Origin of the sequence: Streptococcus oralis (genome assembly GCF_024399415.1) — a bacterium.
GTDB classification, from domain to species: domain Bacteria; phylum Bacillota; class Bacilli; order Lactobacillales; family Streptococcaceae; genus Streptococcus; species Streptococcus oralis_CS.
In genome coordinates, this window is sequence record NZ_CP029257.1 from 1,127,916 (window position 1) to 1,185,586 (window position 57,671).

The following is a 57,671-nucleotide window of genomic DNA, read 5'->3' on the forward strand; positions in this document are numbered from 1 at the left end:
CTTGCTAGTTCATAGAGAATCTCACTTGAATCTGTTTCGAGGGCTTTGTGAAAATAATGTTCTGCTTTGGTTAAATCCTGTTCATCCAAAGCCTGGAGCATGCGTTGACTATTGTTCACTCTTGATTTCCTCCCCTTCTTCTTCATACAAACCGCTGACTTTTTTATACCAGTTAAAGATAGCTGAGATAACGACCTTGGCAGAGGCATAGACTGGGATTCCCAGCAAGACTCCCCAAATACCAAACATAGACCCTGAAGTTAGGAGAACAAAGAGGACATTGATTGGATGGATGTTTAGCTGACTACCTAAAATAAGCGGAGAAACGAAGCGACCTTCAATCGTTTGTTCAACAATAAAGACAATAATCACTTTCAAAAGCATGACAGGCCCCGCTATCAAGCCCAAAACCAGAGCAGGCAACATCGCTAGAAAACTACCCAGGTAAGGTACTAGATTGAGGATACCAGCCGTGATACCAAGAGTCACAGCATATCTGAGACCAATAATCTTAAAGAAGATAATAAACATAATTGCCACGATAATAGCAACTGTAACCTGTCCTCTAACGTAGTTTGATAACTGTTTATTAACATCTGACAAAACTTGTCCGACAGGTTCTTTTAACTTGTTTGGGATGAATTTAGTCAGGTAATCCCTCAAGCCTTTCCCATCTCTCAAAAGATAAAAGAGCATGAAGGGTACGATAATAACCGCTACAATGACCTGGGAAACGCTACTGATAAAGGCGCTAACCCAGTTAACAGCTTGAGAAGAGATTTTGCTGGCCCACATGGTCGCCTCACTAGAAACATTGGCAAGAACCTGCTCCAACTGTGGTCTAAAATCATCTGGCAAACGTTTGGTTACAAGGTCATTGATCACCTTATCAGCATCTTCCAGGTATGTCGGCACATTCTTCGCAAAATTTAAGACTTGACGTTGCAGATTTGGAATAGCAACCGCAAGCCCCCAAATGATAAAGAGTCCAATAACAACAAAAATAATACTAATGGCAAGGACACGATTGATCTTGTGCTTCTCCATCCAGTCCACAATCGGATTGAGGAGGTAATAAAGTAAACCAGATAAAATAACTGGCAACATGACAACCCCAAGAAAATCCAAAACTGGTAAAAAGATAAAACTAATCTTACTTAGAATAAAAATATTTAGCCCCAGTAACAAGGTTACTAAAAATACAGTGATGGCTTTATTATCTAAAAACCACTTAAAAAACCAAGATAGGCTAAAATGTTTCTCTTTATGTTCCATAAATACATCCTTTCTGTCATTCTCTCATTATACCATTTTTAGACTAAAATAACTCTTTTTTAAAGTGCTTACATGGATGAATCTGATGCTTCATGACTGCCATTTTGTGGTATAATGAACTTATCATTATTAAGAGGTATGGACATGAAAGAAACTGTTTATTTTGGAACTTACACTCGTCGCTTATCTAAAGGGATTTACAAGGCAGATTTTGATACAGAAACAGGCCAGCTTGAAAATCTTGAACTCTTTGCTGCTGAACCAAGTCCAACCTACCTTGCCTTTGACCAACAGCAACACTTATACACCGTAGGGAGCCAGGATGGCTTAGGTGGAATCGCTGCTTACAAGACAGATGGGGCTTTGCTAAATCATGTGGTTGAAGAAGGCGCTCCCCATTGTTATGTGGCAGTGGATGAAAAGCGTGGTCTCGTTTATGGGGCCAACTATCATAAAGGTCAAGTTCTCGTTTATAAACGTCAAACGGATGGTAGCCTCATCCAAACAGATCTAGATCAGCATAGTGGACAAGGTCCTCATGAAAACCAAACTTCCCCACATGTACACTTTACAGATCTAACACCTGACCAGTACCTCGTCACCTGTGATCTAGGAACAGATGAGGTAACAACCTATGATGTTAGTCCAGAAGGAAAACTAAATAAACTCTACACTTATCACAGCCAAGCTGGAGCAGGTGCACGCCACATCGTTTTCCACCACCACTATAAGATTGCCTATCTCATCTGCGAACTTAATAGCACGATAGAGGTCTTGATTTATGATGGAGTTGGTGAATTTGAACGCATGCAAGTTATTTCAACCTTACCAGATGGATACGAAGGCTTTAATGCTACTGCTGCCATTCGTCTTTCAAAAGATGGCAAATACCTCTATGCATCCAACCGAGGTCATGATTCCATTGCAGTCTATACAATCCTCGCTGATGGTAGCTTGGAATTATTAGAGATTGTACCAAGCCATGGTAAAAATCCACGTGATTTCGACCTAACTCCTGATCAAGAGTTTCTCATTGCTGTTCATCAAGATTCTGATAACGCAACCGTTTTTAAGCGCAATCCTAAAAGTGGTCGTCTTGCAGAGCTTTCTAACGACTTCCATGTCCCTGAAGGAGTCTGCATCAACTTCCCACATTAAAAAAAATGAACTTGAAATTCAAGTTCATTTTTTTATAGTCTATTTCCGACATTGATACGGTTGATAGCACGTTGCAATGCGATTTTTGCACGACGTTCTTGGTCAATCAAGTGCTTGTCATGGGCTTCTTCGATTTCTCGTTCAGCTCGAAGTTTCGCACGTTCTGCACGACTGATGTCAATATCACGAGCACGCTCTGCTGAGTCTGCTACAATAGTAATGATATCATTAGCAATCTCGATAATTCCTCCGTTCACTGCTATCCAGTTCACATGAGTATCATCATCGATACGTTTTACCTTCACTTCATCAACCGCTAAAACAGCAATCATATTTTCATGTCGTGGCAAGATCCCCATCTCACCATCCAGAGTTCGTACCGATACAAAGCTGGCATGGTGATCATAGACGAGGCCATCTGGTGTCACGATCTGGACAGTTAAATGAGCCATAGATCACCTCTTAAAATCCCATTTTTTCTGCCTTAGCAATGACGTCTTCGATTGAACCGACACCACGGAAGGCATCTTCTGGTAGCTGGTCATGTTTTCCTTCAAGGATTTCCTTAAAGCCACGAACTGTTTCCGCTACTGGCACATAAGAACCAGGTTGACCAGTAAATTGTTCTGCAACGTTAAAGTTTTGAGACAAGAAGAACTGGATACGACGGGCACGTGCAACCAAGGTCTTTTCTTCATCAGAAAGTTCATCCATACCAAGGATAGCAATGATATCTTGCAATTCATGGTAACGTTGAAGGACACGTTTAACCTCAGCAGCAACTGCATAGTGCTCCTCACCAACAATCTCAGGTGCCAAGGCACGAGAGCTTGAAGCTAGAGGGTCAACGGCTGGGTAAATACCCAACTGTACCAACTTACGTTCCAAGTTTGTAGTTGAATCCAAGTGAGCGAAAGCTGTTGCTGGCGCAGGGTCAGTATAGTCATCCGCTGGCACATAGATAGCCTGGATAGAGGTTACAGAACCCTTCTTAGTTGATGTGATACGCTCTTGCAATTGACCCATTTCAGTAGCAAGTGTTGGTTGGTAACCAACGGCTGAAGGCATACGACCCAAAAGGGCAGATACTTCTGAACCAGCTTGAGTGAAACGGAAGATATTATCGATAAAGAGAAGCACATCTTGGCCTTCTACATCACGGAAATATTCGGCGATTGTCAAACCAGTAAGGGCAACACGCATACGGGCTCCTGGTGGCTCATTCATCTGACCAAATACCATGGCTGTTTTCTCGATAACGCCTGATTCTTTCATTTCCCAGTAAAGGTCGTTCCCCTCACGAGTACGTTCCCCAACACCAGTAAATACTGAAATACCACCATGTTCTTGGGCAATGTTGTGAATCAATTCTTGGATCAAGACAGTTTTACCAACTCCGGCACCACCGAAGAGTCCAACTTTCCCACCTTTAAGGTAAGGGGCAAGAAGGTCGATAACCTTAATCCCTGTTTCCAAAATTTCAGATGAGGTAGACAATTCATCAAAAGTTGGAGCTTTCTTATGAATTGGCTGACGCTCAGCGTCCTCAGCGAAAGGAGCATCCAAGTCAATGGTATCTCCCAAAACGTTGAAGACACGTCCCAAAGTTTCTTTACCTACTGGAACGGAGATTGGACGGCCTGTGTCCAAAACTTCCATTCCACGAGTCAAACCATCTGTTGATTCCATGGCGATTGTACGGACCATACCATCACCCAACTCCAAGGCTACTTCAAGGACGATTTTTGTTTTTCTTTCGTCATTTTTGTAGACGACAAGTGCATTGTTAATCTCAGGAAGTGTTTCCCCTGCTGTAAACAAGACGTCTACAACGGGTCCGATAACCTGAGCAATTTTACCTGAACTCATCTCCTTCTCCTATTCTATATAAGATACTGTCGGTTCCTAGTTCAACTAGGTCCTAATACTCTTCGAAAATCAAATTCAAACCACGTCAGCATCACCTTACCGTACTCAAGTACAGCCTGCGGCTAGCTTCCTAGTTTGCTCTTTGATTTTCATTGAGTATAAGTTCATTTTGATACGAGGGAGGCAAAGCCTTATTCTAAGGCACTAGCCCCCGCTACGATTTCTGTAATTTCTTGTGTAATCGCCGCCTGTCTAGCACGGTTATACTGGATTGTCAAATCATTGATGACCTTCTTGGCATTATCAGTCGCCGTTTGCATGGCGGTCATACCTGCAGCATTCTCAGCTGTCTTGGCATCGATAATAGCCCCGTAAATCATACTTTCGGCATACTGTGGCAACAACTGCTCTAGAATCTCATCACGGCTCGTTTCCAACTCAAAGGTCAAGCTATACTCTTCATCCGCTTCATTTGGATCCAAGTCAACAATCGGAAGCATTTGTTCCACACGCATTTGACTTGTGAGAGTATTGACATGATGGTTGTAGCAGACGTACAATTCATCAAAAAGTTCGTTTTGGTACATCTCAATCGTTTTTGAAATAATTTTACGAACTTCATCAAAACTAGGTTGATCTGCCAAGCCACGTAGTTCATAGATTGGCTGAATACCACGAGCCTTAAAGAAATCAGCTCCCATACCACCGATACAGATTATCTCAAAATCTTTACCATCTGGATGGTATTCTTCTTTCAACTCCATAACGGCTTTAAGGATGGAAGCATTATAACCTCCAACCAAGCCACGGTCTGAAGTAATAACGATATAGCCTGTTTTCTTAACTGGGCGACTGATGAGCATCGGATTGGTTGAACCACCAGATCCGTTACCATGCAGAATATCCGTCAAAAGCTTACGAACCTTCTGAGCGTATACTTGGAAGTTGCGCGCTGCTTCTTCAGAGCGACCTAACTTGGCAGCCGATACCATTTGCATAGCATTAGTGATTTGACTCGTATTTTTGGTTGAGGCGATTTTTGTTTTAATATCATTTAGAGATACTGCCATCTGACACCTCTATTCTTATTGGAAGCTGGATTGATTGAGAAACTCTGTAATCGCAGCATCCAAGACTGCTTCTTCTGGCAAGTCTTTTGTTTCACGAATGGTTTCCAAAATCTCTGGATAATGAGCATCAAAGAAAGTATGGAACTCTTCCTCAAAACGAACAATGTCATCTACAGGAATCGTATCCAAGAAACCATGTGTCAAAGCATAGAGAATGGTTACTTGTTTCTCAACAGGTAGTGGTTTGTGAACAGGTTGTTTCAATACTTCCACAGTACGACGTCCACGGTTTAACTTAGCCTGTGTTGCTGCATCCAAGTCAGAACCAAACTTAGTGAAAGCTTCCAACTCACGGTATGAAGCAAGGTCGATACGGAGTGTACCAGCAACTTTCTTCATGGCTTTGATTTGTGCCGAACCCCCTACACGGGATACAGATGAACCCGCATCAATGGCTGGACGAATACCCGCATTGAAGAGACCATCACCAAGGAAGATTTGTCCGTCAGTGATAGAAATCACGTTGGTTGCGATATAGGCAGAGATATCTCCAGCTTGTGTCTCGATAAATGGTAGGGCTGTAATAGATCCACCACCAAGTTCATCAGAAACTTTAGCTGAGCGCTCAAGCAAACGGCTGTGAAGGTAGAAAACATCCCCTGGGAAGGCTTCACGACCTGGTGGACGACGAAGCAAGAGAGAAAGTTCACGATAAGCGACCGCTTGTTTTGAAAGATCATCATAAACGATCAAAACATGCTTGCCTTGGTACATAAATTCTTCCGCCATAGCAACTCCGGCATAAGGAGCTAGGAAGAGCAATGGAGATGGTTGTGAAGCAGAGGCTGTCACAACGATTGTGTAGTCCAAGGCACCGTACTGACGAAGTGTTTCTACTTGTGTACGGACTGTTGATTCTTTTTGTCCAATTGCTACGTAGATACAGATCATATCTTGACCTTTTTGGTTCAAGATCGTATCAATCGCAATAGTTGTTTTCCCTGTCTGACGGTCACCGATAATCAACTCACGTTGACCACGACCAATCGGAACAAGGGCGTCAATAGCTTTCAAACCTGTTTGCAATGGTTCTGATACAGACTTACGTTGCATAACGCCAGGAGCTGGCGCTTCCACTGGACGAGTCTTGTCAGTATGGATATCACCAAGACCATCAACTGGACGACCAAGTGGGTCGACAACACGTCCGATTAGGCTGTCCCCCACCGGTACTTCCATGATTTTACCTGTACGGCGAATGGTATCACCTTCACGAATATCTGTAAAGTCTCCAAGGATGATAATACCGACATCAGTTGACTCCAAGTTTTGCGCCATCCCATAAGAGCCGTTTTCAAAGATCAACAGCTCTCCACTCATGGCATTTTCAAGACCGTGAGCACGCGCAATTCCGTCCCCGATATAGGTTACAACACCTGTTTCAGACACATCAAAATTGGGTTTGAAATTTTCAATTTGTTGCTTAATTAAAGCGCTGATTTCTTGTGCGTTAATTGCCAAAAGAACACCACTTTCTATTTCAAATTTTCTTTAACAACTCGAAGTTGTTGTTTTATACTCACATCAATTGTCTTGTGATTAGCAAAAATGACAAAACCACCAATGAGTCCTTCATCAATTTGTTCTTTGATACTCCGTACTTTCAGAGACATTTTTTTCTCTATCAAGGGAAGCAAACGTTCCTTCTGTTCATCTGTTAAAGGATGAGCTGAAGAAATCGTGACTACAAAATGATTGGTTTCTCTTTCAAGACGATTCAAACAATCAACAATGATATCATAAAAAAGATTTGCTCTGTGATTGTAAATCAGAACCTGAATAAAATTTTGCATTAAAGGTGAGACAGAGTCTTGAAAAAAACCAACTGTTTTTTCCTTATCAGACTCATCAACTGCCACCTGAGCTAAAAAAGAAGGTAAGCCCGTTTCTTCTGCGACTTGCTTGATTTGATCCAAGTCTGAAAAAATCCGGTCCTCTTCTCCTTTTTCAATCACTAATTGGACAAAAGGCATGCTGTACTTTTCAATGACCTTTGCTGTTTTCTTGTCCATTAGGCTTCTCCTAGCTGATCGATATACTGATCAATGAGTTCCTTATGAGCATGACTGTCAAGGTTTTTTGAGATGATTTTACCAGCAAGACTAATCGTCAAATCTGCCACCTCGCCCTTAACACTTTGCAAAGCTTCTGCTTTATTCTGAGCAATTTCTTGATTCGCCTTCTCTTTTAAGCGACCTGCTTCTACTTTAGCATCTGCCAGAATATCTGCTTTACTCTTTTCTGCAGTCTCTTTAGCATTTTCAATGATTGTTTTGGCCTCGTTGCGACTTCCAGCCAATTCATCTTCACGTTTTTGAGCAAGAGTTTCTGCTTTTTGACGAGCTTGTTCAGCTCCATCAATATCAGCAGCAATTTTATTTGCCCTTTCTTCGAAGACACTTGTCAAGTTTGACCACGCATATTTCTTAACTAAGACAATCAAAAGGATAAAAGAGCCAGCGATTAAAATAAAGTTACCAATTAATTCACCTACTGTTACGTGCATCTGTTACTCCTTTCTACTCTTCTCCATCATTTATCTTATTTCCTAAGTACATAGAAGACAACATGGTAAACACATAGGCTTGGATGCAGGAAATAAAGACAGAAAAGGCTGTCCAAGCCAAGTTAGCACCAAAAGCAACTGGATACCAATATAGAGCTTGATGAGATAGAGTGATTAGCAAACTAGCCATCACTTCTCCAGCAAAGATATTTCCGAACACCCGCAAGGCAAGTGATAAAAAGTTGGTAAACTCTTCTAAGATATTCATGGGAGTCATAAAGCCAGGTGTGATATAGGCTTTTAGATATTTTTTAATCCCACGGCGACGAATCCCTTCAATATGGGTCATCAGGATAATTCCAAATGACAAGGCCAAGTCAAACTGGAGATTTGCAGTTGGCGATGTCCAAAGGTTTGTCCCATCTGTAGTTTGAAGTTTCGCCATCAAACCGAGGTTATTTGCCAGTACCATAAATAGAAATAGACAAAGGAAAAAGAGCGAGTAGTCTTTCATGTAGCTTTTACCAATGTTAGGTTCTGTAAATCCAATAACGAAGTCATAGAAATACTCAAGTACATTTTGCTTTCCTTTGGGTTTCAAAGTCATATTGCGACTTGCCCAATAGATAAAGCCAAAAACAACTCCCACAATCAACAAGGTCATGGCTAACATGGTTAAATCAAAGGTAACAGGACCAATATTGATGGTTGGATTGATACTTTCTTCCATCTAGAATCCTCCCTTTTCTTCTCGTTCCATTTGTCTATTTGATGACGAATGAAAAGACGAGGGTAACCAAGAACGTTCCTTCAATAAAGGCAATCCCCATGATCATTAAGCTACGTAATTGTGGGATGATGTCTGGTTGGCGAGCTGCTGATTTGAACAAACCGTTCATCAACATACCTTCTGCAAGAGATACACCCATACAGGCAAGACAAAGACCGAAAAATGTTAAATTCATGATGAATTCTCCTTTTATTTAAAATTTACTTACTTAGTTTAGTCCTAAAATTTTGATTTGTCAACTTTTTACTTACGTTGAAAGCGTTTCATATGATTTATTTCTATTTTTGCTGTTTTTACCCCATTCTATAGAAAGTTTTTCCATTTTAGATTGCGAGTTTTTCTTGATTTTACTCTATTTTCTGAAACAAACTGAAAAGTCCAAGTTTAGAACTTGGATCGATTCATTTTATTTAAAATAGTAGGAATAGTGTTGTTTACAACCTGGATTAAATGGTGCACTGCAGTAAGGACAAGCCATCTGCTTTTGGTAATCTTGGAAAGTCATTGTCCTCTTACAACCCCCACATAAGATCGGTCGATCCTCAGAAAGCATCAAGGGATAGGGCGAAAACAAATGCGTTTCCATAGCATTGTGGCACTGATAACAAGCATAGTATTTTTTACACTCATAACACTGGAGGGAAACGATATCCTTTTCACCATGGTAATGAATACATCTACCTTCATTATCAACTAACAAACCTTGTGCTTGATTCATTCACATTTCCTTCTCTAGGCACGAACTGTAACGCTGGTTCCATCTTCCTTATAGAGATTGATAAGACCTTCCTTGAGAGCGCGGACCATGTCCCCTGCTTGAACAGGTTGTGGGACCTTGATTGTCAAGAGTTCCATTGGATTTGGAGCACGGTCGATTTTATTGCCCTTGGCATCATGAAGATCTTCTATATAAGTCTCAAAATGACGGAAACCTGGTCCATAAAACTCAACTTGATCGCCTTCGTTGATGACATTTCGTTGACGAATGGTTGCCGTTTGAGTCGCATCATCATAAGCAACCACTTCAGCGACAAACTTGTATTCAGGAATTTTACGACGTGCGCCAAATAACTGTTCATTTTCAGACGGCGTACCATAGTAGAAACCTGTTGCCAATTCACGTTGAGCAACTTTCCACATCTCGTCCACCAAGTCTTGTTTGATGGCTTCAAATTTCTCAGGACTTTCGAGATAAGCATCTACAGCCGCCTTGTAACAGTTGGTCACAGTTGAAACATAGTGGATAGACTTCATACGACCTTCAATCTTGAGACTGTCTACACCGTTTTCGATCATATCTGGGATATGGTCAATCATGGACATGTCGACGGCTGACATTGAAAATTCTTCTGGGATTTCACCTTTAAGACTCTTACGTTCTTGACCAAAGGGCATGTCGTAAAGATCGTATTTCCAACGGCAAGACTGAGAACAGCCCCCACGGTTGGCATCACGCATACTCATGTGGTTTGATAGTGTACAGCGACCTGAGTAGGAAATACACATGGCTCCATGCACAAAGGCCTCAATCTCAACATCAGTACGTTTGCGAATCTCTGCCAATTCTTCCATTGAAACTTCACGGGCCAAAACCACGCGAGTTAGACCAAGTTCTTTCCAGAACTCTAAAGTTTCATAGTTCGTCGCACTGGCTTGGGTTGAAAGGTGGATTTCAAGACCTGGTGCTTCAGTTGCTGCAATCATAATCAAGGCTGGATCTGACACGATAACTGCGGCAATCCCGATGTCACGCAACTTACGGAACCATTCTCCAGCACCAGCTTCGTTTCCTTCGTGCATAACCATGTTAGCAGCCACATAGACCTTGGCACCGTACTTAGCAGCAAACTGGACTCCTTCTTCCATCTGTTCAAAGGTAAAGTTTCCAGCACGGCTACGAAGACCATAGGCCTGTCCACCAATGAAGACTGCATCCGCACCATATTGAACAGCTACTTTCAGCTTCTCTAAAGTTCCTGCAGGTGATAAAACCTCAGGGCGTTTTAATGTTTTTGTCATTTTTTCTCCTATTTGCAATATAAAAGTTTGACGTTTTTCCTTCTCATTTTATAGTAAATAATGGATAAAATCAAGCCTAGCCAGATTGTTTTGACAATTCTAATCTTTTCTAAAACAAAAACTAGCCTTTCTAGACTAGTTATTTTCAAGATAAAATTCAAAGCGTTCGCCCACGTATTGACTCTTAACATACTCGAAAGCCGTCCCATCTTCAAGATAAGAGACCTGAGTCAAGGCTAAAATGGCATGCCCCTTTTCGACTTCTAGATAGTGAGCAATCTTTTCCTTAGCCAATCTCGCATAAATGGTCTGTTGGGATTTGCCAATCCGGTAGCCATATTGCTGCAAGGTCTGAAAGAAATGACTGGTTACTTCTTCTTTTTTAAAATTCTTAATAAACTTTTCGGGAATAGAAGCAACTTCATAGACCAGAGGAACTTGATCGGCATACCGAACCCGCTCCATACGGATGATATTCTCAGTTGGTGAAATACCTAGCTTTGCCACTTCCTGCTCGTTGGGAATAGTTCTTCTATAGGAAATGAGCTGACTAGAGGGAACTTTCCCTTGGGATTTGACAATCTCCGTAAAACTAGTGGTGCCCCGCATTTTTTCTTGGACACGAGTGCTAGAGACAAAAGTGCCACTTCCTACACGACGCTCCAAAACTCCTTCCTCAACCAAGAGAGAGATGGCTTGTCGCAAAGTCATCCGACTGACTTGAAACTGGTCTGCAAGATCCCGTTCACTTGGCAGTCTTTCTCCTATCATCCAACGATGCTCGTCGATATCTTTTTTTATCTGATCGTGGATTTTCATATAAGCTGGTAACATGATTCTCACTTCTTTTCTTTATTTTCTCCATTGTACCGTATTTGCTAAGAAAAATCAAACTTTGCCTTGTTTAGTTGGTAATTCGCCCCTATTTGTGATAGAATATTGAAAAAGATATTTCTTTTGAGAAAGGAAAAAGATGAGCAAGATTTCAACTGATTTGCAAGATGTCGAAAAAATCATCGTACTAGACTATGGTAGCCAATACAACCAGCTAATTTCACGCCGTATCCGTGAAATTGGTGTTTTTTCAGAGCTAAAAAGCCACAAGATTTCAGCAGCAGAGGTTCGTGCGATTAACCCTGTAGGGATCATTCTCTCAGGTGGACCAAACTCTGTTTACGAAGAAGGTTCATTTGATATTGACCCAGAAATTTTTGAACTTGGTATTCCAATTTTGGGAATCTGCTATGGTATGCAACTTCTTACCCACAAACTTGGAGGTAAGGTTGTCCCAGCAGGTGATGCTGGAAACCGCGAGTATGGTCAATCCCCACTTACTCACACTCCTTCTGCCCTCTTTGAAGGGACTCCTGAAGAACAGATTGTTTTGATGAGCCATGGTGATGCGGTTACTGAAATTCCTGCTGATTTTGTTCGTACTGGAACTTCTGCTGACTGTCCTTATGCAGCTATTGAAAATCCAGACAAACATATCTACGGTATCCAATTCCATCCAGAGGTTCGCCATTCTGTCTATGGAAATGATATCCTTCGCAACTTTGCCCTTAATATCTGTAAGGCTAAAGGCGACTGGTCAATGGATAACTTTATCGAGATGCAGATTCAAAAAATCCGTGAAACTGTTGGAGACAAACGTGTCCTTCTCGGTCTATCTGGTGGTGTTGACTCTTCTGTCGTTGGCGTTCTACTCCAAAAAGCCATCGGTGATCAATTAATCTGTATCTTTGTAGACCACGGTCTTCTCCGCAAGGGAGAGGCTGACCAAGTTATGGACATGCTTGGTGGTAAGTTTGGGTTGAATATCGTCAAAGCAGACGCTGCAAAACGCTTCCTTGATAAACTTGCTGGCGTTTCTGACCCTGAACAAAAACGGAAGATTATCGGTAATGAGTTTGTTTATGTCTTTGATGACGAGGCAAGCAAGCTCAAAGATGTGAAATTCCTTGCTCAAGGAACTCTTTATACTGACGTGATTGAGTCTGGTACTGATACTGCTCAAACCATCAAATCACACCACAACGTGGGTGGTCTTCCAGAAGACATGCAGTTTGAATTGATTGAACCATTGAACACTCTTTATAAAGACGAAGTTCGTGCCCTCGGTACAGAGCTTGGTATGCCAGACCACATCGTATGGCGTCAACCATTCCCAGGACCAGGACTCGCTATCCGTGTCATGGGTGAAATCACTGAAGAAAAACTAGAAACTGTTCGTGAGTCTGATGCTATCCTTCGTGAAGAAATTGCTAAAGCTGGTCTTGACCGCGATATCTGGCAATACTTCACTGTCAACACAGGCGTTCGTTCAGTCGGTGTTATGGGTGATGGTCGTACTTATGACTATACCATTGCAATCCGTGCTATCACTTCTATCGATGGTATGACAGCTGACTTCGCTAAGATTCCTTGGGAAGTTCTCCAGAAAATCTCAGTTCGTATCGTAAATGAAGTTGACCACGTTAACCGAATCGTCTACGATATTACAAGTAAACCACCAGCAACCGTTGAGTGGGAATAAACCAATCAAACACAAAAGAACTCTGAATTGGATTCAGAGTTCTTTTTTAGGTAAGCACTTCTGCTTTCCTTTTTTTATTTGCGTTTTTTCTTCGCTTTTTTCATTTTGTTGGCCATGCGTTTCATAGACTGTTTCATAGCAAATTCACCGATTTTACCTTTGAGTCCGCCACCAAACATCTGGCTCATATCTGGCATTCCTGCTCCTCCGAGACCTGACATATCCGGCATTCCACCTTGTCCCATCATGCCTTCAAGGGCAGACATATCCATCCCTCCCATATTTGGCATATTTTTTGGAAGGTTATTTGGATTGATTCCCATTTGCTTCATCATCTTGTTCATATCCCCAGACATGACACCTTGCATGAGCTGTTTGGCTTGATTAAAGTCCTTGATAAATTTATTGACTTCGACAAAGGTATTTCCAGAACCAGCAGCTATACGACGGCGACGACTTGGATTTAACAAATCGGGATTTTCACGCTCCTCAGGTGTCATGGAAGATACAATGGCGCGTTTTCGCGCAATTTGACGCTCGTCCACCTTCATGTTTTGAAGTGCTGGATTGTTGGCCATACCTGGAATCATCTTGAGCAAGTCTTCCATTGGTCCCATATTTTGCACCTGATCCAATTGATCAATGAAATCATTGAAATCAAAGGTGTTTTCGCGCATCTTCTCAGCCATTTCAAGAGCTTTTTGCTCATCGTATTCTTGAGAGGCTTTCTCGATCAAGGTCAGCATATCCCCCATACCAAGGATACGGCTTGACATACGATCTGGGTGGAAGGTTTCGATATCTGTTATCTTTTCACCCGTACCAGTGAACTTGATAGGTTTTCCAGTGATGTGGCGAACAGACAAGGCCGCACCACCACGAGTATCCCCATCAATCTTGGTAAGGATAACCCCAGTCACTTCCAACTGAGCATTGAATTCACGGGCAACATTAGCTGCTTCCTGACCGATCATGGCATCAATGACGAGTAAGATTTCATTTGGCTGAGCCAGTGCTTTAACATCTCGAAGCTCATTCATCAAAAGCTCATCAATCTGCAAACGCCCTGCCGTATCAATCAAGACATAGTCATTGTGATTGGCCTGTGCTTGTTCCAAACCTTGGCGAACAATCTCAACAGCTGGTACTTCTGTTCCAAGTGCAAAGACAGGAACATCAATTTGTTGTCCAAGTGTTTTCAACTGATCAATAGCTGCTGGACGATAAATATCTGCCGCAATCATCAAAGGACGAGCATTTTCTTCCTTCTTAAGTTTGTTAGCCAGCTTACCAGCAAATGTTGTTTTACCAGCCCCTTGCAAACCGACCATCATGATAATCGTAGGAATTTTAGGTGACTTGATAATCTCTGCCGTATCAGAACCTAAAACAGCTGTCAGTTCCTCATCCACGATTTTGATAATCTGTTGGGCAGGATTGAGGGTATCAATGACCTCGTGTCCGACTGCACGTTCACGAACCTTCTTGATAAAGTCCTTTACAACAGGCAAAGCAACGTCGGCTTCAAGCAAGGCCAAACGAATCTCTTTGGTTGCTTCCTGGACATCAGCCTCAGATATTTTTCCTTTTTTACGTAGATTTTTAAAGACGTTCTGTAAACGTTCTGTTAAACTTTCAAATGCCATTTTTTTCTCCTATGTTTCATTAATTCGGTGGAAAACGTCCAAAATCTTGTAAACAAACAAGTTCTTCTGGAGTGACTTCTTTCATTATCTCATTTGGATATCCCCAACAGCTAAATCCCTCTTGAAGAGCTCGAGAGATAGAATCAGACGAGAGGATTTGTAGCCTTGTTGGAAAAGGAGTCTCAGCCGCTAATAGTTTACAGGGTATACCTTTGTAGATGACTATACTCCCCATACTTATTCTCTATTATCAATACTTGTTAAAATTTCTATCTGCTCCAGCAGAAAGTCATCCTTGGGATAACGCTCTAAGATCTGGTCAAAAATCTGACTGCGGACAATGTAGTCGGAATACATGTGCAGTTTCATCTCATAATCTTCTAGAATCTTTTCCGTACGCTTGATATTGTCATAGACAGCCTGACGACTGACACCGAACTCCTCAGCAATCTCAGCAAGACTATAATCATCAGCATAATAGAGTTCAATATAGTTCATCTGCTTGTCTGTCAAAAGCGCCGCATAAAATTCAAAAAGGGCGTTCATACGATTGGTTTTTTCGATTTCCATAACTTTTATTATACCAAAAAAACGATTATACTGCTAGAGTAGAAGCACTTCAAATAAAGTAAGAAGAAAAAAGAACCTTGCAAGGCAAGATTCTTTTAGTGTCTGACTTAAATAATTGTTCTTCTGGGAACTTAATCGAATTAAGCTTCGATTTCTGTAACCATACCTGAACCAACAGTACGTCCACCCTCACGGATAGAGAATGTAGTACCTTGTTCTACGGCGATTGGGTGGATCAACTCAACGTCGATAGTCACGTTATCACCAGGCATTACCATTTCAGTACCTGCTGGAAGTTCGATTGAACCTGTAACGTCAGTAGTACGGAAGTAGAATTGTGGACGGTAGTTGTTGAAGAATGGAGTGTGACGTCCACCTTCTTCTTTAGTAAGGATGTAGACTTCACCTTTAAATTTAGTGTGTGGGTTGATTGAACCTGGTTTAGCGATAACTTGTCCACGTTCGATTTCGTCACGTTGAACACCACGAAGAAGGACACCTACGTTATCTCCTGCAAGACCTTCGTCAAGTTGTTTACGGAACATTTCAACACCAGTAACAACTGCTTTTGAAGTTTCTTCTTTGATACCAACGATTTCGATTTCGTCGTTGACACGAACAGTACCACGGTCGATACGTCCTGAAGCAACTGTACCACGTCCAGTGATTGAGAATACGTCCTCGACTGGAAGAAGCAATGGTTTGTCAGTGTCACGTTCTGGTTCTGGGATGTACTCATCAACAGTGTTCATCAATTCCATGATGATGTCTTCGTATTTAGAGTCACCTTCAAGAGCTTTAAGAGCTGAACCTTGGATAACTGGAAGATCGTCACCTGGGAAGTCGTATTCTGAAAGAAGGTCACGGATTTCCATTTCAACCAATTCAAGCAATTCTTCGTCGTCAACCAAGTCGATCTTGTTCATGAAGACGATAAGGTGTTTAACACCAACCTGACGTGAAAGAAGGATGTGCTCACGAGTTTGTGGCATTGGTCCGTCAGTTGAAGCTACTACAAGGATAGCTCCGTCCATTTGAGCGGCACCAGTGATCATGTTTTTAACGTAGTCCGCGTGTCCTGGAGCGTCGATGTGAGCGTAGTGACGTTTTTCAGTTTCGTACTCAACGTGTGCAGTGTTGATAGTGATACCACGTTCGCGTTCTTCTGGAGCAGCATCGATAGACGCATAGTCTTTAGGTTGGTTAACTGATGAAGGCAAGCGACGTGCCAAAACAGTTGTGATAGCTGCAGTTAGGGTAGTTTTACCGTGGTCAACGTGTCCAATAGTACCAATGTTAACGTGTGGTTTACTACGATCGTATTTTTCTTTTGCCATTTGAGTAAAAGCCTCCAATAAAATATATTTTATAGATAGACAGTAGGCAATACAGTCTAACTTTCCTTACTATTTTATCAAATTTCTGCTAAATTGCAAGTGTTTTACACATATTTTGTGAATTAATCTAAATCTTATCAAATCCTGTTCTTCTGCTTCTTTATGGCAATATAAATTCAAACTTATTTTGTTTGGAAGATAGTCTTTTCATCAAAAAAATCAGGTCTCCCTGATTTTAATTTGATTCTGTTTTTTCCAGTTCCTTAGCTTCTTTATGATTTTCATATAATTTCGCTAGGAACTTAGTAATTTCTTTAAAAATGGAGTAAGTAGGTACTGCTACGACCATCCCTATGACACCGTAGATATTACTTGACAGTAAAAGGAGCACTAAAATCGTAATCGGATGTACATTCATAACTCCTCCAACGATACGTGGATAGAGAACATTCCCATCAATCTGTTGAATAATAAGCATATAAGCAACCGCAATCAACATACGATGAGGATCTGTGAACACATTGGCAATCACCATTGGAATCAAGCCAATACTTGGACCAACATAAGGAATCAAATTTGCGATTCCAGAGAAAATAGCAAAAACTAGGGCGTACTTTAATCCGATAACGCTATAGCCAATATAGGCTAAACATCCAATAATAACCGCATCAATCGCAATTCCACTGATATAGCGTGCTATAGTTGTATTGAGATTGGTTAAAAGGCTAGAAAGATTCAATTTGTCATGTTTTAAGACGGTACGTTCCAACATTGGTAGCAACTTATGACCATCCAACAAGAAATAAATCAAGAATACAGGGGTCATAATGAGAATCAGAACCGTACTAAATAAAGCTGAAAGGACACTTCCTAAACTGTTGCTGACGCTATTAAGGATATTCTGGAGGATATCCACATAGGAGAGATTCAGTTGTTGAATTGTTTGTTGAATATCAATATTTTGGAAGACTGGATTCATGGACAAATCGATGATCAAATCTTGTAGTCTACTATAGATGTTTTGACTAGAAATAATCAAGCTGGTCAACTGATTAATCAAAATCGGCAAGAGATAAACGACCCCCACAACGATAGCACCAATCAAAGCACAAAGAGTGACCAAGACACCAATTAGACGATTGATCTTACATCTTTTCTCTAAGAAAGTTACGATTGGATTTGTCAGGTAGTAGAAAAATCCCCCCAATAAGAATGGGATCATAATCGTATTGATAACTGTGACAAAGGGAGCAATGATGGCTCCCATCTCTCTCCAAAGATAAAAAATAATGGTTAATAGTAAGATTTCGGCTGTCCAAAAAAATAATTTGTTTCTACGGAACATAGGTATCCTCCTTCTCTCTATTTTACCATATTTCTTAAAAAGATAAGATGGCTTTAGTAAAAAAGCGAGAATATTTTTTTTCTTTATGATAAAATAAAGCTAATATGAAAAAAATAATTTTATCTTTTATGACACTTTTAATTTTTGGAACAGCTTCCACTGTTTCTGCTCAGGAGTTTGATGTTGCTGCTAAACATGCTATTGCTGTCGAGGCTACAACTGGAAAAATCCTCTATGAAAAAGATGCAAATCAGCCTGTAGAAATTGCTTCTATTACAAAACTGGTTACAGTTTATCTGGTCTATGAAGCTCTGGAACAAGGAACTATCAGCCTATCTACACCTGTTGATATTTCGGACTATCCTTACAAACTTACAACTAATTCTGAGGCGAGTAACGTCCCTATGGAAGCTCGAAATTATACTGTTGAACAACTATTAGAGGCTACAATGGTATCCAGTGCAAACAGCGCTGCCATTGCACTAGCAGAAAAGATTGCTGGTTCTGAGAAAGACTTTGTAGACAAAATGAGGGCTAAACTTCTTGAATGGGGAATTCAAGATGCAACTATTGTAAACACAACTGGTTTAAATAATGAGACCCTTGGCGATAATATCTATCCTGGTTCTAAAAAAGACGATGAAAACAAGTTGAGTGCCTACGATGTTGCAATCGTCGCTCGTAACCTCATCCGAGATTATCCTCAAGTTTTGGAAATTACCAAAAAACCAACTTCTACCTTTGCAGGACTTGAAATCCACTCAACCAACTATATGTTGGAGGGAATGCCTGCCTATCGTGGTGGTATTGATGGACTAAAGACAGGTACTACTGATAAAGCTGGTGCTTCATTCGTTGGAACAACTGTCGAGAAAGGGATGCGTATTATTACAGTTGTTTTAAATGCAGATCAACAAGATACCAACCCTTATGCGCGTTTTACCGCAACTTCTGCACTTTTAGATTATATTTCTGCAAATTTTGCCTTAAAAACCGTCGTTCAGAAAGGTGAAGCATACAACGATAGTAAAGTAACAGTTCTGGATGGTAAAGAAGATAATGTGACAGCTGTTGCTAAGTCAGACATTTCCATCGTCCAACGCATCGGAAGCGGTACTACACCAGCCCTCCAATTCACACCGAAATCAACATCAGAAATGGCTCCATTAGAAGAAGGCAAGGTTGTTGGTACTCTAACCTATGATGATCAGGATTTGATTGGCCAAGGTTATCTTACTTCCGACAAACCATCTTTTGAAATGGTTTCTGAAAAGAAAGTAGAAAAAGCCTTCTTTTTGAAGGTTTGGTGGAATCAATTTATCCGCTTTATCAATGAAAAATTATAAAAAAATCGCGATTTTCTTCGCGATTTTTTCTTTATTTCATTTCTTTAAAAGCCGCTTCTGCATCAGCATTGCTAATAGCACCAAATTGGATTTTTCCGATTTTACCTTGACTGTCAATCAAGTATTCTGTTGGAATACTACGAATTTGGTAGGCTTGGAAGGTAGTTGCTTGCGTATCATATAGAACTGGAATATCCTTGTAGCCTTGTTCTTGGTACCATTTTGGAAAGTCTTGAACTGTTTTTTCACCTTGTAGACCAGGTGCAATGACACTCAAGATTTCAAAGTCTCGATCTTGTTTGGCAGCTAATTCCATCAGCTCAGGCATGCTTTTTTTACATGGTCCACACCAGGAAGCCCAGAATTTCAAATAGACCTTTTTCCCTTTATAATCTGATAACTTGACTTCTTTGCCATCCATAGACTGCAAGGTAAAGTCTGGCGCATCCTTACCGACTGCGATTTGTTGAACAGCAGGTTGTTTTGGACTGCTTGTCTGTTTGGTTTCTTTTTCACCACAGGCAATCAATAAGAATAGAGACATGAGGCTCAATCCAGCAAAAATAACTTTTTTCATTTTTTCTCCTTTTATCCAAGAATTCCTGACAAGGCATTTAATTGCCCTAGCATTAATAATAATCCCATCAAAATAATCAAAGCTCCCCCGATTTTCTTTAGTAGAATCATATGGGGTTTTAATTTACTAAAATAGGGCATAATCCAGCCCGAAGCCAAGGCCAAAACAATGAAAGGAAGGGCCATTCCCAATGTGTATACTAATGTTAACACAGCTCCTTGCCAAGCACCACTGCCACCTGAAGCTGCTAGGGCCAAGACTGAACTTAAGACTGGTCCGATACAAGGGGTCCAACCAAAACTAAAGGTTATCCCAAGTAAAAAGGCTGACAGATAGTGATTAGACTTTGATTGTTTGAAGGTGACTGTCTTTTGAACCTCCAGTTTATTGAAATGCAAGATTTCCATCTGGTGAAGTCCTAAAAGAATAATGACTATTCCCATAGCATAACGAAACCAGTCTGCATAGAGCATGTGCCCTAGGAATCCAGCTCCAAATCCCAAAATAAAGAAAATGAGGGAGATTCCTGCAATAAAGCACAAGGTTCGAATTAAACCAGACCATGCAACGTCTCTTCCAAAAAAGCGAAAGCTTTTCGAATCTCCCTGATCATCCAGTAAAATACCAGCATAAACAGGTAGCAAAGGAAAGATGCAGGGTGAAAAGAAGGACAGAATACCTGCTAAAAAAACGGATACTAGAAATATAATCGACTCCAACGAATTACCTACTTTCTCAAAATTCTAATCCTATTTTACTACAAAAGAATAAATTTGTAAGAAGTCTGCTACGCTTATTTGTTTTGACTAAAGTTGACACAAAAAAAGGAGCTAAGCTCCTTTCATTTTAATACGTTCCTTCTTCACCTTGACTAGTCAAGATAACAGGACCGTCTTTGGTAATCACGAACTGATGTTCATATTGGCAAGACAGGCCGCCATCTATAGTCTTATGAGCCCAGCCAGTCTTCATATCTGTATCAATTTCCCAGTCTCCAGTATTGATCATGGGTTCAATGGTTAGTACCATTCCTTCACGGAGACGGAGTCCACGACCTGCAATACCGTAGTTAGGAACCATTGGCTCCTCGTGCATAGTTGGACCAACACCATGACCAACCAAATCACGTACGACACCATAACCGCGACTTTCAGCGTATTCTTGAATGGCTGCACCGATATCACCGATACGATTGCCAACAACTGCTTGCTCAATTCCTTTATACATAGCTTCCTTGGTCACGTCCATCAGGTTTTTCACTTCTTCAGACGGTGTACCAACCGCATAAGCCCAACATGAGTCTGCTAAACCACCAGTATAACTTTGGGTGTATTTTTTCATTTGCTCAACATTGTTGAAGTTGAGTTTAGATACATTAAGGTCGGATTTGGCAATCGGACCTCCCAGTACCATATCAACCTTGAGCAAATCGCCATCTTTCAAGATGTAATGACGTGGAAAAGCGTGAGCTACTTCGTCGTTGAGAGAGCAACAAGTGGCATAGGGGTAATCCATGACTGCACCATCTACTCCAATCTGTAGAGGAAGGAAATTTTCCTCTTTACAACGACGACGAACGTACTCTTCAACTTCCCACATATCCACGCCTGGCTTAATCAAATCACGTAAGCCGATATGGATACTTGCTAGGAAATCACCAGCCTTGTCCATGGCTTCGATTTCACGTGCTGATTTTAAAGTTATCATTTTTTCTCCTAGATTCTAATTAATTTTAACCGTAACATTTGCTTTTGAAACAATCTGATGACCATGATAAATATCATAATCAATAATAGCTGAGCGTCTCGTGTGGTGAATAATCCGAGCCTGAATCCGCAGAGTATCATCTATCTGTACAGCCTGCAAGAAATAAATCAACATCTGTTCAATGATGAGATTACGTCCGCTATTGACAACGAGGTCTTGGGTCATATGGTTGAGGATTTCAGCCAAGACTCCATTAGCAAGGACCCCATTTTTCTCCAACATGAAAGGCTCAACAGTAATGACGACCTCATCATGATGATAAGAGAGTTTTTGCCCGATTTGCTCGGAGAAAGTCGGCAAAGCTGAAACTTGGGAACGACTCATCTTTTCCATGACATCTCGTCGTGTTACGACACCGAGTAAGGTTTGGTTACTTCTGACAACGGGAACCATCTCAAAGTCTTCTGCAATCATCCGTTGACTGACATTGGCAATATTGGTCGCTAAACCTGTTACGAAGATACTTCGTGTCATCACCTTGTCAATCGTTGTACTGGGAGACTTGTCTCCTGCGTCACGCATGGTAACAACTCCAACAACCACTTGGTGTTGGTTAATGACTGGGAAACGACTACTTCTGTTCTTACGGACCAAGTCTAGATAATCTTTGACCGTATCCGTTTCTCTCAAAAAACCATACTCATGACTGGGACGATAGAGCTTTTCGACTGTCAGAATATCGGTTTTGATTTGAACATTTGAGAGGGCTTTGTTAATCATGGTCGCTACTGTAAAAGTGTCATGTTTACTTCTTAGAACTGGAATCCCTTTTTTATTAGCCAACTCAAGAACATCGTCCTGCACATGAAAACCACCTGTTACAAGGACTGCATTTTCATTTTCCAAGGCTAAAAGTTGAATGCGAGTGCGGTCTCCTACGATCAAAAGACCACCATCATGGAGATAGGACAGGATATTTTGCTCTGTCATAGCTCCAATGGAGAATTTGCTAAACTCTCTCTCCAACCCTTCCTGACCAGCTAAAACTTCAGATGAGGTGACCTCAGCGATTTCAGCATAGGTAAGCCGCTCAATAGCCACTTTCTGGGACTTGACTCGTATGGTTCCACTACGTGGCCGAGTTTCAACAATTCCACGATTTTCAGCTTCTTTGATAGCTCGGTAGGCTGTTCCGTCACTAACACCTAGGTGATTTGAAATACTACGAACACTAACTCTCTTCCCAATTGGTAACTCTTCCAGATAGGACAAAATTTCCTGGTGTTTACTCATTGAATTCTCCTTTTATGTATCGAAATTCAAGATAGTCCCTCATTTTTCGTGTATAGCGATCGCTCCCCTTAAACTGTCGTACGAGGCTAAAGCCCGATTTTAAGGCTACTTTTTGACTAGCTTGATTCTCCAAATGAGTGATGATGGATAATTGTTTTAAACCAAATTCTTCAAATGAAAGCTGACATAGCTTGGTAACCACTTCAGTCATAAAACCTTGTGACCAAGAATCTTTTTTTAGGAAGTAACCAATTTCTGCTTCTTTTTTGATTTCATCGATTTTTTCAAATTTAATGGAGCCAATCATTTCCTGATTTCCTTGGAGACAAATTGCCCAAACACCCAGAGGATTCTTCATAAAATAGTTAGCAAGGGCGTACTGACTTTCTTCCAAACTTGCTTGACTGGGAAAAATAAACTGTAAATTCTCAGGGTTTGAAGCAATCTCGAAAAACGCTTGACTGTCACTAAAAAAGAAAGGACGCAAATACAAGCGCTCCGTTTCAAAAAAAGAAAACATTGCTAATTTGGTCCAAATATTCATAATCACCTCAACGGCTTAGTCTTCAACGAGTGTAATATCCGCTCCAAGACTACGCAATTTTTCAATAATATCTGAGTAGCCACGAAGGATAAACTCAATATTCGTAATTTCAGTCTGGCCTTGAGCCATCAAGCCGGCGATGACAAGTGCAGCACCAGCTCGCAAGTCTGTAGCTTTTACACTTGCCCCGTGTAAGTTACGACCACCGTTGTAAATAATGTGATCGTTTGTAGTCGTAATATCCGCATCCATTTTTGCTAACTCAAAGACATGATTAACACGTTTCTCATAAATCGTATCAATAATAGTTCCACGACCTTGGGCAGTTAGTAAAAGTGGCGTGATAGGCTGTTGCAAATCGGTTGCGAACCCTGGATAGGGAGCTGTTTTGATATTGATGGCCTTCAAATCAGACTGTTCTTCAACGAAGATACTGTCTTCTGAGACCGTCATACGAACGCCCATTTCCTCTAGTTTGGCGATAAAGCCTTCTAAATGTTCATAGAGAACGTTGTTAATGCGAATTCCTTTTCCTACCGCCGCAGCAAGTGAAATATAGGTTCCAGCTTCGATACGGTCTGGAATAACCTGATGACGCGTTCCATGAAGTTTCTCGACACCATCAATAATGATAATATCAGTTCCTGCACCACGAATATGGGCCCCCATGTTGTTCAAAAGGGTAGCAACATCGATAATTTCCGGTTCACGAGCCGCATTTTCAATGACAGTACGCCCCTTAGCTTTAACCGCAGCAATCATCGTGTTAATCGTTGCTCCAACGCTGACGGTATCCATGTAAATACTTGCGCCATGAAGCCCCTTACCTTGGGCAGATAAATTCATATTATCTCCCTCATAGCTGACCTTAGCACCCATGGCTTCAAAGGCTTTTAAGTGAAGGTCAATCGGACGAGGTCCCAGATCACATCCACCAGGAAGTCCAACTGTAGCTTCACCAAAGCGACCTAAAAGACTTCCGTAGAAATAATAAGAAGCACGCAAGCTATTAATCTTGCCATAAGGCATAGGAATGTTTTGAACACCTCTTGGATCAATCTCCAAGACATCATCATAACGCTTAACAGTCGCCCCCATAATCTCCATAATTTCGACAAGACTAGCAACGTCTGAAATATCTGGAACACAATCTAAAGTGACAATATCATCTGATAAGATAATAGCTGGAATAAGCGCTACAACACTATTTTTAGCACCACTAATGGTGATCTCACCTTGCAATGGACGTCCACCATTGATGACAATTTTTCTCATGTTTTACTCTTTCAAAATTTACTAAAAAGGTCTTTTCGTTCTATTATACCATAATTTTCAGTTTTTTCCCATTCCTATTTACTAAATACCATCTCATTTTGATAAAAAAAGACCTATCACTCAAGCTTTTCAGCCTGAAATGATAGGTTTTTGTGTTAGATTAGCGTACAGTGCGGATGCGCATTGTGTTTGTACGAACAGCTTCGCCAAGTGGTACACCTGCAACGATAACAATATCATCACCAGATTCTACCAAACCTTGCTCAACTGCAATTCTTTCAGCGAGATCAAACATATCATCAGTGTTTGATGGGCGATCAGTGGTTACTGGAATAACTCCCCAGTTAAGCATCAAACCACGCTCAGTCAATTCATCGAAAGTGATTGCCAAGATATCAGCATCTGGACGGTATTTAGAAATCAAACGAGCAGTGTGACCTGTCTTAGTAAGAGTAACCACCAACTTGATATTCATAGAATTTGTCGCATCCTTAACAGCTGAAGCCATAACCTCAGTCTTAGAATTACGTGACAAGTTAACAGATGACAAGCGACCGTATTCTTTTAAAAGAGTTTGAGCATTCTTGTCAATTGTTGCCATTGTACGAACAGACTCAAGTGGATATTTACCATTTGCAGACTCACCTGAAAGCATTGTAGCGTCGGTTCCGTCGATAACAGCGTTAAACACATCTGATACTTCTGAACGCGTTGCACGTGGTTTTTCAGTCATAGTTTCAAGCATGTTTGTTGCTGTGATAGCGACTTTACCAGCTGCATTTACTTTTGTAATAATCATTTTTTGGTAAACTGGAACCATTTCGAATGGTACTTCAATACCCATGTCACCACGGGCGATCATGATACCGTCAGCAGCTTCAATGATTTCATCCAAGTTGTCAATACCTTGTTGGTTTTCGATTTTCGCAAACAATTGAACGTGACCATTACCAGTTTCTTCACAGATTGCACGAACTTCGTTAACGTCTTTCGCAGTACGTACAAATGAAATCGCGATGAAGTTGATACCTTGTTCCAAACCGAAACGGATATCATCGTTATCACGTTCAGCAAGAGCTGGGAAAGGAATTTTAGTGTTAGGGATGTTTACACCTTTTTGTTTAGCGATAATTCCGTCGTTTTCAACTTCAACTTCAAACTCACGAGTTGCATCGTCTTTTGCAACAACGCGAAGACCCAATTTACCATCGTCAACCAATACTTGACGACCAACTTCAACATCATCGTAGATATCAAGAGCACCAGCAACGTTCAAAGCAATCACTTCACGAGTTGATTTGATTCCTTGTTTAGTTGCAACACGGATTTTTTCACCAGTTTTGTAAGAGTACTCTTTTGCGTCACCTTCAAACAATTCTGTACGGATTTCAGGTCCTTTAGTATCAAGAAGGAAACCAACTTTTTTACCTGCAAGTTTTTCGGCAAGTTTAACAGTTGCCATACGCTCACCTTGTTCTTGGTGGTCACCGTGTGAGAAGTTGAAACGGAAAGTGTTTGCTCCTGCTTCAATCAGTTTAGCAATGTTTTTAGCTGAAGCTTCAACATCAAGTTTTTCACCCCAGTATCCGTCTTCACCGAATTTTTTACCACCACGGATTTCAACCGCAGGACCTAAAGTTGCAACGATTTTTACACGTTTGTTCATGATTTTTGTGACTCCTTTATATAATTCGACCTTTTATGGTCATGTTACCAAATTAATGAAAGTTGATTAGGACAAGCTCTTGTTCAAAGCAGAAAGTTCAAGATCAGCTTTATGAGGGTTGTTAACAATAATCTTACCTTCTGCAGTTAAGCTAAACAAAGCTCCTTCTTCTGCTGTACCAAGGATTGGATTCTCAACCATTTTTTCGTTACGGATACCAACAGCGACACCACCGATTCCTTGTTTAAGGAGTTTAACAGCGTGTGCCCCCATACGTGATGCCAATACACGGTCACGCGCAGTTGGTGATCCACCACGTTGGATGTGACCAAGTTCTGTTACACGAAGGTCACTAGTGTCTCCTGCTTCTTTTAGTTTTTGACCAAATTCAGCTGCTGACATAACACCTTCTGCCAAAACGATAATGTTGTGTTTTTTACCGTGCTCATAACCAGCTTTGATACTAGCTACGATATCTTCCATCTTGAAGCCTTCCTCAGGGATGATAATTTCATCAGCACCAGTTGCGATACCAGCCCAAAGAGCGATATCACCAGCGTTACGTCCCATTACTTCAACAACGAAAGTACGACGGTGACTTGATGATGTATCACGAATCTTATCAATCGCATCCATTGCAGTCGTAACTGCAGTATCAAATCCGATTGTAAAGTCAGTCCCTACGATATCGTTATCGATTGTACCTGGAAGTCCAATAGCAGGGAACCCATGTTCCGTCAAGCGCATAGCTCCGTGATAAGAACCGTCTCCACCGATAACTACGACTCCTTCGATACCGTGTTTTTTCAATTGCTCAATCCCTTTAAGTTGGCCTTCAAGTTGTGCAAACTCAGGGTAACGAGCAGAGTGAAGGAAAGTACCACCACGAGAAATGATGTCTCCTACTGAAGCAGCATCAAGTGGATAAATTTCACCGGCAACCATACCAGCGTACCCATCATAGATACCAAAAACTTCCATTCCTTCTGAGATTGCTTGGCGAACTACTGCACGGATGGCAGCATTCATACCAGGGGCGTCTCCACCACTGGTCAAAACAGCAATACGTTTCATTTGGTTTATGCTCCTTTTTCTTTTAACATTCTTACTGATTATACCACATTTAAATCGAAAATTCTTCTATTTTCCGTATTTTTAGCGATAAATCGTTTTCATAGCAATTCCCTCTAATTTTTCCTCTAGAGCAGAATCTTTTCTTACAAAATGTTGTGTAGAAACAACCGTTTTTCCTTCCTCTTCATACCTGATAATGACAGGGATTGGGCCTTTGTATTGTTCTAGGATATTTGAAATCTCTTTATCATTTTCATGATTTTTAACTTGAATCCAGAATCGTTCCGCCACTGCTTCTTTCAAATCTTGTGCAATCATTTGCAGACGACCATCTCGAGATTGAACTTTGCCATTGATGTAGTAAAATTTCCCTTCGGATAAATTGGAAGCAAATTTTCTATATTGGTCTGAAAATACAGTTACATCCATCCGAGACTTACTATCATGAACCTGTAGAAAAGCCATACTCTCGCCTTTCTTGGTTCGAATCACTTTAATCTTTTGCACTTCAACTAGGAGAGTGGCTTGAGCTCCCTCGGTTAGATTAGTGATTGGAGTGGTCGGATATAGGGCTTGTTTGGCAAGAGTTTGGAGAGGATGGGGACTGATACCTACCCCAATCAGTTCCTGCTCTTTGTAAAATTTCTCTGCCTCAGTAAAATCATCAGCTTCAGTCCAACTATAATTTGTATCCGCAAAGAGTCCACCTAACTCCTCAACAAAGACAAATAAGTTTGGTAGGTTCACTAAGATTTTCTGGCGATTCTTGTCAAATTCATCAAAAAGTCCTAGTTCAACCAAAGGCGTCAAAAGCGACAATTTCTTGTAATTCTTGGGAAGACGTGTGACAAAATCTTCAATGCTTGAGAAAGGACGATTTTCAATAATCCAGTAAGACAAATCTCTTGGCATTCCCTTAATGGCTTTTAGACCAAGATAGATTTTCTTCTTAGCAATTTTATCATGATAGGGAATGCTGTTGATTGCTAAGGGAGCTACTTCAAAGCCCATCTGCAATGCATCTACAATGTAATCACTGCTAGAATAGTTCAACATAACTTGAAAGAAAATAGCAGGATAGTGTGTCTTGAAATAAGCTAGTTGGAATGCCAGTGCTGAGTAGGCATAAGCGTGGGATCGGTTAAATCCATAGCCTGCAAACTTTTCCATCACTGCAAAAACTTGGTTGGCCTTTTCTTCTGTATGCCCCAATTTCATAGCTCCTGTGATAAAATCTTCCTTCATCAGATGCATCTCTTTGGCATTTTTCTTACCCATGGCACGTCTGAGAATGTCGGCTTTACCAAGACTGAATCCTCCAAAGCGTTGAGCTACCTGCATAACCTGCTCTTGATAGAGCATAATACCGTAGGTTGATGAAAGGATGTCTTCTAAGGCAGGGTCTAACACCGTCACCTTTTCTTTACCATGCTTACGAGCGACAAAATTATCAATATAATCACTTGCCCCCGGTCTATTGAGGGATGTCGTTGCTACTACCTCTTCAAAGACTTGCGGCTGAACTCGTTTCAAGAGCCGAATGGCGCCAGGTTGTTCAAATTGGAAAATCCCCTTGGTATTTCCAGCAGCAAAGAGGGCCAGAGTTTCTTTGTCTTCCAAATCAATATCTTCGATTTTTAGATGAACTCCCGCTGACTCCGCAAGCAATTCCTGCATTTTTTGGACAAAAGTCAGGTTACGTAAACCGAGGAAATCCATTTTTAGAAGTCCATTGGCTTCAACACCATGAGCATCATACTGAGTGATGAGCATATCCTCACCATATTTGAGCGGGATATAGTCTGTCAGATCTTGGTCACTCATAACGACCCCAGCGGCATGGATAGAGGTCTGACGAGGATACCCTTCAATCTTTCGAGCAATCTCAAAAGCTTTTTGATATTCAATCTTACTATTGATGATCTGCCTAAACTGTAAATTCTTTTCATAGGCTGTCGTTAGCGTATCTCGAAAACTGATTTTTTTCGTAATATTGGTTAATTCATACTCTGGAACACCATAACGTTTAAAAACATCACGAATTGCCTGTTTTGCTCCAAAGGTCGAATAAGTGACAATCTGTGCCACGTGTTGACTGCCATAGCGATCACGAACATAGCGAATGAACTCCGGCCTATAAAGGTCAGGGATGTCGATATCAATATCAGGCATGGTGTAGCGCTCACGATTTAAAAAGCGCTCGAAAATCAAGTTCTTCTCGACCGGGTCAATTCCTGTAATATCCAGTGAGTAAGCCACCAGACTACCAACAGCAGAACCACGCCCCATTCCCATATAGTAGCCTTGGGAGCGTCCAAAACGGAGCAAATCCCAAACTACAAGGAAATAATCGTCAAAGCCCATATCATGAATCACAGCCAATTCCTCATTCAGTCGCTCATGGTAAATAGCTGAGGTCAACCCCTTGTCACTCAAGCCTTGCTCAGCCCTCTCTCGAAGTTCTTCTACTGCTGGTCTTTCAGGATTAAAGCGAGGAAGTTTTAAACTTGGGTCGATTTGATAGCTTACATTCTCTATCAAACCTTGGAGATTGGCAAGCGCCTGAGGGAAGTGATTCATAAAACGTGCTTCCAAGTCTGAGGCAGGTAGAAAGATTCCCTGTTGTGAATGCACATCCACTTCTCTCAGACTGACATTGTCCTTGACTGCTGACAAGATTTGTAAAACTTGAATATCTTCTTTTTCAAAAGAGTTGACCTGATAGAGTGGAAGAATGGGTCTAGTAAAGACTTCTTGAGAAGTATCTGGACTGACACCGATAAAATAATCATGCCCCAAATCCAGCTGTTCGACCCCATTGAAATAGGGAACAATAATGGCCACATCTTCGAGGTGGGAGGTGAAGTCAGACCATTTTTTCCGTCCAGTCATTTTTAAAGTGGATAACTTCATCAACTCTTGATAACCTTTAGTGGATAGGGCTAGAAAACGTAGAGAGAGATTCTCCTCATCTTTGAGCAAGGTCATTTCTAAACCAATTAAAGGTTGAATGCCATGCTTACGAGTTGCTTCTAGAAAATGATAGGCTCCATAGAGATTATCCACATCCATGATAGCAAGGTGAGAATAGCCGTATTCTTTAGCCATTTGTACATATTTTTCAATCGAAACCACACTTTCCATAAAACTATAAACAGTCTTGGTGTCGAGCTGTGCAATCATTTCTTCTCCTCCTTGCTTTCGTTTTACTACTATTATACCATTTTAAGCTGGATATTGAAGCAACTCTGCACTTTCTTTTCAATATCCTCAGTTACAAACTTCTTCTCTCATTACTGTTAAATTCTTCATTTTTCAAAGGAAGAAAATAAAAAATTAATATTATATAATAGTTTTAAATGTAAATTTAGATATATTTATACCAAACGAAGAATAATAAAGATAGGAGTTATATGCAGTTTTACATATAAAAATCTCTAGAAAAAGGCTTACTCCTATGGTATTTATTCAGCATTTTATAATAACTTACCAAATAGATATGCTGGTTTAAGAAATTTATTTCATTTAAGTTTATTTATTCCATTTTTCCCTCTTTTTTGATATAATAAATCCAGTCTGTTTTCAAAGGAGAGAAACATGCGTTTTAATCAATTCAGCTATCAACCAACCACTAGTTCTCAACGATTTGCAGAATTAGAAGGTCTTGGTCTAAAGCTGTCACCCCAACTGTCCTTAAAAAGACAGTTTGAAGACTTCATTCGTTGGAGTTTTTTCACTTATTCTAACACGGATTATGCCTTGTCGACTTTGGCTGCGGATAAAGAAACAGATTTAGTAACCTTTTTCCAGTCAGACCGTGAGTTAACTGCAGAGATTTTCTACACAGTAGTTTTTCAACTTTTAGGATTTAGCTATCTTGTTGACTTTGAGGATGCCGAACAGTTTCGTAAAGAAACTGCTTTTCCTATTGTTTATGGAGATCTCATTGAAAATCTTTATCAATTGCTCAATACGCGAACGAAAAAAGGAAATACGCTTATCGATCAGCTTGTTAGTGATGGACTCATTTCAGAAGACAATCACTACCACTACTTTAACGGTAAGAGCTTAGCAACCTTCTCTACTCATGATGTCATTCGTGAAGTCGTGTATGTCGAGAGTCGTGTGGATACTGATAAAGACGGACTCCCTGACTTAGTCAAGGTCAGCATTATTCGCCCGCGTTATGATGGACAGATTCCTTCAGTCATGACTGCCAGCCCTTATCACCAAGGGACCAACGATAAAGCCAGTGACAAAGCTCTCTACAAAATGGAAGGAGAGCTTGAGGTCAAACCGCCCCACATCATTGAACTTGAGGAACCTAAGCTGAATTTAGTCGAACCTCATGGTCAAGCAGAAGTCGTCTTAGAAGCTGAAGAAAAGCTATCTCATATCAATAGCTCATACACACTCAATGACTACTTCCTCCCACGTGGATTTGCCAATCTCTATGTATCAGGTGTTGGAACCAAAGATTCTCAAGGTCTCATGACCAATGGTGACTACCAGCAGATTGAGGCCTATAAAAATGTCATTGATTGGCTCAATGGTCGTTGTCGTGCTTTCACAGACCACACGCGCAAGCGCCAAATCAAGGCTGACTGGTCAAACGGCAAAGTCGCAACAACAGGTATTTCCTATCTAGGTACCATGTCCAATGGTCTCGCCACCACTGGTGTTGATGGCTTGGAAGTGATCATCGCAGAAGCAGGTATTTCCTCTTGGTACAACTACTATCGGGAAAATGGTCTAGTGACCAGCCCAGGGGGCTATCCAGGTGAGGATTTTGACTCACTTGCTGAATTGACCTACTCTCGCAACCTCCAAGCTGGTGACTATATTCGTGGCAATGAAGCTTATCAAGCAGACTTAGAAAAGGTTAAAGAGAAACTCGATCGCAAGACTGGTGACTACAATCAGTTTTGGCATGACCGCAACTATCTGCTCAATGCTCACAAGGTTCAAGCTGAGGTCGTCTTTACGCATGGTTCCCAGGATTGGAACGTCAAACCTCTTCATGTTTACCAGATGTTTCATGCCCTTCCTAGCCATATCAATAAGCACCTCTTTTTCCATCATGGTGCCCATGTTTATATGAATAACTGGCAGTCGATCGACTTCCGCGAGTCCATGAATGCCTTGTTAAGTATGAAATTGTTAGGACTTGACTCAAGCTACCAACTTCCGACTGTCATTTGGCAGGACAATATCGCACCGCAAAAATGGCAAGGTCTTGATAACTTTGGCAAACAGGATGAACTGCATACCTTCTCTCTTGGTAATGAGGAAAAAGTGATTCAAAACCAGTATGATCAAAAAGATTTTGATCGTTATGGTAAGACTTACCAGACCTTCAACACCGAACTTTACCAAGGAAAAGCTAATCAGATCACCATTGACCTTCCAGTAAGTCAAGACATTCACTTAAATGGGCGAGTAGAGCTAAAACTTCGTGTCAAATCAAGTACAAACAAGGGCTTATTATCAGCCCAACTGCTAGAACTTGGACAAAAGAAATATCTACAGCCTTATCCAGCCGTCTTAAGTGCTAGAACCATTGATAATGGTCGTTACCACATGTTAGAAAATCTCTGTGAACTACCATTCAACCCAAGTGCCCAACGTGTCATCACCAAAGGCTACCTTAATCTTCAAAATCGAACCAATCTCTTGACGATTGAAGAAATCCAACCAAATGAATGGATGGACTTCAAGCTAGAGCTTCAACCAACTATCTACAAACTTAAAGAAGGAGATACTGTCCGTTTGGTTCTCTATACAACAGACTTTGAGATTACAATTCGAGATAATACAGACTATCACTTGACTGTTGATTTAGCACAGTCTAGTCTTATCCTACCTTGTCAAAAGGTATAATCTACCAGACTTTCAATATGGAAGGATTCAAAGGAAAAGTCAATGAATTTGACCATTGAACTTCCTATAACCAAAGTTTTCCACTTGAACAGTCGAATCAAACATAAACTTTGTATCAAATCCAGTTCATCTGAAAGCATTTTAGAAGCCCCTAGACGGAACTTGGACAAAAGATACTCCCTCTAACCAACATGTGTAACCATTTATCATACACGCTACCAGACCACATGTTGGAAATCTCTGTGAATTACATTTAGAGTAAATTCACAAAACGCCGTGACAAAAAGCTACCCAAATTGAATGATTCACTGTCATTAAAGAACATCAATGTAGATGAACGAATCGCTACCCAGTTTATCTGCACGCAACTAGTGACAAGTTAAAAGAAGGAGAATCTCTCCATCTAGTTCTTTATCTTACTGACTTTGAAATCATCATACATGACAATACCGCCTACCACCCGACTGACATTTTCGTTCAGTCCACGCTACTGTACCTTGTAAAAGGAGTACTTACTTTATGAACAAATCAGAACATCGACACCAACTTATCCGCGCCCTCGTTTCAAAAAACAAAATCCACACTCAAGCAGAATTACAAGCCTTATTAGCGGAAAATAATATCCAAGTTACTCAGGCTACCCTATCACGCGATATCAAAACCATGAACCTTTCAAAAGTGCGCGAAGAGGATAATTCTTACTATGTGCTAAATACAGGCTCTATCTCCAAATGGGAAAAACGTCTTGAAAACTATATGGAAGACGCTCTTGTTATGCTGCGTCCTGTGCAACACCAGGTTATTTTGAAAACTTTGCCCGGTTTAGCCCAATCGTTTGGATCTGTAATTGATTCCTTGGCCTTTCCAGATATCGTTGCAACCCTTTGTGGAGATGACGTCTGCATGATTATCTGTGAAGATGCTACAAAAGCGCAAGCTTGTTTTGAAAGTCTTAAAAAATATGCACCGCCATTTTTCTTTAATGAATAAAACAAATCCCGTGATTAAAAGATCACGGGAATTTTTTATTTCTTTGACTGTGTTTCTTCTTTCTTTGTACGCGCCAATCGAAGAGCACGTTTAGGATTTAGACGATTAAACAATTCTTCTAGTTTCTTTTCATTCCACACATCTGCTGCAGAAACAAAATTTCCATCTGCATCTCGGAATGATATCGGTTTATCTCCCATATCAATCTCCTAGTCTACAAATTCAAACTCAAATTTACCGATGCGAACCAAATCACCATCTTTGGCTCCACGTGCACGAAGGGCTTCGTCAACACCCATACCACGAAGCTGACGGGCAAACTTCATGACCGATTCGTCACGGTCAAAGTTGGTCATGTTAAAGAGTTTCATGAGTTTTTCACCAGAAAGTACCCATGTCGCATCATCATCACGACTAATCTCAAATGCTTTTTCTTCCTCGTCAAAGCCATAGTAAGCCTCTTCTTCCATATCGGATTCATCATAAATCGGGAATTCTGGAGTCTTGTCTAACAACTCGGCTGTCGCGTCCAAAAGAGTCGCCAACCCTTGCTTGGTCAATCCAGAAATTGGGAAGATGGCTGGAAGTTCCTCAAACTCATCGTAGTTTGCAGCCAACTTTTCCTTGAAAGTTTTAAGATTTTCCTGACTTTCAGGCATATCCATCTTGTTGGCTACAATGATCTGCGGACGTTCCATGAGACGAAGGTTATAGGATTCCAATTCCTTATTGATCGCAAGGTAGTCCTCATAAGGATCACGTCCTTCACTAGCTGACATATCGATGACATGGAGGATAACTCGTGTACGTTCAATATGACGAAGAAACTGGGTTCCAAGACCAACACCTTGACTGGCCCCTTCAATCAAACCTGGAAGGTCCGCCACGGCAAAGGATTCACCTGACTGCGTACGAACCATGCCCAGATTAGGCACAATCGTCGTAAAGTGGTAAGCACCAATTTTAGGTTTAGCTGAAGTGATAACACTAAGCAAAGTTGACTTTCCAACAGATGGGAAACCGACCAAGCCAACATCCGCTAGAATCTTCAATTCCAGTTGCAACTCACGTTCTTGACCTGGTTCTCCATTCTCAGAGATTTCAGGTGCAGGATTTTTTGGTGTTGCAAAACGGATGTTTCCACGACCACCTCGACCGCCATGAGCCACGATAAATTCTTGACCATGTTCAATCAAGTCTGTAATAACCTTACCTGTTTCCGCATCACGTACAGTAGTCCCCTGTGGCACGCGAACACGTAGATCTTCTGCACCACGTCCGTGCATTCCTTTGGTCATTCCTTTTTCACCGGAATCAGCCTTGAAATGACGGTTATAGCGGAAATCCATCAAGGTACGTAAGCCTTCGTCTACCACGAAAACAACGTTACCTCCACGTCCACCATCACCACCCCAAGGACCGCCATTAGGGACATATTTTTCACGGCGAAAGGCAACCATGCCATCGCCACCATTACCAGCCTTGACCTTAATCTTGGCTGTATCTAAAAACATACTCATATTTTCTTCTCACTTTAAAAAGGCTGGGGAGAACCCAGTCATTAGTTATTGTTTCTATCCTCGTAGCTTGCTTAGAATCTGCTAAAAGCTCCAAGCGCAGTTGCAAAGATACCAGCAAGGGTTACAAACAACATGATGAGCACGACAACAAGTGTCACCTTTTCAAACAATGTTTTTTTGCGTTTTCCGTTATCTCCAAAAGCCATAACTTCTCCTTTTTCTATATAATTCTAATTTAATATTCTGATGAAACTGGTGCAATCAACCATAAAATGATATAAGCAAGGACTCCTGTCCCATAACAAAATGCAAGAACAGCCCAAATGACACGAACAATTGTTGGATCAATATCAAAATAATGAGCAACTCCTGCGCATACTCCACCAATTTTTTGATCTTTTCCGCTTCTCATTAATTTTTTCATTTTTTCTTCCTCTTATTCTATTATTTGAATTCGTCTCTCCAATAATCTCTGATGCTAGACAATTGTTTTCGAGACGCTCTTAAAATACGCTTGGATTCTTTTACTGGGCTTGTAACAGCTTGTTGAGGTAGATAGAGAATCGTTTTTAAGAAGCGCTGAGTGACAGGTTGTCCATCATGTAGCTCATGTTCAAAGTTATTTGAGATAATGGCATCAAGGTAAAACTCATGAACTCGTTTCCCAAAATTTTCAGCCGAAATCTCGTACAACTTATCAGCCAACTTTTGTTCAGACATATCAGGAGTAGCGATCAATGCTTCAAGGATAGCGCCCGCAAGCTCTCGTTCTCCATAGTAGAGGGTCCCAAACATTTTATCATTGATCAGATTTTCAAGATAGGGATTGCCATGAGCAATAACAGGCGTTCCACTGGCTAGACTTTCTAGATAGGTTAAACCCTGAGTTTCACTCGTAGAGGCTGAAATAAAGAAATCAGCTGCTTTATAGTACAAGGCTGTCTCACTCGGAGCAATCATACCTGTAAAAATCACATGTTTTTGTATGTTTAATTTCTCTGCTTGTTCTTTCAGACTGTCCAGATAAGGTCCGTCTCCAGCAACAACCAACTTCACCTTGTCTTCTTCTTTCAAAACCTGCGCAAAGGCAGCTAAGACTGCTTGGATATTCTTCTCATAAGAAATACGCGAAAGACTCAGCAGCATTTTCTCACCTTCCTGAATACCCAACTTCGAACGAAGTTCTTGCAAGTTTTCCTCTTTGATCTCAGGTCGTTCAAACTTAGCCAGCTCAATTCCAGTTGGGATGACACGCTTTTCAACCTTGACTTTGTATTTAGATAAAAGGTCACGAACAATCTCACTAGGGCAAATCACGCCATCTACATCATGAAGGAAGCCACGCACCAAATATTTTACCATACTCGGACGAATTAGCATGCCCTTAGCAATGTAATGCACATAGTCTTCATACTGGGTATGGTAGGTATGAATAACTGGAATTTTCAATTCTCTCGCAATCCAAATCCCTAACAAACCAAGTGAAAATTCTGTCTGGGTATGAATGATATCGAGTTGATACTGCTTGGCAATTTCAAGCGCCTTTGTAAAACCTCGGTAGGCAAATCGTCGATCCTTAAATGCAAAGAAAGGGACACTCGGAATGCGAATAATTTGCCAATCCTCGTATCGGTTCACGTCTTTATCAGTTGTTGTAAAGATAAAAACTGCATGCCCCTGCTTTTCAAGCTCAGTTTTCAAGGTCCGAATACTAGTCGCGACCCCGGAAACCTGAGGGAAATAGGTATCTGTAAATAAACCAATTCGCATAAATTACCTCACTTTTTGCCCAAAGCAGCCTGTTCTCGATAAAATTTTAACCAGATTTCCAACAAATGCTCCTCAGAGTACTCTTTGGAGATCTCGCGAGCTTTTTCTTTCAAGTCCTTTAAGGCTTCAGGGTCATTCTTGTATTCTAGGATTGCTTCTCTCATCTCGGAAACATCACTTGTAGCACGATAATTCCCATCAAGAATAACCTTATATAAATCCAAGTCCCTCAACATAATAGGAGCCTCGCAACTAGCGGCCTCTAAGATAGTCATAGGGAATAATTCATTGTAACTTGGTAGCAAGAATAGATCCGCCATAGCGTAAAGTTCCCGCATCCGTTCCGGTGACACAATCCCAGGGAAAATAAGATTTTCAGGTGGATTGTCCATTATCTTCTTGTAGCGTTCATAACCATCCGTCATCCCACCAAATGAAAAACCACCTGCCCAGATAAAGGTAATTTCTGGCAATTCCTCAGCAAGACGGATAAAATCATCAATTCCTTTACGTTTCTGAACCTGACCCGCACCGATTACGACAAACTGATCTTCCGCAAGATCCATTTCCTTCCGGAGTTGTGCAACCTGTTCAGTTGGTAATGGATGCCATTTTTCTTTATTTACAAAGTTTGGAATATAAGTTACTTTTTCACGCGGAATACCAGCAGCCACTAAATCCTCGATAAACATAGGATTGACCACCACCAAGTGTTCCATTCGGTTGTAAAAGGAAAAAACATAGCGTTTGACAATTCCTTTTAGGAAAAATGGAATCTTCAAACTCCCCTCAAGCGTATCAGGCAAAAAATGCACATAGCCAATTTTTCTCCCAGAGCGTTTCTTTTGGAAAGTAGATAAATAATAGGGGAAATCAATGGTATGAAAGTGAGTTACATCCGCTTCTACAGGAAGATTCTCTGTAACAATCAACTGATCTTTGGCATCACGGTGAAGGAGACTAACCAATTCTCGATAAGCTCCTGACACTCCTTGACCAGCTACTTTTTCACTTGAACTCAGCATATTAATACGCAATTTTTCGTTTTCCATACCTTTCATTATACCATTTTATTTCCAGAAAATCAGCAAAAGAAAGAAGAGACCAAAGGAAAAAGGATAAAATTACCTTATTTTCCAATCGTCTCTTTCATTTTTTTAGTCTTTATTTAATTCCTAGGGCGATACGCGCGTATCGGCTCATTTTTTCAACTGTCCAAGCTGGATACCAGACCAATTTAACTTCGGTATTGGTTACCTCAGGCACATCTGTCATCGCATCATGTATCTGGTCTGTCAAAAGGTCAGCCAGTGGGCAGCCCATAGTTGTCAAAGTCATATCAATTTCAGTGTGACCTGTTTCACCATCAAAACGAATTTCATAAATCAAACCTAGGTTGACAATATCAATCCCCAACTCAGGGTCGATGACTTCTTCCAAAGCATTTAAAATGCGTGTTTTGATCGTTTCAATTTGCTCTTCTGTATAAGCCATGTTATTCCTCACTCTTAGTCTTCAATAAAATCACGAAGCGGTTTGCTGCGACTTGGTTGGCGCAATTTTCTCAAAGCCTTGGCCTCGATCTGACGGATACGCTCACGAGTCACGTTAAAGACTTTCCCAACATCTTCAAGAGTACGCATTTTCCCATCGTCCAAACCGAAGCGCAAGCGCAAGACGTTTTCTTCACGGTCTGTAAGAGTATCCAAGACTTCATCCAACTGCTCACGCAAGACGATACGAGTTGTGTAGTCTACTGGATTTTCAATCACTTCGTCTTCGATAAAGTCCCCAAGATGGCTATCGTCCTCTTCACCAATCGGTGTTTCAAGTGATACTGGTTCTTGAGCGATTTTTAGGATTTCACGGACCTTGTCAGGTGTCATATCCATACGCTCAGCGATTTGTTCAGGAGTCGGATCTTGCCCCAATTCTTGAAGGAGATTACGTTGTTCACGGACAAGCTTGTTAATGGTTTCTACCATGTGGACAGGGATACGAATAGTACGGGCCTGGTCAGCGATGGCACGGGTAATCGCCTGACGAATCCACCAAGTTGCATACGTAGAAAACTTAAATCCTTTTGAATAGTCAAACTTGTCAACAGCCTTCATCAAGCCCATGTTTCCTTCTTGGATCAAGTCAAGAAACTGCATGCCACGCCCTACGTAGCGCTTAGCGATAGAAACCACCAAACGAAGGTTGGCTTCTGCAAGACGTTGTTTGGCTTCGATATCACCAGCCTCAACTGCTAGGGCCAATTCTTTTTCCTCTTCGTTGGTCAAGAGAGGAACGACCCCGATTTCCTTCAAATACATACGGACTGGGTCATTAACCTTGGCAGAAGTTGAGCCAATCAAGTCCTCATCACTGAGTTCTGGTTCTTCTTCTGCACTAAGCACACGTGCACTTGGATTTCCTTCGTTGTCTGTGATAGAAATGCCAGCATCCTGAATCCGTTGCAAAAGGTCTTCAATGCCGTCTGCATCGAGGGTGAAAGGAATAACCAGACTTGAATTGATTTCATCATCTGTTGCTGTTCCTGTTTTTTTGTGGTTACGGATAAAGTCTGCTACTTGCACATCAAATGTGGTTACTTCTTTTTGTTTTGTTGCCATTATTACTCCATTCTTCTCTTTTGGGAAATCAATCGTTGCAATTCTTCCAAGGCTGTGTCTGTATCTCCTACATGACTAGCTTCCTGCACTTTCTTTTTAATTCTTAAGTTGTCCTTGCTGAGGAGAGCACGGTTTCGAGTCGCTTCTACTTCTACTAGCTCTTGAGGCGACATCTCAGCTGGCAAATCCAGGCTAAGCACGTGGTACCAAGCATTTTCAACCTCAGGCGTCTGATGAGAAAGCTCCTCTGAGCCGATTTCTCCCTGCTCACTTAATAATTCGTAAAGAATCTGAAATTCTGGGGTATCAAAGAAAAAATCTTCTCTTAATCTGTAGTCATTTAGAACAACTGGATTCTCAGCCATCCTATAAAGGAGATGAGCCTCTGCTCTCATGACTGCTGTCAATTGTCGCGTTACAGGTATACTAATCGCTGCTGGAGGTTGCTCCTCTTTGACTCTTTCCTGCCTCTGAACAATGCGACTTTCATTTACAATCTGTTCCACCTGCTGGTAATCAAAAGAAGGTAGATTATCCGCCAGAATGTGGATATAGGAATTCTGGGCAGTGATCGACTTTTCTTTGGCGATTAAGGGCGCAATCTTTTCAATGAACTCGATTTGCGCCTGCAAGTTATCACTATTTTCAGGCTTGAGCTGGTGAATATAGAACTCTATAGGACTGATCCGAGTCTTTGTCAAGAGGTAGGCCAAGTCTTCAGCAGAATTCTTTTGTAGATACTCATCAGGGTCCATGGCATCAGGTACTCGAACAACCTCCACTGAAAAGTCTTTTAACTCCTCTAGAGCCTTGGCTGTTGCTGCCTGCCCTGCCTTGTCGCCATCATAGCTGAGAACAATTTTTTTTGTAAAGCGTTTGAGGTGGTCAACATGCTCCTTGCTTAAGGCTGTTCCCATGGAAGCTACAGCATTTTCTATACCAGCACGGTAGGCTGCAATCACATCCATGAAGCCTTCCATCAGATAGAGCTCTGTAATCTTACCTGTTCCCTTTTTTGCCTTGTCCAAATGATACAATTCGTAACTCTTGTTAAAAATTACTGTTGAGCGACTATTTTTATACTTAGAAGTCTGACTGTCCGTTTCTTGCCAGATACGACCTGAAAATGCAATAACCTGCCCCTTGTCATTGGTCAAAGGAAAGATGATCCGTCCAAAAAAAGTATCATAAAATTGATTACCATCTGACAGATAAAACAGGCCAGAATCCAATAAATCCTTTTCCTCAAACTTGTCAGCCAAACGTTGATAGAGATAAGTTCTCTCTGCTGGAGCCAGTCCAATCTGGAAGTGCTTCAGAACATCGTCTGTCAATCCGCGTTTGTAGAGATAAGCCCTTGCTTCTTCTCCCATCTTGGTCGTCATGAGGATGGCATGGTAAAAGCGGGCGGCTTCTTCATGCATATCATATAGAGCTTGATGAGGTGAAGCCTGTTGAGGACGAGACTGTACCGGCATAGCCAGTTGAATACCGACGCGCTCTCCTAAGAGCTGAACGGCTTCCATGAAGGACACGCCTTGGTATTCTTCGATGAACTTAAAGACATCTCCTGAACGCCCACAGCCAAAACAGTGATAAAACTGCTTGTCTTCCACAACGTTGAAAGAGGGGGTCTTTTCACCATGAAAAGGACAGATCCCTAAATAGTTCCGTCCAGCCTTCTGTAAAGAAATCACATCACCTATGACTTCCACAATGTTGGCATTGTTTTTGATTTCTTCAATGACTTGCTTGTCAACCATACACAATACCTCCATCTTATCATAGTTTCACGTAAACTAGTATAGCTTATTTCTGAAAAAAAGTAAACCATTTCATACGCTTTCCGTAATTCTCTTTGCCTTATTTTTCCAGATAGAAAGAGGAGATAAAAAACTCAGAAACACTTCCATGCTTCTAAGTTTCTCTTCTCTATTTTTTGATGATTATTTAACTCATCTATTCAAATAATTGATAGTAGTCTGAAATCTTCATCTTAGCTTTTTCTTCTTTATTGAGGTCTTGGATAATACGACCTTCCTTCATGACAATCAGACGGTTTCCATACTTCAGTGCATCTTCCATATGGTGGGTAATCATCAAGGCTGTTAGATGATCCTTGCTGACAAAGTCATCTGTTAACTCCATCAAGGCAACACTAGTCTTTGGGTCTAGAGCTGCTGTGTGTTCATCCAACAAGAGCAACTCTGGTCGCTTCAAGGTTGCCATCAAGAGACTCAAGGCCTGACGTTGTCCACCTGAAAGAAACTCAATCGGAGTATCTAGATGCTTTTCAAGACCATTTCCCACTTTTTCAATGGTAGTCTGAAACTCCTCTCGGTGACTTGAAAGTCTCCTAGGGAGGAGTCCTCTCTTCTCACCACGAAACTTGGCAATTAAGAGATTTTCCGCCACCGTCATACGGGGAGCCGTCCCCATCTTAGGATCCTGAAAGACACGAGACAAATACTTAGCCCGCTTTTCAGGTGAAAAATGCGTCACGTCCTCGCCCATGATACGGATACTTCCGCTTGTTAAAGGTAAGGTGCCTGCAATCGTGTTAAAAAGCGTTGACTTCCCTGCTCCATTTCCCCCTAGGATGGTAATGAAATCATGTTCGAAAATTTCAAGAGAAACATCATTCAGAATGATTTTTTCCTCATCAAAGCCATTCGTGATGACTTTGGTAGCATTTTTTAATTCTACAATTGCTGTCATTTGCTAAACTTGACTCCTTTCAGGTATTTGTTTTTGAAGGTTGGAATCATGAGGCAAACCGCCAAAATCAAGGCGCTGTACAAACGAAGATAACTTGTATTAAACCCAAGAGCAATCACTCCCCAAACGAGGAACTGATAAGCAATAGACCCTACAACGATGGTCATGAGTCGCTCTGCCAGGGTCAAACTCTTGAACAAAACCTCTCCAATAATCAAGCTAGCAAGCCCTACGACAATCACGCCAATTCCTCGAGAGACATCCGCGTATCCTTCTTGTTGAGCAATTAAGGCCCCTGCAAGCGCGATAATCCCATTTGAGAGAACCAAACCCATGAGTTCCATACGTCCCGTATTGATACCAAAGCTACGAGCCATATCGGGATTGTCACCTGTAGCGATGTAGGCTTGACCTAGTTTGGTATCAAGGAAAAAGAGCATAAGGCCAATAACAAGAGCTACAAAGATTAATCCAGTCAGGAGTTGGTTAAGGTCTGAATCAAAAGGCAAGACATCCTGAATTTGCTTGGTTCCAAGAAGCCCCAGATTGGCACGTCCCATAATCATGAGCATGATGGAATGGCAAGAAGTCATGACCAGAATCCCTGATAAGAGGGTTGGGATTTTTCCTTTAGTATACAAAAGACCCGTCGCCATTCCAGCTAGACAGCCCGCACCTACTGCAGCTAAGGTCGCCAAAAACGGATTGACTCCCTGTGTTATCAAGGTTACAGCTACTGCTCCCCCAAGAGGAAAAGAACCTTCAGTAGTCATATCAGGGAAATTCAAAATTCGAAAAGTCATAAAGATTCCCAAACCTAAAATCGCCCAGACCATTCCCTGAGAAATAATGGATACTATCATAATCTTTCACTCATTTCTTTCTTTAGTAAAAATGGGAGGAGATGTGTCCAGCTCCTCCTTTATCTTTATTCAATCACTTGTCCCGCTTCTTTTAGAACGGACTCAGGAATGGTAATACCAAGTTCCTGCGCTAGTTTTTTGTTAATCACTGACTTACCAGTTGAAAAGACATTAACTGGCGTATCAGCTGGTTTTTCACCTTTCAAAACTTTGGCAATCATCTTACCAGTAGCCACACCAAGATCGTGTTGGTCAACTACAACAGATGCTAATCCACCTGCTTCTACCATGGCAGTGGCACTTGGGTAGATTGGCTTTTTAGCTGTTTGGTTGCTTGAAACAACTGTTGAAAATGCGGATGCGATGGTGTTGTCAATTGGAACCCAAATCGCATCAACCTTGCTTGTCATAACATTAACTGTTGAAGCAATTTCATTGGTTGATGGAACAGCAAAGGTTTCGACTGTCAAACCTGCTTTTTCAGCATAAGCCTTGAATTCTTCTACCTGTGTTTTTGAGTTATCTTCGCTACTTGAGTAAAGAGCGCCGATTGTTTTGACATTTGGTGTCAAAGTTTTAATCAATTCCACTTGCTGTTCAGCTGGGTTATGATCTGACACCCCTGTAATGTTGCCACCTGGTTTTTTCAAATCTTTGACCAAGTTAGCACCGATTGGGTCTGTAATAGCAGCCATGATAACAGGTAGGTCTTTTGTAGCACTAGCAAGTCCTTGAGCAGCTGGTGTCGCAATCCCAACAACAACGTCGTTTCCATTTGCTACCAATTGTTTACTCATGGTTGCAACCTTGCTCTGATCACCTTCAGAGTTCATAAAGTCGATTTTTACTTGATCGTCTTTATAGCCTTCTTCAGCTAGTCCATCTTGAATCCCTTGGTAAATCAAGTCCAAGGATGGGTGACTAACAAATTGAAGGACACCAACCTTAGCAACCTTTTGCTCTTCTTTAGCTGCTGGCTTGTTTATTGATGAATAAATCAAGCTAGCCACTACCAATACTGCTAATCCAGCGACAATTCCAATCAAACGTTTATTTTTCATTTTTCTTTCTCCTTAATTCTTTTACCTTAACTTGTTAAATCACATCATCAAGCGATGCCATCGTTTAAATTCCATCATCATCCTCCTCATAGAAAAAGTCCTCACACAAAAAACTTGTGTGAGGACGTCGATGCGCGGTGCCACCTCAATTATAGGGAATATCCCTATCGCTCTTTCTCGCAATAACGAGTTGCACTGTAAGGTGTGCTCACCGAATTTTTATGATTTCAAATTCTTAAGTACATTCAGCCCAATTTCATCAATTTCATCTATCTGCTTTCACCAACCACAGACTCTCTAAAAAATGAGCATGATTACTTTCTGAATGTTTAAATTATATCATTTTTCAACTACTTGTCAAGCTTATTTTTAGAATTTTTTAAACAATTCAAAAACTTCCCCTTTATAAAAGAGGAAGTTTGTAGAATATCAGCCTGAATTACGTAAACCGGTTGCAATTCCGTTGATAGTTGTATGGATCAGTTTTTCTTCGTCAGCTGACAATTCGCCGCGACGTTGACGTTTGATCAACTCCAACTGGATGTAGTTCAGGATATTAAAGTAAGGCATACGATAGTTTAGACTGTCTTTTAGGTAAGAGTTTTCTGCCAAGAGTTCGTCATAACCTTCGATAGCTAAAATAATGTCCTTAGTCAACTGCCATTCATCTAAAATAGTGTAGTAGATAGCTTGTACTTCTTCGTCTTCACAGAGCTTGGCATATTCAAAAGCAATGTTCATATTAGACTTAGACAAGACCATGTCTACATTGGAAAGCAAAGATTGGAAGAAAGGCCAGTTTTGGTACATATCTCGAAGAAACTCGATATTCTTCGGATCTTGATCTATAAACTCTTTAAAGCTTGATCCAACTCCGTACCATCCAGGGAACATGACACGGCTTTGTGACCATGAGAAGACCCAAGGAATAGCACGCAAACCGCCAATTTCAGTGATGGTCTTACGAGCTGCTGGACGCGAACCGATATTGAAGCTTGAAATAGCCTTAATCGGACTGGATTCAAAGAAATAGTCATAGAAATGTTCATTTCCAAAGACCAAATCACGATAGATATCATAACTACGGTCCACTACTTGGTCCATAATTGCTTCGTAACGATTTGATGTATTGGTATCACTCTTCTTCTTGGTAATCATACGGTTAATGGCTGCAGAAACCAACATTTCAAGGTTATAATAGGCAGCGTCTTTGTTACCGTATTTGTTTCCAATCACTTCTCCTTGTTCAGTCAGACGGATACGGTCCTTAATAGACTTAAGTGGTTGAGATGTGATGGCTTCATAAGTTGGTCCACCACCACGACCCACAGTACCACCACGACCATGGAAGAAAGTAACCTTAACGCCAAATTCATCCCCAATAGCAGTCAGTTGTTGTTGAGCTTTATATAATGTCCAACATGATGATAGGTAACCACCGTCCTTGTTACTATCAGAGTAGCCAAGCATGATTTCTTGGTAGTTGTCTTTTGAAGCAATCCATTTTTTAGCCAAAGGAAGAGAGAAATATCTTCTCATGGTTTCTTCTGAGTGATCCAAGTCTTCGATTGTTTCAAAGAGGGGAACAATCTGAACGCGGGCTTTTTGGGCATCCACCAAGCCGACTTCCTTAAGCATAATGGCTAGCTCTAACATATCGGATACACTTGTTGCGTGCGAAATGATGGTTTGACGAATGACGTTTTCACCCAGTTTATCCTTCAACTTACGCGCAGCTTTAAAGATAGAGAGTTCTTTTTCAAGCAGTTCTGACTTTTCAGCATGAGTCGCTGAGAGGATACGAGGATCTTCTTCCAACTCTTTTAAGAGGAGGGTACATTTTTCGTCTTCTGACAGATCGCTATAATGGTCGTTGATGCCAGCAGATGCTAGCAATTCAGCCACACAAGCTTCATGAACACTAGAGTCTTGGCGCATATCGATAGAAGCAAGGTAGAAACCAAAAATTTCGACAGCTTGCATCAACTCGACAAATTCTCCTGAAATTAGGTATTCTCCCTTATTCTCAAGGAGAGAATCGCGAATGGCCAACAAATCTTGATAGAATTCATCTGCAGTGGCATATCTAGGCTGAAGGTCTTTGTCTTCAATCAAGTAAGCCTTGGTTGCCTGCATCTTAGCTTGGATATCAAAAAGGGCACGACGATAGAGTTCTTTTTCACGGTAAATGGAGTTATCCTGTGACTTCATTGCCATCTCACGGACCTTGTCGCTGACATTCACGATGCTGGTTGAAAGTGAAAATTCACGATAAAGATTATAAATCTTCTCATCGTAGTAGTTCATGATGACTTCGCACTGAGTCAAGGCTGATTTGTTTAGAGTTTCCGCAGTTACGAAAGGATTTCCATCACGGTCTCCTCCGATCCACATCCCCATAGTAATCGGTTTTGGATGCTCAAGCTCGATACCTTGTTCTTTAGCTAGTTTCTTATACTCAGCCGTCAAACGTGGAACAGCATTCAGGAAAGAACTTTGGTAATACTCCATCACGTTGGTGATTTCGTTCGTTACTTTCAATTTTTTCTCACGAATCATGTCCGTTTGCATGATAATCTCAATGTAACGGCGGAGATCTGTGTGCCATTTTTCTTTATTAATCAAGCCGAGTTTGACATCACGGTACTTGCGCAAGAGCGTATGGATGTGATTGGTTAAATCCAGCATACTCTTGCGTTGTACTTGCGTTGGATGGGCGGTCAAGACAGGAACGACATTTAACTTTTCTAAAATTTCGGCTGCATTTTCTTTTTCAGCTACCATCTTAATCGTTGTAGATAATTTTCCTAAATAGTCTTGGTCCACATTGTTTTGGTGATTGATTTCATAGGCCAAATCCACATCCTCAGAGATATTAATCAAAAGTGGAAGGATAGAGAAATAGCGTGAAATGTAAATCATTTCTTCATTCGAAAGACTGGTCACTAGGTCATTGAGCCCTTGATAATTCTCGCTAGTTGATAATTCCTTCAACTGGATAATCTTTTCAAAGGTTTCTGGCGCCAGCATATTTTTTGTGATATCTTCTAATAGCTCAGTCAGAATCAAGACTTCTTCTTGGACGACTGCTTTATTACTATAGTTTTCTAATTTTTGAAGAGACATATACTTTCCTTTCCATACAATCCTTACAGACTTTCATCGGTTTGATTTTCGTATTCTCTGATAAGTTTGGCACGTTTTTCACTGGCATCAATATTCAGTACAAGCGCGATGGCCACGGATAATACCAATAGACTGTTCCCACCTTGTGAAAGGAAGGGGAAGGTTACCCCTGTAGAAGGAATCAACCCTGAAATCCCACCAATATTGACAAAGACCTGAACAAGGATCATTCCTCCGACACCAATAGCAACCATAGAGTTAAAGGGGTCCTTTGCTCGAATACCAACCAAGATGATTCGCAAAATCAAGAAGAAGAGTAGAGCCAAAATCATACTGGCTCCTACGAATCCAAACTCCTCGATGACAATCGAAAAGACGAAATCCGTATGGGCTTCTGGCAGATAACCACGCTTCTCGATAGAATTCCCTAGTCCCAGTCCGAACCAGCCACCATTAACCATGGCATAGTAGGAATTTGCGAGCTGGTGTCCTGCACCCGCCAAGTCATTAAAGGGATTAAAGAAGGCACTAAAACGTTTAGCAACGTAACCAAATACAGGAATTTGAGAGAACTTTTCAACCCCAACAAAGCGAATGACAGACAAGACTAACATTGAACTTCCTGCCAAGAGAGCTAGAATGGTCGAGAACCAACGATAGGCAATCCCACTAACCGTATACATGATGAGCGCCACCAAGACCAAGATGGTCGCATTACCCAAGTCTGGGAAAATTCCCAAGCTACCAATCAGAACCAGCAGAACAAAACGCCAGTCATTAAAAGCTCGAGGTAGCCACTGATTCTGTGTCAAAACCTGGAAGTCATAAACCGCAATCTCATCTTGTTGTTTTGAAAATCGATGTGCCAGGTACCAGATGATGATAATCTTAAGGTACTCCGCAGGCTGAATCGTTACAGGTCCTACAGAAATCCATCCGTATGCTCCATTGACAGGTGTTCCGACCAGTCGCGCCAGAGCTAAAAGAACCATCTCCACAATCATTACGATAAAGATGAGACGTCCGTTTCTTAGGAAACCTAATTTTAATTTATAGATTAAGGCAATCAGAATCAAACTAGCTATCCAGAAGATCCCCTGGTTACGCACCAATTGAAAGGCGCTTTTTCCTTCTTCAATCAAGGTTGCACTCGTTGTCGAGTACACCACAATCAGTCCCAAAATCGATAAAAGGAAATAAGGAATCAAAATGGAATAGTTTAGTAGGTGCCTTTTACTAATTTTCATATTTCACCACTCTAATAGGAACAGACGCTTCTGTTCCCAATTCCGTTTTATTTTCTAGTTTTGATTGCTATTATACCACTTTTTCAGAAAGAAAAAAACTCTTATCCTTTAATCCTTCGAATTTTACTCATTTTCTAGTATCAGGTATAAAAAAACAAATCTCTTTTGAGATTTGTTTTTTGCCTTCTTAGTTAGATGAAGAGCTGCTGCTTGAGCTTGAGTCACCACCACCGATGTATTGGGTGAAGATGTTTTGGAAGGCTTGATCCTTAACCTTGATGTTTGCCGCTTGCAATTCTTTACCAATTACTCCTTGAACAAAGGCTGAATCATTTTGTTTCTGAGTCAAGATGATGGTCTTCAATTTTTCTTTGTAATCCTCAATATTAGAAGATTTTTCTGTTTTCTTCGTTACTTTGATGATGTAGAACTGACTGCTGTAGGCTTGTGTTCCGGTAGCTGTAATCACATCAGAAACCCCATTCACATCCAAGGCAAAGGCTGCTTTCTTAACTTGTTCTGGAAGTTCTGTAGAAGCAGAGTCAAAAGTGATTTCTCCACCATTTTCTTTTGTCTTGTCATCGTTAGAGTTGTCTTTTGCCAACTGAGCAAAATCCGCACCTTCTGCTTTAGCTTTCTCAAGTACTTCTTTTGCCTTGTCTTCATTATCCAAACGGATGATTTGAGCTGTCACATCTGGTGTATAAGACTCAAAAGCTTTTTGGTAGGCTTCGTCTGTCAACTCGCTCTCTGCAGCCTTCTTAACCGCTAATTCAACCAATTTGCTGGTACGGATTTGAGCTTTACGAGTCTCAGGTGTCATACCTGCACGTTGAAGCACGCTGTTGTAGCTATCGCCGTATTTCTTTTGTTCTTCAGCAACGGCATCATCCACATCTTTATCCGTTACCTCCGACCCATATTGTTGTTCAAATACTTTTTGGATGGTCATATTGAGCAAGACTTGTTGTGCAGTTGGATTGTTCTTTACTTCTTCAAAGAATTGATGCTCTGTAATCACATCGCCCTTCATGCTGATCAAATCTTTTCCTTCAGAACTGTTTGAACAAGCTGCAAGTGTTGCTACTGATAAAAGTGTGATGGCTCCTGCCATAAGTTTTTTCTTCATTTTTACTCCTTTTACGGTAAGTGTTACCTTATCTATTTTACTATAATTTCTTAAATTTTTCTGAAAATCATTCGCTCTCAGGAAGCTCTACTTCTGCTAGATTTTTTCTTAGCATGAGAATGCCGTCTCCAAGTGGAACTAGAGTTGCTGTTAGACCTGGATTGTCCAACGTTGCGTCGAAAAGTCTTTGCAAACCACGGTAAATGGTGCGTTGACCTCGGCGGACTTCCATGATGTCCTTGGCAACATCGCCTCCTTGGAAAATGTCATCCAAGACCACTACTCCACCAACTTCCAAGCGTTTAAAGATTTCAGGCAGAAAGACGATATACTTGGACTTGGCAGAATCCATAAAGACAAAGTCATAAGTTTCTGTCAGACTGGATAAAACATCAACTGCATCTCCCTCTAAAAGAGTGATTTGCTTACGACTGTCAAACTGGGCAAAGTTTTCCTTGGCAAAGCCTATCATCTCAGGATTACGGTCAATCGTTGTAATCTTGGCATCTGGCGCATGTTCCGCCATCAGGAGGGCAGAAAAGCCAATTGCCGTTCCAATCTCCAAAATATTCTTAGGTTGCATGGTTTCCATTAGAAAACGGAAATAAGCAACCGTTTCATGAGGAATGATGGGAATGTTTTCCTTGCGAGCGAAGGTCTCCAATTCTTTCAAGGAACCTGTCACCTGCTTTTGACGCTGGCGCATGAGTTCTACGATTTCTTCCTTGACGACGGGACGTCGCATATTGTGATTGGCATTTTTACTATAAGACTCTACCATCTTAAGCTAGTCCCAATTTTTCAACAAGGGCTTCAAACTCGTTTAAGCGACGTTCAAAGACTGCAAAGGCATCGTTAAGATAGTCTTCCTTCTCCATATCAACACCCGCTTTTCTCATGACATTGAGCGGATAGTCAGACTTACCAGCCTTGAGGTAGTCGATATAGCGGTCACGATCTTCTTGACTACCATGGACAATCTTTTCAGCTAAGGCTGAAGCAGCTGCAAAACCAGTTGAATACTGATAAACATAGTAGTTATAGTAGAAGTGAGGAATGCGTGCCCACTCGTATTGGATCTGAGGATTGTCTTCCTTGCTGAGTCCATAGTACTCTTGGTTCAAGTCAGCGTAGAGTTTATTGAGGAAATCACTTGTCAAGACTTCTCCATTTTGGTCTGCTTGGTGGATAGCATGTTCAAACTCAGCGAATTGAGTTTGACGGAAAACTGTTCCACGGAAACCATCTAGGAAGTTATTGAGAATTGCAAAACGAGTCGCATTGTCTTCTACTTCTTCCAACAATTTCTCTGTCAAGATATTTTCGTTAGTCGTTGAGGCAATCTCTGCTAAGAAGATAGAATAATCCCCGTAAACATAAGGCTGAGTTTCACGAGTATAGCTTGAGTGCATACTGTGACCTGTTTCATGGACAAGGGTAAAGAGATTGTCTAGATTGTCCTGCCAGTTGAGAAGCATAAAGGCATTGGTATCGTAAGAACCACCAGAGTAGGCACCAGAACGCTTGCCTTGATTTTCATAGACATCAATCCAACGCTCACTGAAGGCACGTTTGACACGGCTCAAGTAGTCGTCACCCAAGACCGCCAAGGCTTCTTCTGCCTTTTTCAAGGCTTCTTCGTAGGTAAAGCTATAATCTACTGAAGATAGCGGTGTGTAGACATCGTACATCTTGAGGTCGGAAATACCCAAGATTTTAGAACGAAGTTCTAGGTAACGATGCAAGAGTGGCAAATGCTTGCGAACTGCTGCTACTAGATTGTCATAGACACTTTCTGGAACAAAGTTTGCTGCGAGGGCTGCATGGCGAGCACTCTTATAGTTGCGAACTTTTGCTCGGTAGTTTTGCACCTTAACATTTGTCTGCAAAGTCTTAGCATAAGTGTGTTGGAATTGCTCATATGTCGCATAAAGGGCTTCATAGGCACCACGACGCACTTCACGGTTTTTAGACTCCATCAAACGGATGTAAGTACCGTGTGAGAGTTGCACTTCCTTGCCTTCGTCATCAAGCACGTATGGGAAGCTAATATCCGCATTGTCCAAAATAGCGAAGGTTTCACTAGCAGAACCAAAGATTTCTCCTGCTCCAGCAAGCAATTCTTCCTCACGTTGCGAAAGAACATGGTCTTTCTTTTGCAAGAGCTTGTCAAAAAAGTGTTTGTAAACTTGGAGTTTTGGTTGAGCTTCTAGGAAGGCCGCATACTGCTCTTCGCTAATCTCCATAAACTCAGGTTCATAGAATGAAAAGGCTTGTTCTAACTGACTGTATAGGGTCATTGCCTTAGCATAGTACTCTTGATACTTGGCCTCACGCGTGTCCTGGTCATTTTTCATATGCGCATAGACATAAAGCTTTTCAACTTGGCGTTCCAAGTCGAGTGAGAATTCTGTGATCTCAAGCAAACTGTCTGCGCTATCCAAGAGATGCCCCTCATACTGGGACGCTGTTTGTACTTTTTCAGTTAAATCTTTCAAGGCTTCTTCCCAAGCCTGGTCTGTTGGGTAGATTGTCGAAAGATCCCATGTATCTTTTTCATTTATTTCATGTCGTTGTAATACCATAAGATTCCTCCATCCTTTCTATTTTACCACATTTTTTGAGAAATATAAGTGATAAAAGGCTGGTGGATAGAGCTTTTGGCGATTATTTTTCGGATTTTTTTGATAGTAAGCCTGAAAATTTCTATAATAGCTAGCCAAATCCGTTTCAATCTGCAAAAAATCACCTGACTCTATCGGCTTGACTTGAGGATACCAGTCGTCCAGTTGATGGTTTAATAGATTGTCTCCTTGATAATAAGCTTCCTCCTGCTTCTTCATCCAGTAAGGTGTTTGGTAGTACAATTGCTGGCGAATGTAGTGACAGATAGTGGAATCTTGCATAACTGCAAAACGAGGCAGTTTTTGTTTTTGATAAGGAAATCGTAGAATTTGCAAGAGATTTCCTTGGCCATAGGGAAATTCCTTGACCTGAAAATGAAGTTTGCCACGTAGGTCCTGATGTAAAAGGTATTTAAGTCTCAAAACTTGCTTTTTGAGATCCAGTTCCCAAACAAAGAAACCCATATTTTGACTAAAATAGAGGAATCCTCTTTGCAGTTGTGTTAACCGCTCTTTTAACCAGAGTTTTTCTCCCAGTAGCCAGATAACCTGATAGCCCTGGCTGCGGTATCCTTGACTTCTATCGCCTAAAAGCTTTTGAGACAAGGGACTGCACTGAACCTCCAGAGCTAGTTTCTCATTGACGAGAACATCTGCTATCTGCTGAATCTCAGGCAGACTATATTCTAAGGCGACCTGATTGTCCTTCTTGACCCAATGATAAAGAGCCTCTTTATTTCCCAAGTGTTCTGGACTTTCATTCTCGAATATAGCGATGCAATCTCTTAAAGATTCATGGGCGAAATGCGTTCGAATTCTCTGTCCTTGACGTAATCGTAGTCCGCCCCCACAGGCTGGACAAGTATAAGCTTGCTTGGTCACATCTTTTTCAAGGGCATTCACCAAATTCCCCTTGGCATCTCTGGCTACAAACATGGGCTACCTCCTTTTCTCATTTATTCGAAAAAGAAGTAAAAAAGACTGGAATCCAGCCTTTCATGATATTATTTCTTATCTCTTTTGTCTCTTAGAGTATTTTTTCAGCATGGGAATGAGATTGGGAATCTGCTCGCTCCTAATGACCAGCACACCGTATTCCTGGCAACGATTGGCATAAGCAGGATTGATTTTCCCCGTACAGACAATTAACTTAAGGCAACTCTCCCCAGCAAAATGATTGGCATAGACTTCTAGTTCATTGATGGCTTCAACTGATAAATCCGTCATCTTGCAGGAGATAAAGGTAATCGAGCGTCCCTTTCTCAGAATGACATCAATCTCATTTTGGACATTATCCGCCTCTGGAAAGATGCCATTCCAATCAATCTCACCTCCTATCATGCACTCATCAAACAGCTGAGATTCAAGCGCCAAGAGATAGAGATATACCTCTAAAATATGTCCCTTATTGCGGCAAAAGACTTGAGCTTCTTGACTTGGAAAGCTGTATGCTACTCGTTTCTTGTCCTCGCTTTCAATACAAAGCATCCCTGCTTCCACAAGTAAAGGAATAAGGGATTCTGGGTAGTGATAATACTTGCCGTTGTTTTCCAGTATCTTTTCTGTCTCAGCATGCAGGTCATTGGTCTTAGCTAGAGAGAAAAATTGGGTTACTTGGTACCAGTGGACGGGATTGGCAATAGCCGAGCTGGCTAGCTTTTTGATGGCTGCAATTTGCTGAGCTGAGTGGATAGGGCGTTTTGATTTGAGCATTTTTCCACCACGCAAGGCTATCAACTGTTGGATGCTTAGGGTTGGAATGTCCATGTCTTCTTTTTCTAACTGACCGGCTACCCACTTGTATTGTTTTCTCCGCTCGACATCCATGGCAACGATGGGGAGCTGCCGATCCAAGCCGTATTGATAGAGAGATAAGGCTAGTAGCGAATCCCCACCAAAAACATCGAGAAGGACTTGGTCATAGCCTGCTAGACAATAATCTAACTGGTCTGCTAGTTGTTCTAAGGATAACTGACGAAAGGTCACTCGTTGAATATGAGGTACCTCTTCCATGATAAACTGACGGAGAGAGAGCTTCTCTTCATTGCTTATTTTCGTCAAAGATAGAAAAAGAATCTCGTCACAATCACTGATAAAGGCTTGGTAGACATTCTTTTCCAATACATGCCGATCATACAGCTCCACCAAAAGACTCGTCATTCGACCACCTCCATCATAAAGACTTTCTTGCGCTGAGAGTATCAGCAATACAACTCTAATGCTCAGATTTCCTACTTCTAGTATAGCATAAAATCCTGCTTCCCCACTCTACCATCGCAAATAAAAATGAATAGAAACCTTGTAAAGTGGTTTCTATTCGCTTGTAAAGATTTGATTTACTTGATTTTCTTGGCTAGCATAGTCGCAAAGCGTAGTTGAATGCGATTACCATTTTCATCACGACGGTGCAGATGTCCTGGGTTTTCATTGTACTTAATCAATTCCCAATCCTTGTAGTAGTCCGCCAACTCCCCTTCTTTAAAAGTGAATGGGAAGTTGATTGAGCAAGGATAATCCTCTGTATCCATGGCACAGACGATAAGATTGTAACCACCGACCGTGGTGTGCTCCTGCATATTTTGGATAATAGCTGGAATGCGGTTCGCTTGTAGGAACATCAGAACAACTGTTGAAACGATAAAATCATAGTCTTGGCTAACACTGGCAGAATTGATATCATAAAGTCCGACAGGCATGTCTAGATCCTCTTGTTCCACAATGCTTTGCAAGATTTCAAGGGACAATTCATTTTGATCCACAGCTGTCACATCAAAACCATTCTGTGCGAGAAAGAGAGAGTTACGCCCCTGACCACAACCCAAATCCAAGGCTCTTCCAGGTTTCACCGTCTGCATAGCCTCTAGGACCTCTGAATGGACTGGATTAGTCTGGTATTTCTTAGGGAAATAATCCTCAGGTTTACAATAAAATTCCAAGTACCACTCTACATCGTCTGTTGCAGCCTCTACTCGGTGCCAGGCTTGCGGTTGCGCCATGGGATTGTCAGCCCCTGCCTCAAAGAGGTGTTCAGCTAGAACCTCACCATCTTCAGTCAACTCAATAAACTTGAGAGCCCCTTTCAACACAGTAATTTTTCCCCAAGTGCCGACTTTAGTATTGTGCTTTTGCTGAACAGCTTCAGGCATGGTTTGTTTATTCCACAAGGGCATCCGTTTATAGGCAATTAATTTTTCCATTTTACTTCCTCTTCTTAACGCTGGTTGACAGCTTTCATCACACGCGCGATGTCGCGGTTTTGTTCACGACGCTTGATAGACTCCCGTTTGTCATAGTCATGTTTCCCTTTAGCAAGTCCTAAAAGGAGTTTAGCATAACCATCTTTAATATAGACTTTAAGGGGAACAAGGGTCATTCCTGTCCCTTTGGTCTCTTGTTCCAATTTTTGAATTTGTTTTTTATGGAGCAAAAGTTTACGACGACGTTCTGGTTCCTGGTTCCAGATATTGCCCTCTTCGTAAGGGGCGATATGAACATTGCTCAGCCAGACTTCCCCATTTTTTACTTGGGCAAAGCCGTCCTTGAGATTGATTCGAGCAGCTCGAACGCTCTTGATTTCCGTTCCTGTCAGCACCATTCCTGCTTCAAGCGTATCAACGATTGTATAGTCGTGGTGCGCCTTTTTATTTTGTGCGACGACCTTTCCCTCGCCCTTTGCCATGCTTGGCTCCTTTCTTAGCTACTTCTTTGTAAAAAGGTTTCTTGCCTTTTTTCTTTTTATCTTTTTGTGAATGCTTGTACTTATCATTTGAGCGTCCTGATTTTCTCTTGTCTTCCTTCTTGTCTGAACGACGACTTGAACCATGACCTCTGTCTTTGCGCCCAGCTTGTTTCAAGCCTTTTTCGATGACATCAAACTCACTTGGAATATAAGAGAAATCAATCTCTCCCGTCATCTTATCGGCTCTTTCAACTTGAATGCGAATTTGCTGTCCCACACGGAAGGTTGTTCCTGATTTCTCTCCACGGAGAGTCAAATCTCGCTCGTTGAAATGATAAAATTCAGACAAATTGGTAATGTGAATCAAACCTTCGACTGTATTTGGCAATTCAACAAAGAGACCGAATTTGACGATGCTGGATACAACTGCGTCGTACTCTTCACCCACATATTCTTCCATGTACTCAGCCTTTTTCATGGCTTCGACTTCACGCTCCGCCTCGATGGCACGACGTTCACGGTTGGAAGACTGGGTTGCAATCTCTGGAATCACTTGTTCAAAATGCTCTGCTATTTCCTTAGAACGACCATAGTCCCGAATCATACGGTGGACTAGAAGGTCTGGATAACGGCGAATAGGACTGGTGAAGTGAGTGTAATAGTTAGCGGCTAGTCCATAGTGACCGTGATTGTGCTCAGAATAGCGAGCCTGTTGCATAGAACGGAGAAGCATCATGGACAATACATCCGCATAGGGTTCTCCCTCAACAGCACGCATGATGT

General features: G+C 41.3%; 54 protein-coding genes and 1 other annotated feature (2 of these 55 cut by a window edge). Of the genes, 5 read left to right on the forward strand and 49 right to left on the reverse strand.

Annotated elements, in window-relative coordinates; genetic code table 11:
• On the reverse strand, positions 1-119 hold the 5' end (the start) of the coding sequence (locus DG474_RS05565) for a tetratricopeptide repeat protein (RefSeq protein ID WP_255777618.1). 1,111 nt of this gene lie to the left of the window's left edge; only the first 119 of its 1,230 coding nucleotides appear in the window; its start codon is at positions 117-119; its stop codon lies beyond the left edge, outside the window.
• Entirely contained in the window at positions 109-1,275 is a 1,167-nt protein-coding gene (locus DG474_RS05570; protein WP_255777619.1) for an AI-2E family transporter, read from the reverse strand. The genes DG474_RS05565 and DG474_RS05570 overlap by 11 nt, the downstream gene beginning before the upstream one ends.
• 144 nt (positions 1,276-1,419) lie before the next feature.
• On the opposite strand from DG474_RS05570, the gene DG474_RS05575 reads away from it, so the two are divergent.
• On the forward strand, positions 1,420-2,433 hold the full coding sequence (locus tag DG474_RS05575) for a lactonase family protein (RefSeq protein WP_255777620.1): 1,014 nt from the start codon (positions 1,420-1,422) through the stop codon (positions 2,431-2,433).
• Between the two features lie 32 nt (positions 2,434-2,465).
• On the opposite strand, the gene DG474_RS05580 is transcribed toward DG474_RS05575, so the two are convergent.
• From DG474_RS05580 to DG474_RS05630, 11 genes are all read right to left on the reverse strand, one after another.
• A complete protein-coding gene (locus DG474_RS05580) occupies positions 2,466-2,885 on the reverse strand; it encodes a F0F1 ATP synthase subunit epsilon (protein ID WP_000940836.1) in 420 nt (139 codons plus the stop codon).
• A gap of 10 nt (positions 2,886-2,895) precedes the next feature.
• On the reverse strand, positions 2,896-4,302 hold the full coding sequence (gene atpD / locus DG474_RS05585; protein ID WP_255777621.1) for a F0F1 ATP synthase subunit beta: 1,407 nt from the start codon (positions 4,300-4,302) through the stop codon (positions 2,896-2,898).
• 191 nt (positions 4,303-4,493) lie between these two features.
• Positions 4,494-5,372, reverse strand: coding sequence for a F0F1 ATP synthase subunit gamma (locus DG474_RS05590; RefSeq protein ID WP_000301228.1), 879 nt, complete (start codon positions 5,370-5,372; stop codon positions 4,494-4,496).
• Positions 5,373-5,387: 15 nt separating this feature from the next.
• Positions 5,388-6,893: a F0F1 ATP synthase subunit alpha gene (atpA, locus tag DG474_RS05595; RefSeq protein ID WP_000996617.1), complete on the reverse strand. Its 1,506-nt coding sequence runs from the start codon at positions 6,891-6,893 to the stop codon at positions 5,388-5,390.
• 14 nt (positions 6,894-6,907) lie between these two features.
• Positions 6,908-7,444 (reverse strand): F0F1 ATP synthase subunit delta, encoded by a 537-nt coding sequence (locus tag DG474_RS05600; RefSeq protein ID WP_038806143.1) that lies wholly within the window; start codon positions 7,442-7,444, stop codon positions 6,908-6,910.
• Complete coding sequence (atpF, locus tag DG474_RS05605; RefSeq protein WP_000558543.1) at positions 7,444-7,938, reverse strand: F0F1 ATP synthase subunit B; 495 nt, start codon at positions 7,936-7,938, stop codon at positions 7,444-7,446. Before atpF ends, DG474_RS05600 begins: the two co-directional genes overlap by 1 nt.
• 13 nt (positions 7,939-7,951) lie before the next feature.
• On the reverse strand, positions 7,952-8,668 hold the full coding sequence (gene atpB / locus DG474_RS05610; RefSeq protein ID WP_000392869.1) for a F0F1 ATP synthase subunit A: 717 nt from the start codon (positions 8,666-8,668) through the stop codon (positions 7,952-7,954).
• Positions 8,669-8,702: 34 nt separating this feature from the next.
• Entirely contained in the window at positions 8,703-8,903 is a 201-nt protein-coding gene (locus DG474_RS05615) for a F0F1 ATP synthase subunit C (RefSeq protein ID WP_001054556.1), read from the reverse strand.
• A gap of 231 nt (positions 8,904-9,134) precedes the next feature.
• Complete coding sequence (locus DG474_RS05620) at positions 9,135-9,446, reverse strand: CHY zinc finger protein (RefSeq protein ID WP_033629853.1); 312 nt, start codon at positions 9,444-9,446, stop codon at positions 9,135-9,137.
• A 14-nt stretch (positions 9,447-9,460) separates the two neighbouring features.
• Positions 9,461-10,747: a peptidase U32 family protein gene (locus DG474_RS05625; protein WP_000169095.1), complete on the reverse strand. Its 1,287-nt coding sequence runs from the start codon at positions 10,745-10,747 to the stop codon at positions 9,461-9,463.
• Between the two features lie 135 nt (positions 10,748-10,882).
• Complete coding sequence (locus DG474_RS05630; protein WP_084859997.1) at positions 10,883-11,581, reverse strand: GntR family transcriptional regulator; 699 nt, start codon at positions 11,579-11,581, stop codon at positions 10,883-10,885.
• A 139-nt stretch (positions 11,582-11,720) separates the two neighbouring features.
• Here DG474_RS05630 and guaA point away from each other — a divergent pair, with 139 nt between their 5' ends.
• Positions 11,721-13,283 (forward strand): glutamine-hydrolyzing GMP synthase, encoded by a 1,563-nt coding sequence (gene guaA / locus DG474_RS05635; protein ID WP_255777626.1) that lies wholly within the window; start codon positions 11,721-11,723, stop codon positions 13,281-13,283.
• Positions 13,284-13,357: 74 nt separating this feature from the next.
• Here guaA and ffh read toward each other — a convergent pair whose 3' ends face one another.
• The 5 genes from ffh to DG474_RS05655 form a co-directional block, all read right to left on the reverse strand.
• Positions 13,358-14,929 (reverse strand): signal recognition particle protein, encoded by a 1,572-nt coding sequence (gene ffh / locus DG474_RS05640; protein WP_000863609.1) that lies wholly within the window; start codon positions 14,927-14,929, stop codon positions 13,358-13,360.
• 19 nt (positions 14,930-14,948) lie between these two features.
• On the reverse strand, positions 14,949-15,164 hold the full coding sequence (locus tag DG474_RS09590; RefSeq protein WP_042902340.1) for a hypothetical protein: 216 nt from the start codon (positions 15,162-15,164) through the stop codon (positions 14,949-14,951).
• A 2-nt stretch (positions 15,165-15,166) separates the two neighbouring features.
• On the reverse strand, positions 15,167-15,499 hold the full coding sequence (locus tag DG474_RS05645; protein WP_061427218.1) for a putative DNA-binding protein: 333 nt from the start codon (positions 15,497-15,499) through the stop codon (positions 15,167-15,169).
• Between the two features lie 140 nt (positions 15,500-15,639).
• Positions 15,640-16,836, reverse strand: a complete 1,197-nt coding sequence (tuf, locus tag DG474_RS05650; RefSeq protein WP_001040723.1) for an elongation factor Tu — start codon at positions 16,834-16,836, stop codon at positions 15,640-15,642.
• A gap of 235 nt (positions 16,837-17,071) precedes the next feature.
• Positions 17,072-18,181, reverse strand: a complete 1,110-nt coding sequence (locus tag DG474_RS05655; RefSeq protein ID WP_255777627.1) for an AI-2E family transporter — start codon at positions 18,179-18,181, stop codon at positions 17,072-17,074.
• 104 nt (positions 18,182-18,285) lie between these two features.
• Here DG474_RS05655 and pbp3 point away from each other — a divergent pair, with 104 nt between their 5' ends.
• Positions 18,286-19,527 (forward strand): D-alanyl-D-alanine carboxypeptidase PBP3, encoded by a 1,242-nt coding sequence (pbp3, locus tag DG474_RS05660; RefSeq protein ID WP_255777628.1) that lies wholly within the window; start codon positions 18,286-18,288, stop codon positions 19,525-19,527.
• Between the two features lie 31 nt (positions 19,528-19,558).
• Here pbp3 and sdbB read toward each other — a convergent pair whose 3' ends face one another.
• The 9 genes from sdbB to DG474_RS05705 form a co-directional block, all read right to left on the reverse strand.
• Positions 19,559-20,104 carry a thiol-disulfide oxidoreductase-associated lipoprotein SdbB gene (gene sdbB / locus DG474_RS05665; RefSeq protein WP_000755591.1) on the reverse strand — a complete coding sequence of 182 codons (546 nt, stop codon included), beginning with the start codon at positions 20,102-20,104 and terminating at the stop codon, positions 19,559-19,561.
• Positions 20,105-20,115: 11 nt separating this feature from the next.
• Positions 20,116-20,823, reverse strand: a complete 708-nt coding sequence (ccdA2, locus tag DG474_RS05670; protein WP_125384600.1) for a thiol-disulfide oxidoreductase-associated membrane protein CcdA2 — start codon at positions 20,821-20,823, stop codon at positions 20,116-20,118.
• A gap of 127 nt (positions 20,824-20,950) precedes the next feature.
• The gene (locus DG474_RS05675; RefSeq protein ID WP_000631558.1) at positions 20,951-21,811 is read right to left on the reverse strand and encodes a methionyl aminopeptidase; all 861 of its coding nucleotides are present in this window, start codon (positions 21,809-21,811) and stop codon (positions 20,951-20,953) included.
• 15 nt (positions 21,812-21,826) lie between these two features.
• A complete protein-coding gene (gene spxR / locus DG474_RS05680; RefSeq protein WP_000033809.1) occupies positions 21,827-23,104 on the reverse strand; it encodes a CBS-HotDog domain-containing transcription factor SpxR in 1,278 nt (425 codons plus the stop codon).
• Positions 23,097-23,648: a GNAT family N-acetyltransferase gene (locus DG474_RS05685; RefSeq protein WP_001028745.1), complete on the reverse strand. Its 552-nt coding sequence runs from the start codon at positions 23,646-23,648 to the stop codon at positions 23,097-23,099. Before DG474_RS05685 ends, spxR begins: the two co-directional genes overlap by 8 nt.
• 15 nt (positions 23,649-23,663) lie before the next feature.
• Positions 23,664-24,923 carry a UDP-N-acetylglucosamine 1-carboxyvinyltransferase gene (murA, locus tag DG474_RS05690; RefSeq protein WP_001227107.1) on the reverse strand — a complete coding sequence of 420 codons (1,260 nt, stop codon included), beginning with the start codon at positions 24,921-24,923 and terminating at the stop codon, positions 23,664-23,666.
• A gap of 160 nt (positions 24,924-25,083) precedes the next feature.
• Entirely contained in the window at positions 25,084-26,589 is a 1,506-nt protein-coding gene (gene pyk, locus DG474_RS05695) for a pyruvate kinase (RefSeq protein ID WP_001042815.1), read from the reverse strand.
• Positions 26,590-26,655: 66 nt separating this feature from the next.
• A complete protein-coding gene (pfkA, locus tag DG474_RS05700; RefSeq protein WP_000820882.1) occupies positions 26,656-27,663 on the reverse strand; it encodes a 6-phosphofructokinase in 1,008 nt (335 codons plus the stop codon).
• A gap of 81 nt (positions 27,664-27,744) precedes the next feature.
• Entirely contained in the window at positions 27,745-30,846 is a 3,102-nt protein-coding gene (locus DG474_RS05705) for a DNA polymerase III subunit alpha (RefSeq protein WP_255777632.1), read from the reverse strand.
• Positions 30,847-31,260: 414 nt separating this feature from the next.
• On the opposite strand from DG474_RS05705, the gene DG474_RS05710 reads away from it, so the two are divergent.
• Complete coding sequence (locus DG474_RS05710) at positions 31,261-33,543, forward strand: Xaa-Pro dipeptidyl-peptidase (RefSeq protein ID WP_255777633.1); 2,283 nt, start codon at positions 31,261-31,263, stop codon at positions 33,541-33,543.
• Between the two features lie 519 nt (positions 33,544-34,062).
• Positions 34,063-34,533: an arginine repressor gene (locus DG474_RS05715; RefSeq protein ID WP_255777634.1), complete on the forward strand. Its 471-nt coding sequence runs from the start codon at positions 34,063-34,065 to the stop codon at positions 34,531-34,533.
• 35 nt (positions 34,534-34,568) lie between these two features.
• Here DG474_RS05715 and DG474_RS05720 read toward each other — a convergent pair whose 3' ends face one another.
• From DG474_RS05720 to rnr, 22 genes are all read right to left on the reverse strand, one after another.
• Positions 34,569-34,733: a hypothetical protein gene (locus tag DG474_RS05720; protein ID WP_000502578.1), complete on the reverse strand. Its 165-nt coding sequence runs from the start codon at positions 34,731-34,733 to the stop codon at positions 34,569-34,571.
• Positions 34,734-34,742: 9 nt separating this feature from the next.
• The gene (gene obgE / locus DG474_RS05725; protein WP_000061637.1) at positions 34,743-36,053 is read right to left on the reverse strand and encodes a GTPase ObgE; all 1,311 of its coding nucleotides are present in this window, start codon (positions 36,051-36,053) and stop codon (positions 34,743-34,745) included.
• 71 nt (positions 36,054-36,124) lie between these two features.
• A complete protein-coding gene (locus DG474_RS05730) occupies positions 36,125-36,259 on the reverse strand; it encodes a DUF4044 domain-containing protein (protein WP_000863851.1) in 135 nt (44 codons plus the stop codon).
• A 29-nt stretch (positions 36,260-36,288) separates the two neighbouring features.
• Positions 36,289-36,477: a PspC domain-containing protein gene (locus DG474_RS05735; protein ID WP_000735788.1), complete on the reverse strand. Its 189-nt coding sequence runs from the start codon at positions 36,475-36,477 to the stop codon at positions 36,289-36,291.
• A gap of 20 nt (positions 36,478-36,497) precedes the next feature.
• A complete protein-coding gene (locus tag DG474_RS05740; protein ID WP_061421108.1) occupies positions 36,498-37,823 on the reverse strand; it encodes a glycosyltransferase family 4 protein in 1,326 nt (441 codons plus the stop codon).
• Between the two features lie 8 nt (positions 37,824-37,831).
• On the reverse strand, positions 37,832-38,875 hold the full coding sequence (locus DG474_RS05745; RefSeq protein WP_193431882.1) for a glycosyltransferase family 4 protein: 1,044 nt from the start codon (positions 38,873-38,875) through the stop codon (positions 37,832-37,834).
• A 112-nt stretch (positions 38,876-38,987) separates the two neighbouring features.
• A complete protein-coding gene (locus DG474_RS05750; RefSeq protein WP_000331930.1) occupies positions 38,988-39,317 on the reverse strand; it encodes a metal-sulfur cluster assembly factor in 330 nt (109 codons plus the stop codon).
• Between the two features lie 14 nt (positions 39,318-39,331).
• A complete protein-coding gene (rpoD, locus tag DG474_RS05755) occupies positions 39,332-40,441 on the reverse strand; it encodes an RNA polymerase sigma factor RpoD (protein WP_000201892.1) in 1,110 nt (369 codons plus the stop codon).
• A gap of 2 nt (positions 40,442-40,443) precedes the next feature.
• Positions 40,444-42,204, reverse strand: a complete 1,761-nt coding sequence (gene dnaG, locus DG474_RS05760) for a DNA primase (protein WP_084946173.1) — start codon at positions 42,202-42,204, stop codon at positions 40,444-40,446.
• 196 nt (positions 42,205-42,400) lie between these two features.
• Positions 42,401-43,159, reverse strand: coding sequence for an ABC transporter ATP-binding protein (locus tag DG474_RS05765; protein WP_049505730.1), 759 nt, complete (start codon positions 43,157-43,159; stop codon positions 42,401-42,403).
• On the reverse strand, positions 43,156-44,022 hold the full coding sequence (locus tag DG474_RS05770; RefSeq protein WP_000637254.1) for an ABC transporter permease: 867 nt from the start codon (positions 44,020-44,022) through the stop codon (positions 43,156-43,158). The genes DG474_RS05765 and DG474_RS05770 overlap by 4 nt, the downstream gene beginning before the upstream one ends.
• A gap of 65 nt (positions 44,023-44,087) precedes the next feature.
• Positions 44,088-45,083 (reverse strand): tryptophan ABC transporter substrate-binding protein, encoded by a 996-nt coding sequence (gene trpX / locus DG474_RS05775; RefSeq protein WP_084946174.1) that lies wholly within the window; start codon positions 45,081-45,083, stop codon positions 44,088-44,090.
• 117 nt (positions 45,084-45,200) lie between these two features.
• Positions 45,201-45,416 (reverse strand) — a binding site (T-box leader).
• 96 nt (positions 45,417-45,512) lie between these two features.
• Complete coding sequence (ppc, locus tag DG474_RS05780; RefSeq protein WP_084946175.1) at positions 45,513-48,209, reverse strand: phosphoenolpyruvate carboxylase; 2,697 nt, start codon at positions 48,207-48,209, stop codon at positions 45,513-45,515.
• A gap of 23 nt (positions 48,210-48,232) precedes the next feature.
• Positions 48,233-49,456 carry a cell division peptidoglycan polymerase FtsW gene (gene ftsW / locus DG474_RS05785; protein WP_000703343.1) on the reverse strand — a complete coding sequence of 408 codons (1,224 nt, stop codon included), beginning with the start codon at positions 49,454-49,456 and terminating at the stop codon, positions 48,233-48,235.
• A gap of 187 nt (positions 49,457-49,643) precedes the next feature.
• Positions 49,644-50,585, reverse strand: a complete 942-nt coding sequence (gene prsA, locus DG474_RS05790; RefSeq protein ID WP_000728080.1) for a peptidylprolyl isomerase PrsA — start codon at positions 50,583-50,585, stop codon at positions 49,644-49,646.
• A 67-nt stretch (positions 50,586-50,652) separates the two neighbouring features.
• Entirely contained in the window at positions 50,653-51,366 is a 714-nt protein-coding gene (locus DG474_RS05795; RefSeq protein WP_255777638.1) for an O-methyltransferase, read from the reverse strand.
• 1 nt (position 51,367) lies between these two features.
• Positions 51,368-53,170: an oligoendopeptidase F gene (gene pepF / locus DG474_RS05800; RefSeq protein WP_255777639.1), complete on the reverse strand. Its 1,803-nt coding sequence runs from the start codon at positions 53,168-53,170 to the stop codon at positions 51,368-51,370.
• Positions 53,171-53,188: 18 nt separating this feature from the next.
• Positions 53,189-54,145 (reverse strand): competence protein CoiA, encoded by a 957-nt coding sequence (locus DG474_RS05805; RefSeq protein WP_255777641.1) that lies wholly within the window; start codon positions 54,143-54,145, stop codon positions 53,189-53,191.
• A gap of 75 nt (positions 54,146-54,220) precedes the next feature.
• Positions 54,221-55,369, reverse strand: coding sequence for a PDDEXK family nuclease (locus DG474_RS05810; protein ID WP_255777642.1), 1,149 nt, complete (start codon positions 55,367-55,369; stop codon positions 54,221-54,223).
• A gap of 176 nt (positions 55,370-55,545) precedes the next feature.
• The gene (tehB, locus tag DG474_RS05815) at positions 55,546-56,406 is read right to left on the reverse strand and encodes an SAM-dependent methyltransferase TehB (RefSeq protein WP_000413062.1); all 861 of its coding nucleotides are present in this window, start codon (positions 56,404-56,406) and stop codon (positions 55,546-55,548) included.
• Positions 56,407-56,420: 14 nt separating this feature from the next.
• Positions 56,421-56,888, reverse strand: a complete 468-nt coding sequence (smpB, locus tag DG474_RS05820; RefSeq protein ID WP_001051742.1) for an SsrA-binding protein SmpB — start codon at positions 56,886-56,888, stop codon at positions 56,421-56,423.
• Positions 56,851-57,671 carry the 3' portion of a ribonuclease R gene (gene rnr / locus DG474_RS05825; RefSeq protein WP_000653281.1) on the reverse strand. It continues 1,534 nt past the right edge of the window, so 821 of the gene's 2,355 nt are visible here — the last part of the coding sequence; the start codon falls outside the window, past its right edge — the gene reads right to left on this strand; it ends in the stop codon at positions 56,851-56,853. The genes smpB and rnr overlap by 38 nt, the downstream gene beginning before the upstream one ends.

Bases quoted from the DNA above. Each gene is read 5' to 3' on its own strand.
- DG474_RS05630 (WP_084859997.1), bottom strand. From the start codon at position 11,581: ATGTTACCAGCTTATATGAAAATCCACGATCAGATAAAAAAAGATATC.
- DG474_RS05705 (WP_255777632.1), bottom strand. From the start codon at position 30,846: ATGATTGCACAGCTCGACACCAAGACTGTTTATAGTTTTATGGAAAGT.
- DG474_RS05675 (WP_000631558.1), bottom strand. From the start codon at position 21,811: ATGATAACTTTAAAATCAGCACGTGAAATCGAAGCCATGGACAAGGCT.
- DG474_RS05580 (WP_000940836.1), bottom strand. From the start codon at position 2,885: ATGGCTCATTTAACTGTCCAGATCGTGACACCAGATGGCCTCGTCTAT.
- DG474_RS05765 (WP_049505730.1), bottom strand. From the start codon at position 43,159: ATGACAGCAATTGTAGAATTAAAAAATGCTACCAAAGTCATCACGAAT.
- DG474_RS05810 (WP_255777642.1), bottom strand. From the start codon at position 55,369: ATGACGAGTCTTTTGGTGGAGCTGTATGATCGGCATGTATTGGAAAAG.
- pbp3 (WP_255777628.1), top strand. From the start codon at position 18,286: ATGAAAAAAATAATTTTATCTTTTATGACACTTTTAATTTTTGGAACA.
- DG474_RS05720 (WP_000502578.1), bottom strand. From the start codon at position 34,733: ATGGGAGATAAACCGATATCATTCCGAGATGCAGATGGAAATTTTGTT.
- DG474_RS05590 (WP_000301228.1), bottom strand. From the start codon at position 5,372: ATGGCAGTATCTCTAAATGATATTAAAACAAAAATCGCCTCAACCAAA.
- atpB (WP_000392869.1), bottom strand. From the start codon at position 8,668: ATGGAAGAAAGTATCAATCCAACCATCAATATTGGTCCTGTTACCTTT.
- DG474_RS05730 (WP_000863851.1), bottom strand. From the start codon at position 36,259: ATGGCTTTTGGAGATAACGGAAAACGCAAAAAAACATTGTTTGAAAAG.
- obgE (WP_000061637.1), bottom strand. From the start codon at position 36,053: ATGAGTATGTTTTTAGATACAGCCAAGATTAAGGTCAAGGCTGGTAAT.
- pepF (WP_255777639.1), bottom strand. From the start codon at position 53,170: ATGGTATTACAACGACATGAAATAAATGAAAAAGATACATGGGATCTT.
- DG474_RS05715 (WP_255777634.1), top strand. From the start codon at position 34,063: ATGAACAAATCAGAACATCGACACCAACTTATCCGCGCCCTCGTTTCA.
- sdbB (WP_000755591.1), bottom strand. From the start codon at position 20,104: ATGAAAAAAGTTATTTTTGCTGGATTGAGCCTCATGTCTCTATTCTTA.
- DG474_RS05685 (WP_001028745.1), bottom strand. From the start codon at position 23,648: ATGAATATTTGGACCAAATTAGCAATGTTTTCTTTTTTTGAAACGGAG.
- ftsW (WP_000703343.1), bottom strand. From the start codon at position 49,456: ATGAAAATTAGTAAAAGGCACCTACTAAACTATTCCATTTTGATTCCT.
- tuf (WP_001040723.1), bottom strand. From the start codon at position 16,836: ATGGCAAAAGAAAAATACGATCGTAGTAAACCACACGTTAACATTGGT.
- DG474_RS05710 (WP_255777633.1), top strand. From the start codon at position 31,261: ATGCGTTTTAATCAATTCAGCTATCAACCAACCACTAGTTCTCAACGA.
- murA (WP_001227107.1), bottom strand. From the start codon at position 24,923: ATGAGAAAAATTGTCATCAATGGTGGACGTCCATTGCAAGGTGAGATC.
- DG474_RS05745 (WP_193431882.1), bottom strand. From the start codon at position 38,875: ATGGAAAACGAAAAATTGCGTATTAATATGCTGAGTTCAAGTGAAAAA.
- prsA (WP_000728080.1), bottom strand. From the start codon at position 50,585: ATGAAGAAAAAACTTATGGCAGGAGCCATCACACTTTTATCAGTAGCA.
- guaA (WP_255777626.1), top strand. From the start codon at position 11,721: ATGAGCAAGATTTCAACTGATTTGCAAGATGTCGAAAAAATCATCGTA.
- DG474_RS05655 (WP_255777627.1), bottom strand. From the start codon at position 18,181: ATGTTCCGTAGAAACAAATTATTTTTTTGGACAGCCGAAATCTTACTA.
- DG474_RS09590 (WP_042902340.1), bottom strand. From the start codon at position 15,164: ATGGGGAGTATAGTCATCTACAAAGGTATACCCTGTAAACTATTAGCG.
- spxR (WP_000033809.1), bottom strand. From the start codon at position 23,104: ATGAGTAAACACCAGGAAATTTTGTCCTATCTGGAAGAGTTACCAATT.
- ppc (WP_084946175.1), bottom strand. From the start codon at position 48,209: ATGTCTCTTCAAAAATTAGAAAACTATAGTAATAAAGCAGTCGTCCAA.
- DG474_RS05740 (WP_061421108.1), bottom strand. From the start codon at position 37,823: ATGCGAATTGGTTTATTTACAGATACCTATTTCCCTCAGGTTTCCGGG.
- atpD (WP_255777621.1), bottom strand. From the start codon at position 4,302: ATGAGTTCAGGTAAAATTGCTCAGGTTATCGGACCCGTTGTAGACGTC.
- rpoD (WP_000201892.1), bottom strand. From the start codon at position 40,441: ATGGCAACAAAACAAAAAGAAGTAACCACATTTGATGTGCAAGTAGCA.
- pfkA (WP_000820882.1), bottom strand. From the start codon at position 27,663: ATGAAACGTATTGCTGTTTTGACCAGTGGTGGAGACGCCCCTGGTATG.
- DG474_RS05805 (WP_255777641.1), bottom strand. From the start codon at position 54,145: ATGTTTGTAGCCAGAGATGCCAAGGGGAATTTGGTGAATGCCCTTGAA.
- DG474_RS05615 (WP_001054556.1), bottom strand. From the start codon at position 8,903: ATGAATTTAACATTTTTCGGTCTTTGTCTTGCCTGTATGGGTGTATCT.
- DG474_RS05600 (WP_038806143.1), bottom strand. From the start codon at position 7,444: ATGGACAAGAAAACAGCAAAGGTCATTGAAAAGTACAGCATGCCTTTT.
- ffh (WP_000863609.1), bottom strand. From the start codon at position 14,929: ATGGCATTTGAAAGTTTAACAGAACGTTTACAGAACGTCTTTAAAAAT.
- DG474_RS05750 (WP_000331930.1), bottom strand. From the start codon at position 39,317: ATGGCTTATACAGAAGAGCAAATTGAAACGATCAAAACACGCATTTTA.
- DG474_RS05645 (WP_061427218.1), bottom strand. From the start codon at position 15,499: ATGGAAATCGAAAAAACCAATCGTATGAACGCCCTTTTTGAATTTTAT.
- tehB (WP_000413062.1), bottom strand. From the start codon at position 56,406: ATGGAAAAATTAATTGCCTATAAACGGATGCCCTTGTGGAATAAACAA.
- pyk (WP_001042815.1), bottom strand. From the start codon at position 26,589: ATGAACAAACGTGTAAAAATCGTTGCAACTTTAGGTCCTGCGGTTGAA.
- DG474_RS05795 (WP_255777638.1), bottom strand. From the start codon at position 51,366: ATGGTAGAGTCTTATAGTAAAAATGCCAATCACAATATGCGACGTCCC.
- trpX (WP_084946174.1), bottom strand. From the start codon at position 45,083: ATGAAAAATAAACGTTTGATTGGAATTGTCGCTGGATTAGCAGTATTG.
- DG474_RS05620 (WP_033629853.1), bottom strand. From the start codon at position 9,446: ATGAATCAAGCACAAGGTTTGTTAGTTGATAATGAAGGTAGATGTATT.
- DG474_RS05570 (WP_255777619.1), bottom strand. From the start codon at position 1,275: ATGGAACATAAAGAGAAACATTTTAGCCTATCTTGGTTTTTTAAGTGG.
- dnaG (WP_084946173.1), bottom strand. From the start codon at position 42,204: ATGGTTGACAAGCAAGTCATTGAAGAAATCAAAAACAATGCCAACATT.
- atpF (WP_000558543.1), bottom strand. From the start codon at position 7,938: ATGCACGTAACAGTAGGTGAATTAATTGGTAACTTTATTTTAATCGCT.
- DG474_RS05735 (WP_000735788.1), bottom strand. From the start codon at position 36,477: ATGAAAAAATTAATGAGAAGCGGAAAAGATCAAAAAATTGGTGGAGTA.
- DG474_RS05575 (WP_255777620.1), top strand. From the start codon at position 1,420: ATGAAAGAAACTGTTTATTTTGGAACTTACACTCGTCGCTTATCTAAA.
- smpB (WP_001051742.1), bottom strand. From the start codon at position 56,888: ATGGCAAAGGGCGAGGGAAAGGTCGTCGCACAAAATAAAAAGGCGCAC.
- DG474_RS05625 (WP_000169095.1), bottom strand. From the start codon at position 10,747: ATGACAAAAACATTAAAACGCCCTGAGGTTTTATCACCTGCAGGAACT.
- DG474_RS05770 (WP_000637254.1), bottom strand. From the start codon at position 44,022: ATGATAGTATCCATTATTTCTCAGGGAATGGTCTGGGCGATTTTAGGT.